Below are 56,010 nucleotides of genomic sequence, written 5' to 3' on the forward strand. Positions count from 1 at the left end.
CGGATGCTTTCCTGGCCACCTTTGAGGTAGTCAGGCGACGGCGCGTAGGCCGCCAGGCGCTGCGTCGGCGATAGCGACATCTGCAGCGCAAAGATCATCAATGACAGAGCGAACAGGACGATGGGCAGCATCATCAGTCGTCTGAGTGCGTAGTTCAGCACGGGTTCACACGTTCCGATTTCAGGGGAAATGAAGCAGTGGGCACGTCGGGCAAGCGTTGCCGCCCGACGTGCCGCTGGCCAATCAGTCGTTGGCTTTGGTCACCGGGTAAAAGTCCCAGGCGCCGTAGAGGACCATGTTGTCGACATAACCATCGATGTTGCTGCGGGTGACGATGTAGCCGAAGTCCTCCCACAGGAACTGGGTGGTGGCGTATTCATGCGACATCTCCTGCAACTTGGCATAGATCGGCTCGCGCACGGCGGGATCGTTCGAGGCCCAGGCTTCATCCAGCAAGGGCTTGAACTTCTCCGCCATCAGGTCGCGGTAGCCCTGGCCGGCCATGCCGCCGACGAGCCCGGTCGGCGAGAGATAGTAGGTTGCCGCACCGAGTGGGCCGCCCGGATCAGAATAGTCGGGACCCCAGCCCATGACGGTCAGCGGTGCCGCCGGCTTTTCGCGGTTGTTGAGCTTATCCGAGACAGAGGCCCATGGCAGCGCCTGGATCTGCATCTTGAACTTCGGATTGATCCGCGACAGGCCCTGCTGCAATGCGGACAAGGAGGCGGTCAGTTGCGGGTAGCCCTCCGTCACATAGGCCGTGAAGGTAAAGCCGGTGTCCCATAGTTTGCCGCCAAACGCCTTTCTGAAGTGCTCTTCGGCCTTGGCCGGATCGTAGCTGTAAACAGGCGAATCCGGGCGATAGCCCATGATGCCGCGCACCGTCGGGCCGCGTGACTGGACGGTCTTGCCGAGCAGCACCTGGTTCAGCAGCGCGTCATAGTTCTGCGCATAGTTGAAGCCCTTGCGGACATCGATGTCGCCGAAGAAATCAGGCGGAATACCCTGGCCGTCCAGCTTGCCGCTTCCGATGGCCGGATTGTCGTTGTCGTCGAGCGGCCAGGCGAAGAAGATGCCGCGCGAGAACACCTTCTGCAGGCCATCGATGACCTTGATGCCGTCGGTCTTGCTCAGTTCATCGAGGAACTCTACCGGCGTGGTGGCGAAATCGGCATCGCCGGACAGCAGCTGCAGGCGCCGCGTCGTCCATTCCGGAACGGTGCGCATGACGACCCGTTCGAGCTTGGCCGGGCCCATGAAGTAGTTGTCGAAGCGCTTCAGCGTGATGCGGCGGTCGGTGCGATCCCATTCCTCAAGCATGAACGGGCCGGTGCCGTTTTCCTCGGCAAACAGCGGGTTGTCGCCGAGTTCGGGGCGATAATGTTTCTTCCAATCGTCGGCGGTACCGTCCCAGCCGCCGACGGAGACGACCCATTCCTTGTCGAGGATCGAGGTGCCAAACGGCAGCGCGATCACGCCTAGCGTCGCCGGAAACGACTTCGGCAACTTCAAAATGACGTTGTCGCCTTCGACGACGATTTGCGAGGCGAGCTGGTCGTAAACCTTGCGCAGCGTCTCGGGGCTCGCATCGTTGATGGATTTGACCTTGCCTTCGGCCTCGACCCATTTGGAGATGTCGGTGTATTTGCCCGCGCTGATCACCTCGGCAGTCGCGCTGGACATCGACGATCGTCCCTGAAGGATGGAGCGCAGCAGCGAATAGCGCACGTCCTCGGGCGTGATCTGGCCGTAACCTGGTTCGATCGTCGCCTTCTGCGCATCAGTCAGCTTGTCGTAATATTCCCAGGCGATTTTGCCATCGGCGCCCTTGATGCCGACCTTGTGCGCGTGAACGCCCTTGCGGATTGGGAAGGTGTAACTGACCGAGCCATCGTCGCCCTGCTTGATGAGGCCGTTTTCGAGCGACGGTACTTCGGTCGACAACGACGGCACGAACTCGGAGATCTTCGAGCCGTTGTAGTTCAAAAGCCGGCTGTAGACGTTGAGCGCGCCATAGGAGCTCGGCGTGTTGTCGATATAGGCGGGATCAAACGACAGGATGTCGTCGGTCCACAGGAACACGAAGGTTCCGGGATTCTTGGTCTCGGCCATGGCGGGGGCAACCGTCATGGCGAACCCCAAACTCATGGCTAGGGCTAAGGCTCGTTTCATCATCGTTCCCTTGTGGTGGAGGCGGAAGTTTCTCTTCTCGTTAGGGAAAGGCTAGAAGAGCGCTTGCCGGTCTGTCCAATGTGTAGATAGGATGGACTATGCAAAAGACGCATGAGGGCAGGCATGGAACTGCAATGGCTTGAGGATTTTCTGGAAATTGCCGCGACGCGCAATTTCTCGACGGCGGCGACTGCGCGGAATATTTCGCAGCCGGCGTTCAGCCGGCGCATCAAATCACTGGAGAACTGGATCGGCGCCGATCTGATCGACCGCAGCACCTATCCGGTACAGCTGACCCGGGCCGGCAACATGTTTTTGCCCGGTTGCCAGAGGCTGGTGCGGGAAGCCTACCGCCTGCGCACGGACTGCAGAAACGTCGCTGGCGAAAGCTCGGCGATGCTGACCTTCACCTCGCTGCATACGCTGGCGATGTACTTCTTCCCCAAATGGATCAGCTCGCCGCTGATCTCGCGCATGCCGTTGCGCACCAGCATGCATGCAGCCGATTTCCTCGAAAGCGTCGACCATTTGTGCTCCGGGCAGTGTGACTTCTGCATCACCTATGTCCACCCCGACGGGCCGCCGGTTCTGGAGGGCGGACCGTTCGAAACCCTGCTGATCGGCAAGGATAGGCTCATTCTGGTGTCTGGAACCGATGAGAACGGCAGGGCGCTGTTCGACCTCGACGTGCCGGAGAGCACTGAAATCCCCTACCTCGCCTATTCCTGGAGCGACGGCTACATCGGCAAGCTGGCGACGCTGATCCAGTCGCGCTGGCGTCGGCCGCTCAACCTCAGCACGGTCTACCAGTCAGCACTTGCCGACGGCTTGAAGCACATGGCGGTTGCGGGCCGCGGCGTTGCCTGGTTGCCGCAAATCTGCGTCGCCGAGGCGATGAAACAAGGTCAGCTCGTCCAGATCGGTGGCCAGCAGATGTCGTCGGAAATGGAGATCCGGATCTTCAGGCGCGCAGGCGCTGGCAGCCACGACAGCGACGCACTGTGGCAGCATCTCAGGGAATGCGCCGAACTGCCCCAGTACAAGAGCGCTTTCGAAGCTGCCCTGGACGCAGCCTGACGATCCAGCGCGCCGCGAATTGCGCTTTGGACACGATATGCGAAGACAGGTGGGGCAATGCGCGGCACGCATAGTTTTGGCCACGCCCATCGCCACCCGTTGATTTCGCTGGCTTTTGCCCCAGTTCGACAACACATCGTCTGCACCGAACTGCGCCGACGGCGCCTTCGCGGCCATCGGCAGCCCCTGCCCGCCCTATTGACAGAATGCAGCCCCCTTGCGTTCGATGCCGCGGACACGACGTCCATCGTTGAAACTGGGTCCATGTGCCGATGATCCCTGCCAAGTCCGCGACACCCGAACTGCCCGAGGATGTCATCCTTTCGGTGGAGGATCTCGAAGTCTCCTTTGCCGTCCGCTCCAGGGCGCAACTGCGTGCCGTCCGCGGCATCTCCTTCACCATCTCGCGCGGCGAGACGGTGGCGCTTGTCGGTGAATCCGGATCGGGCAAATCGGTTACCGCGATGACGATCATGCGGCTCACCGAATATGACGGTGCCGCCATATCAGGCGGCCGGGTGCTGATGCGTTTCAAGGACGGCAAGGTCGCCGACCTCGCCAAGCTGTCAGAAAAGCGCGTCGAAGAGCTCCGGGGGTCGGAGATCTCGATCGTCTTCCAGGACCCGATGTCCAGTCTCAACCCGGTCTTCACCGTTGGCGACCAGATTGCCGAGGCGGTGATCCATCACCAGGACAAGACGCCGGCGCAGGCGCGCCAGATCGCACTCAACACGCTCAAGCTGGTCCGCGTTCCAGACGCCGAGCGCCGGCTCGACCAGTACCCGCACCAACTCTCCGGCGGCATGCGCCAGCGTGTGATGATCGCCATTGCGCTGGCTTGCCGGCCGTCGCTGATGATCCTCGACGAGCCGACTACAGCGCTCGACGTGACGATCCAGGCGCAGATCCTCGATCTGGTCCGCGCGCTGCAAAGCGAGATCGGCATGTCGGTGCTGTTCATAACCCATGACATGGGCGTCGTCGCCGAAGTCGCCGACCGCGTCTGCGTCATGCTGAAGGGCGAGATCGTCGAGACCGGCTCCGTCCACGACGTCTTCGCCAATCCCAAGCATACCTATACCCGCGCCCTGATTTCAGCCGTGCCCCGGCTGGGCAGCATGGCCGACAAGGATGCGCCGGAAAAATTCCCGTTGCTGGTGTTCGAGCCCGAGCGCCAGCTCGCCGAGGTGAGCAAATGAACGCATCCACCCAACTTAAGGAAACGCGCCAGCCGCTCGTCGCCGTCCGCAACCTGGTGACGCGTTTCGACCTCAAAGCCGGCCTGTTCGGCCACGTCTCCGGTCGCGTTCATGCCGTCGAGAACGTCTCCTTCGATATCTTCCCGGGTGAAACACTGGCGCTTGTCGGCGAGTCGGGTTGTGGCAAATCCACCGTCGCCCGCTCGCTCATGCAGCTCGACAAGCCACGCTCCGGCTCGATCCGTTTCGACGGCACCGAACTGATCGGCGCCCCGCGCCAGGTCGTGGCGCGGTTTCGCCGCCAGGCGCAGATGGTGTTCCAGGATCCGTTCTCCTCGCTCAACCCGCGCATGACCATCGAGCAGTCGCTGATGGACCCGATGCGGGTCCACAAGCTTGGCTCGACCGAAACCATGCGCGCCCGTGCCGCCGAACTGATGGCCAAGGTCGAGCTTTCGCCCGAACACCTCGAACGCTACCCGCATGCGTTTTCCGGCGGCCAGCGCCAGCGCATCTGTATCGCGCGCGCCCTGGCGCTCAATCCCCGGCTCATCGTCGCCGACGAGGCCGTCGCTTCGCTCGACGTGACGATCCAGGCGCAGGTCATCAACCTTCTGATGGACCTGCAGCGCGACATGCAGATCGCACTGCTGTTCATCAGCCACGACATGGCTGTGGTCGAGCGCATCGCGCATCGCGTCGCGGTGATGTATCTCGGCGAAATCGTCGAGATCGGCGATCGCCGCTCGGTCTTCAACAACCCGCAGCACCCTTACACACGCAAGCTGTTGTCGACGGTTCCCATCGCCGATCCGACGCGCCGCCCGGAAGGGCGCCAGCCGATGTCCGACGAAATCCCCAGTGCCATGCGTGCGCCTGATTTCGTACCTGTCGAGCTGCCGATGCATCAAATCTCATCGACCCATTTCGTCCGGCAGGTTGCCGCAGGCTGATGGCGACCCCATCAAGAGTTCTTCGTTTTCAATCAGAGCATTTCCAAATGACCACTTCAAACGTGTCGCTGGCGGTCGCAACCGCGGCTGGCAGCACAACCCTCGACATTGCCGGAAGTCCGGCGCGGCTGAAGATCGAAGGCCTCCGGCGCCCCGCCGCAGCACTGCGGCCAACGCCCTATGTCGAGGTCGACGAGACGCGTCTCGCCCGTAACATGCAGGCCATGCAGCGCCGCGCCGATGCCGCCGGTCTGGCGATGTTCCCGCACGTCAAGACGCACAAGAGCGTCGAACTGGCCAGACGACAGCTGGCGCTTGGCGCGCGCGGCATCACCGCGTCCAAACCAAGCGAAGCACTGGTCTTTGTCGAAGCCGGCATACCGTCGATCATTGTCGCCTACCCCATCGTCTGTGCCTCATCGCTCGATCGCCTGCTGCCTGCGGTCAAAGCGCATGGCACCGAGCTCCGGACAATCGCCGCGAGTGAAACCGGCGTCGACGCGCTGTCTGCAGCCGCCATGCGCCACGATGTCGAAATCGGCGTGTTCCTCAAGGTCGACGTCGGCCTCGGCCGCGTCGGCCTCAAGCCACATGACCCGGCAGCAATCGCCGTTTGCCAGAAGATCACGACGGCACACGGCCTGCGCTTCGCTGGCCTGCTGTCACATGCCGGTCACTCCTACGCTGCCGCCGACGCCGAAGGCCTTGCCACTGTTGCCCGCAACGAGGCATCGGCGATGGCCGGCCTCGCCGCCGAACTCAAAAGCCTTGGTATCATGGTCCCCTGCATTTCCGTCGGCGCGACGCCGACCTGCGTCGGCGCACCGCTTCAGGCGGTCGACTGCATCCGTCCCGGCAATTACGTCTTCCTCGACGGCACCGCTCTTCGCCTCGGCATCTGCGGCGCTGACGATCTGGCGCTCTCAGTCGTTGCCCGTGTCGTTGCCTCCAACGACACGCATTTCATCATCGATGCCGGCTCGAAGACCATGAGTTCCGACCGTGGCGCCCATGGCATGGGCGGCAACGGCTTCGGCATCGTCATCGACGCGGACGGCGGCAGCGACGCAGGCGTGTGGACGCTCGAACGGATGTCGGAGGAGCATGGCTTCGTGCCGGTTTCGGGCCGCAGCTTGCCTCTCGGCAGCCGCGTCCGGGTCTTTCCCAACCACTCCTGCGCCACGATCGCCAATTTCGACCGTTTCACCCTGCGCCGCGACGAAGGCGAGGCGCTGACGCATACGGTCGACGCCCGCAGCTGCCAGACCTGAGCGCATCGCGTCGGCAGAAATGGCCATGAGCCACAGGCGCGGAGCTTCGCCTGCGGCTCATGGCGCTCGGTGAATGGCGGCGCCAGGCCACCATCGCAAGCGGACGGTTAGGCCCGCACCGAGTCCAGCTGCTCGTGGTCTTTTTCGACCTGCTGGGCCTTGAGATAGCTCTCTATCAGCAGCTGGTAGGCTGGGAAGATCCTGGTGTAGATCTGGGCCCATTCCTGTGCATCGTCGCGGTGCCACGTCTTCTGCAGCTCGGAAGCGACAGCCGCCGTATCGATCGGCACGACACCGGCCTGGACGACACGGGCCAGGGTGATCTCCTGCGCCATCTTCGAATAGGTGCCCGACGCATCGACGACAGCGAAGACCTTGTAGCCGTCATAGGCCGCGCTGATCGCCGGGAAGGCCATGCAGACGCTGGTGATGGTGCCGGCGATGATCAGCGTGCCGCGACCAGTCGCCTTCACCGCGGCTACGAAGTCGGGGTTGTCCCACGCATTGATCTCACCCTTGCGAGCGACATAGGTGGCGTGCGGCGCATTCTCGTGGATCTCGGGGATCAGCGGACCGTTCGGGCCCTGCGGCACCGAAGCCGTGGTGATGACGGGGATGTTTGCCAGCGTCGCCATCTTGGCGAGCGCTGCGGCGTGGTTGCGCAGCACCGGCATCGGCATGTCGGCAACGGTCTGGAACAGGCCGCTCTGGTGGTCGATGAGAAGCAGCACGGCATCGTTGGGGTCGATGACTGGCCGCTGGCCGTTGAAATTGGCAATGTTTGCGTTCGTGCTCATGACGTTTCCTTTCAGGGGGTGATGGGCGTGCGCCCGGGACTGCCCGCACAACTCGCGGGCAGGAAGCCGGGCCTGGTTCGGCCCGGGAACTTGTCGGCAGTCAGATCGCGCCGAAACGGCCGCTCTGGAAATCGGCGATGGCCTGGTGGATTTCGTCGGCCGTGTTCATGACGAAGGGTCCGTGCATGACGACCGGCTCGTCGATGGGCTCGCCGCTGAGGACAAGCACCAGCGCCTCGGTATCGGCCTCGACCTTTATGCCGCCGGTTCGGTCGAGCAGGGCCAGCTGCGCCTCGCGCACGGCCTCGCCGTTGACGCGGATGCTGCCGCGCAACACGACCAGGCTGGCGGCATGGCCGTCCGGCAGGTCGAGGTCCGTCGTGCCACCTTGCCTAAGGGAGAGGTCCCACACATTGATCGGCGTGAAGGTCCGCGCCGGTCCCTTATGGCCGTCACGTTCGCCGGCAATGACGCGGATCGTTCCCGCATCTTCCGGCAACTTGATCTCGGGAATGTCCTGCGCCAGCAGGGTCTGGTAGCCGGGATCGGCGTTCTTGTCCTTGGCCGGCAAATTGACCCACAGCTGCACCATCTCGAGCGTGCCGCCCTTGCGGGTGAAGTCCTGCGAATGGAACTCCTCATGCAGGATTCCGGCCGCTGCCGTCATCCACTGTACGTCGCCGGGGCCGATGAGCCCGCCGGCGCCGGTTGAATCCCTGTGCTCGACTTCGCCCTGATAGACGATGGTGACGGTCTCGAAGCCGCGATGCGGATGAGCCCCGACCCCCCTTGGCCGTGTCGCCGGCGCGAAGTCGGCGGGGCCGGCCAGATCGAGATGCAGGAACGGGCTGACGTGCTGCCCGAGCGTGCCTTGCGACAGCACGGAGCGGACGGGAAATCCGTCGCCGACCCAATGCGGCCGCGAGCTGCTGTAGATCCCAAGTAGCTTTCTCATGGTGTTTCTCCTTGCCTTGCCCAAAGAGGCGTTGCGTTGGAGAAAAGAATATGTGCAGGACAAACTGAGCAGTAGGCGGCAATATTCGGCCACACTGTCCTACCAGGAGGACAATCAATGGCGTTTCAGGATCTCAACGACCTCTACTTCTTCGTTCAGGTCGTCGACCAGCAGGGTTTTGCCAGTGCCGCGCGCCAGCTCGGCATGCCGCGTTCGCGGCTCAGCCGCCGCATCGGCCTTCTCGAGGAGCGGCTCGGCGTGCGGCTGATCCAGCGTTCGACGCGGCGCTTCGCCGTGACCGAGATCGGCATGGAGTATTACCGCCACTGCGTTGCCATGCTGACCGAGGCCGATGCGGCCCAGGAAGTGATCGAGCGCTCGCGCGCCGCGCCGCAAGGCGTCGTGCGCCTGAGTTGCCCGTCTTCGGTGCTCTATTTCCAGGTCAGCGCCATGATCGCCCGCTTCATGGCCGAATGCCCCAAGGTCGAAGTGCACCTCGAAAGCACCAACCGCCGCGTCGACGTCATCCGCGAGGGTTTCGACATCGCCATCCGGGTGCGCTTCCCGCCGCTGGAGGAAAGCGACCTGGTGATGAAGGTGCTGGCCGAAAGCCCGCAGCGGCTGGTGGCAAGCCCGCAACTCCTGGAAAAGCTTGGACGGCCCGCCGTGCCCGCCGACCTGACCCGGCTGCCCAGTCTTGCCTGGGGACCGACGCACCGCGACCACGAGTGGCGCCTGCAAGGGCCCGAGGGCGCTGCCGTGCAGATCGCCCACCAGCCCCGGCTGGTCACCGAAGACATGGTGACACTGCGCCTGGCGGCGCTGGCCGGAGCCGGCCTGGTCCAGCTGCCGAGGATGGTGGCGGGCGACGATCTTGCCGCTGGAACGCTGATCGACGTGCTGCCTGACTGGACACCGCCGGCCGGCATCATCCACGCCGTCTTCCCATCGAGACGCGGCCTGCTGCCATCCGTCCGCGCTTTGCTCGACTTCCTGGCCAAGGAGTACCAACACGCACGGTAGACGCGCGTGCCGGCCTTTGGACGCAGCCCCTGCTTGAGGCAGCCGGTTCCAATTGTCGGGCCGTCTTGTTAGTCTGGGTCGATGAAGGCAATCATTCTTGCTTCAGCGCGGACTGTCCTGGTCTTCGCATTGGCTGCCACGGCGGGCTGCGCATCCCGCTCAGGTTCCTCCGGGCCGGTCGATCCTCTGAAATACGATGCCATGGCCTGTGCTGATCTCGATGTCGCCATGGGCGACGCGGCGGCCAGCATTTCGCGCGTCGCCATCGACCGCGGCAGGGTCGGCCAATGGAACGTTCCAGCCTGGGCGCCCGTCGGCAACAGAGCCGTCGGCGCCATCCAGGACAGGCAGACAGCGAAGATCGACGGTCTACGCCAGGAGCAGGCTGCCATCGACGCGGCCAGAAAGCGCAGATGTCGCTGAGCCGAGCTCGGCATCATTGTTTGCCGTAAAATCCAACAACGCGCTCGGCTGGTGGAGGGTGTCTGGCCGCCCCTTGTGACGCAGCCTTTGATGTCAGCTGTCAATTGGCGGCTTGCCGTCCAGACAGCCTGCAATCCCCTCATCCTGACGAATTCCGGCGGCATCAAGCATGTCCGTGCTGCGCGATCCAACCGCTCCTGCTCAGGCATCTGTCAGAAAAATAACATACTTGATTCAAATTCAGAAAACTGACAGTCTGATTGGCAAGAGGGGACCCCATGAGCGGAACGGTACGCCAGAGATTGACGGACAGCCTGCAGAGCGGCGCGGGTGCAGGCCGTTCGATCGCCACCTACATGCTGGCCAATCTCAGCGAACTGCCCTTTGAAACGGCTGTCACGATCGCGGGAAAAGTCGGCGTCAGCGAACTTACAGTGGGCCGCTTCTGCCGCTCGATCGGCTACCAGCATTTCAAGGATCTCAAAGCCGATCTGAAGGTCGATGTCGGCGACAGCCCGTGGCTGATCGGCGACCGGCTGCGCGAATTCCAAACAAGCACCCGCGAAGGTGGCGGCGACCTGGCAAAGAGCCTCGAGCTCGAACTCGCCGCCACCGTTCGGGTCTACGAACTGGTCCGGACGCCGCAATGGGCCGACGTGGTCAAACGCCTGGCGACGGTGAAGCATGTCTTCATCGCCGGCTTTCAGAGCGAGCGCGGCATCGCGGCGACCATGGCCCACCTGCTCCAGTATGTCCGCGACGGCGTGCATCTTGTCGATCATTCGTCGGGTAACTTCTCTGAGGTGTTGCTCGCCGACCCGAAAACCACGGCGCTCGTGATGTTCGATGCGCGGCGCTACTCACGAACGGCGGCTCTTCTCGCCCGCAGGTCGTGCGATATCGGCATGCCGGTGACGCTTGTCACCGACCTGTTCTGCGACTGGGCGCATGACTGTACGAGCGAGGTCTTTGCGGTTCCTTCCGAAATCAACCTGTTTTGGGACACCAACGGACCGATGCTGACGCTCGTCCACCTGATGCTCAACGGGATCATCGGCGAGCTCGGGCCAGAGGTCGAAGAACGACTGGACCGGCTGTCCGGTCTTTATGGCGATTTCGTCGGCCACGCCGGCCGTCGAACTGAACGCTGACACCTGCAACCACACGACAATCCTTGGGAGGGGTTTGAATGAACCGGCGCGGTTTCCTTGCTTCGGCATCCATCATTTCGTTTGGCATCGCCATCGGCATGCTTCCGCCCGCTGCCGCATGGGCCACCGAGTCGGAAGCGGTGATCGTGCTCAGCCGGCAGGAGTCGGGCGCGGCCAACTACGACCCGATCCGCGCCGTCACGCTCAACATCGCCGCCGGGCTGATCTACGACCGACTGGTCGAGCAGGCAGCCGACCAGTCGTACCATCCGCATCTTGCCGAGTCCTGGGTGGTCAGCCCTGATGGCATGAGCTGGACTTTCAAGCTGCGCCAGGGCGTCACCTTCACCGACGGCGAGCCGTTCAACGCCGCGACCATCGCCTGGTGGATTCCCAAGTTCAAGGGAAGCGAAAACGAGTACATGGTCGACGCCATCGAGCGGGTCGAAATCGTTGACGACCATACCGTGCGCTTCGTCCTGAAGCGGCCGGAGCCCAACCTGATCTTCAACCTGGCGATGACCAACATGGGCATCCCCAGCCCCAAGGCCTACGAAGCCGGCGGCCAGGACTACGGCGTGATCGAAGCCGTCGGAACCGGCCCCTACAAGCTCGAAAGCTTCGTCGTCGGCCAGGAAACCATTCTCGTCAGCAACGAGGACTATGCCTGGGGCAGCGCACTGACGGAAAACCAGGGCGCGCCGCACCTCAAGCGATTGACCTTGCGCGAGATCTCCGATGCCTCGACCGCATTCCTTGAACTCAAGACCGGCGGCGTCGACATGCTGCTCGACGTGCCGACCGACTTCCTGCCGCAGCTCAAGAGCGAAGCCGATATCGATCTCAGGGAGCTCCCCGGCTATGGCGTGACTTTCGTTGCCATCAACACCCAGGCCGGCCCGTTCACCGACATCCGCGTTCGCCAGGCGACCGCGCTCGCCATCGACCAGAGCGCGATCCTGAAAAGCGTCTATGGCGACGTCGGCAAGGAGGCGCATCAGCTGCTGGTCAGTGCGCTGGGCGAGGCAAAGGTCGACCCCGCAAGCGAGATCAGGCACGATCCGGCCAAGGCCGCCAGCCTGCTTGACGAAGCCGGCTGGCTGCGCGGCGGCGATGGGCTGCGCAGCAAGGATGGCAAGCCGCTCAAGGTCAAGCTCTGGGCCAGGGCCGACACCGAATACAAACGCACGGCCGAGATCATCCAGGCGCAGCTCAAGGCCGTCGGCCTGGTGGCCGAGATCACCGTGTTCGACGCCGGCACCTATCGCGACCAGTTCAGGAAACCCGAACGCGAGCTGGTGCTCCAGCCCTATTCATGGACCAACGCCGACATTCTCGACTGGTTCTTCAGCGCCAAGCGCCTGGATTCATGGAACCTGTCGATGTGGAACGACCCCAAATCCGAGGAACTGCGCGAACTCGCCATGTACGGATCGAAGTCCTGGGACGAGCGCGTCGCAAACTTCAGGAACTTCCACAGCCACCTGCTGGCGAACTTCGTCGCCGCCCCGGTCCACGAGCCCGCCCAGACCATGGTCTTCAACAAGACGCGGCTTGCAGCACCCCAGGCATTCCAGGCGCCCTACTCGATCGTCGACATCGCGGTCGCCGAGTAGCCGCTGGCAAACGAACCGAGCAGAACAAACAAGGCGGCATCGGAACGATCATGCGGCGCTGCGGCGCCGCGTGCATGCCGCTGCGCACCAACATTGGAAGAACTGAAATGAACGTCATGGAACATCCCGCCGATCTCGCAGCCACGCTGGAGCGTTATCTGGAGTCCGAAATGGACCGGAACAGCATTCCCGGCCTCGGCGTTGCCATCGTCCGAGATGGGCAGGTCCTGCATCTCGGCGGCTACGGCCTTGCCGATATCGAGCACAACATCCCGGCCACATCAGACACCATCTTCCATTCAGGATCGACCGGGAAGATGTTCACCGCTGCCGCCGTGCTGTTGCTGGTGCAGCAGGGCCGCCTCAACCTCGACGATCCGGTCAGGCGTTATCTGACCGAAGGGCCAGACGCCTGGGCGACGATCACGATCCGCCATCTTTTGACAATGACCAGCGGCCTCGGCAATTTCGGCGATGCCTTTGCACCGGCGCCGATCGAAAACAACGTCGTGCCGCTCAATCTCTGGCAGGATCACAGCGACGACCAGCTGCTGGTGCTGGCCAGCCTGTCGCCGCTGACCTTCGCCCCGGGCGAAAGCTACCTCTACTCCAATATCAGCTACATACTGGCGTCGCTGATCGTCGCCCGTGTCAGCGGCAAACCCTATTACACGCTGCTGCGCGAGCAGCTGTTTGCTCCGGCCGGCATGACGAGTGCCCGCGACGCCAGCTGGTTCGACATCGTGCCCAACCGTTCGCAGGGCTACAGCCGTCACGATGGCGAGCTTCGCAACCGACACTGGACGGCGCCAACGCTGCTGCGCACCGGCGATGGCGGGCTGTTTTTCTCGCCGCGCGACATCGCGCACTGGTTCATCGAGCTGGACCGGCCGCAGGTGTTCCGCCCCAATATCGTCGCGCAGATGTTCGAGCCAGCGCTGATGCGCGACGGCCGCCCGGCGATCAATGGTTATGCGCTCGGCTGGCAGAACTCCGAAGTGCGCGGCCACCGCAAGATCCGGCACGGCGGCACCTGGGACGGTTTCCGCGCCGAACTGGCACGCTTTCCGGCACAGAAGCTGTCGGTGGCGGTGCTGGCCAATATCGACGACGCGCAGGTCGCCCGTATCGCGCACCGGATCGCCGGCATCGTCGACGCCTCGGTGGCGCCATACGAACCGATCGCCGACAGCGCACCGGAGCGCACCAGGACGGATGACGCCCTGATAAGGACAATCGCCGCACGCAACGCGCCGCACGACGCCTTCACCGACGAGGCCTGGCAGCTATGGAGCAATCGCTGGCTCGAACAGGTCATCGTCGAGAGCGAATCCGACCTCGGCCCGGCACCGCTCGAACTGATCGACGACGGCGGCAACGGCCGACGCCGCTACCGCTTGCCGACCGGGCGCTATCACATGCACTGGACCGTCGACCGGCAGGCGGACGGCCGCGTCAGCGCAATGCGCTTCCACATGGAATAGCGGTCGTCATCCCGCCATCGTCCCGGCGTCGCCTCGCGTCCAGTAGGCCGAGGCGATCGTCTGGTCGCGGCCCAGCGCCAGGTCGCTGCGCCAGTGGTCGCGCACGCATCTTGCCGTGTCGGCTTCGGCGGCGAACCAGCCGAAGCTCGTTCCTAACTTGGGCCAGGCAACCGACATGACCGCGTCGGCGAGGACATTGCTCTCGCCGCCCGGCACGCCGTTGCGGTAGAGCCAATGCAGTTCGATGCCGGTGCCGTGCTCGATCACCTGGCGTTCGCCTTCGTCCTCGACCTCGATAAAGGCAACGCCCATCGTCGTCACGGGCAGGCTTTCGAGCATGCGCCCGATCGCCGGCAGCCCGGTTTCGTCGGCACCCATGACATACCAGTCGGCAGGCCGGATCGGCCGCCCGAGCGGCCCCATGATGCCGACCTTGTCGCCCGGCCTGGCATTCGAAGCCCAGTTCGAGCCGACATTCTCGCCCTCGTGAATGAGGAAATCGACGTCGAAATGCCCACCGGCCACGTCGAGCCTGCGAATGGTGTAGACGCGCGCCGGCGGCCGCCGCGTTTCGTCCGGCCACGACACCAGGCCGTTGTCGCCACGCACCGGCCAGACCGGATCCGGCACGGCGGCGGTCGGGAACAGCATGCGGATGTGCAGGCCGCCAAACGACGCGAAGCGTTCGAGATTGGGCGCCTTGAGCCGCACGCGCTTCATGTGCGGCGTCAGGTACATCGCATCGACGACCGTTGCCTCGCGGAACTGCTCCAGCTCGCCCCGGCCGGCAAGGTCACCCTGCCACACGATGCGCGGCTGGCTCTCCTTTGCGTAGAACTCCACCGCCGTCGCCATCAGGTCCTTGAGCCGGGCCAGGCCATCCGGATGCGGCGACCTCGCCCGCATGATCAGCGCGCCCTCGGGCATCACAAACGAGGCTTCGCCGAAAACGAAACGGAAATTGACCGCTTCACCCTCGTCGCTCGAGCGCGCGTCGAAGCTCTCCATCCGGTCTCGGATCTTGTGCAGTTGGTCGGGCGAAAGCTGCAGCTGCAGTTCGGCGCGAGATTGAAGGTCGGTCATGTCAGGTCAGTTCCGATTGCACGAAGGAATTAGCCGCCGATACGGCCGGTCAGGCTGATCTTGAAGGTCTGGCCCTTGCCCTGCCTGGTCGCAGCCGACGTCGACCACGAACTCTGCGGGTCGGTGTAGGCCTCGTTGAACAGGTTCTCGATGCCGGCATCGAGCCTAAGGGTGTCATTGACCTGGTAGTTGGCGAACAGATTGGTGATGTTGAAGCCGGGGTCGACGATGCCGGGAATGGTCGGACTGGTACGGCTGGTACGGGTGATCTCACCGACGCTGAGATATTGCACGCCCATGGTCAGCTTGTCGTCCAACGCCCGCACGCCGAACGTCGCCGAGAAGCGCTCGAGCGGCGTGTTGTTCAGCGTCTGTCCGGCATAGACCCCGGTCTTCATCTTGGCGTCGGTCAGCGAGGCCGTCCCGTTCACGAAGCCCCAACCGAAATCGTAGATCGCCTCGGCCTCGACGCCGCGCAACCTTGCCGCGCCGATGTTGATTGCCTTGCGCGGCATCACCGTCAGGTTGACGTCGATGTAGTCGTCGACATCGGTGTGGAAGAAATTCAGCTTGCCGCGCAGCGTATCGCCGCCAACCATCAGGTCATCATACTTGACATTGACGCCGGCCTCCCAGCTGCGCGCCGTTTCCGGCTGCAGCAGCAGGTTGGGAACATAGTTATCGCCCGAACCGTGTGCGCCGCCGCCGCGGAACACCTCCTGAAGCCCTGGCGCGCGATAGCCTTCCGAGTAGGTGCCGTAGAGCTGCAGCCCCTCGACCGGCGTCACGCCCACGGTGATGCGCGGCGACCAGCGACTGCCGCTCAGCGAAGCTTCCTGCACCGGCTTCGTTTTTGTCTCACCGTCGAGCTGGTAGCCGTCGTAGCGAATGGCGGTGATGACCTGCAGCCAGTCGCTGTAATCGCCCTGCCACTGCAGGAAGCCGCCGTAACCACGCTGCTTTCCGGAGCCGAAATGGGCAGCTTCGGAATCGCCGGTCAGATAGTAGTAGTCGGCGCCGTAGGTCAGCGTGTGCTGTAGCCCCCAGGCGTCGAAACGCGACGAGCTCTTGGCGTTCACGCCCGTCGTCGCAACGTCGTAATAGCGGAAGTTGCCGATCTGCGCCTTCGGCCAGACCTGCGTCTGCTCGGCCCGGGTGCGGTTGTGGTAGAAATTGACGCTGAGATCGACATAGGGATTGTCGTCCGGCAGGTAGGTGTAGCCGGCGGTATAGGTCTGGTTGGTGGTGTCGGCATCGTAACGACTTAGCGTCGGCGATGGCGAACCTGACGAGCCGGTGACGAAATCCTCGTAGTTCTGCAGGATGGCGCCGAGCTTCAGTTCATGGCCATCGGCCGGCCGTAACGTCGTCTTCAGATAGCCGCTCAGCACGTCCTCGCCGGTCCACGGCACGACAGCGCCATTGCCATCCTTGTAGGCGTCGCGACTGCGGTAGATCAGGTTGCCGATCACGTCGGCGTCGTCGCTGAAGCGATAGGCACCGGTCGTGCTGGTGGTGAAGCCGCGACCGTTGGATTCGTGGCCCAGCTTTTCACTCAGCGCCCAGCGCTCATCGGAATTCAGGAAGTCGCCGGCGTCCTTGGTCTGGAACGAGACCACGCCACCAATGCCGCCTGAGCCATAGGCATTCGACACCGGGCCACGGATGACAGTCGCTTCCTTGAGCAATTCGGGCTCGACATAGAACGAGCCCGAGCCATGGCCGACACGCCAGTAGTGCTGGCGCGCGCCGTCGAGCGTCACCACGACGCGGCCATACTGTTCCAGGCCGCGAATGTTGATCGACGTCGCCGGATCGTCACCGTTCATCGAGGCGGCCACGCCCGGCGTCGTGCGGAAGATGTCGGCGACCGTCGAGGCCTGCGTCCGCGACAGCTGTTCGCCGTCAATGGTGCTGACGGGCGCCAGCGCGTCGATCACCGCCTCGCTCAGCATGGTGGCCGAAATGACGATCCTGTCGAGCAAGGTGACAGCGGCAGGCTTCTTCGGCGAAGCCGCGGCCGGCTGGGCCGTCTTTGGTTGCTGCGCCAACGCCTGCCCGCTGCCGATCACCGCAAGTGCCGTACCGGCAACAAGGAAATTTCTGAACGTCATCACTTCAAGCCCCCAATCGTCACTGCGACCAATTGCTGGCTGAATGTGCTGATGGCACCGAGCTGGCTCGACCTTGGGGTATCCACCCCGTGCGTCATGGGCTTGAGTAATTAAACTTGATTATGATAGTCAAGTTAAATTATCGCCGCAGCCCTCGGACAGGACCGACGACATGGAACGTGCAGAGCCCTTCAGCTCCCTGGCAAGCCCACAGGCTTTGCTGCGTTCGCGCGCGCTCGCACGCGGCGCCCTGCTTTGCCTGCTGCTCGGAGCGCTGACCACGCTGGCGTCCGCCGGGACCGTCGTCGACGCCACCGGGCGGCAGGTCGCCATCGCCGGCAGCCAGCGCATCGTGACGCTGGGGTCCGACGTGACCGAGATCGTCTACGCGCTCGGCGAAGGCGACCGCATCGTCGCGCTCGACCGCGGCAGCAAATTCCCGGCGGCGACCAACGCCAAGCCAAATGTCGGCTACCGCCGCAAGCTGTCGGCCGAAGGCATCGCAGAAATGTCGCCGGACCTGATCATCGCCGCCAAGGACATCGGGCCGCCCGATGCCGTCGACGTGCTCAAATCGCTGGCCGTGCCGATCGTGCTGGTACCGGAGGACAATTCGCCCGAAGGCATCGTCCGCAAGATCGCGCTGGTCGCCGACGTGCTCGGCAAGGCCGACGAAGGCAAGGTGCTGGCGGCGAAGGTGACTGGGGAATTCAAGGCCGCCGCAAGCCTGGCCGCGAAAGTCGCGCCGGCGAATCGCAAGAAGGTGGTTTTCTTCCACGGCCTGATCAAGCTGACCGCCGCTGGTGCTGGCACATCAGCCGATGCGATCATCGGTTATGCCGGCGGCATCAATCCGATGGGCGGGGTCAACGGCTACAAGGCAGCGTCCGAGGAAAAGCTCATCGAGATGGCGCCTGACGTCATCCTGATGATGAGCGACGGCAATGGCGGACCGACGCCGGAGCAGGTCTTTGCCATCCCGGCCCTGAGCACCACGCCCGCCGCCGCCAACCGTGCGCTGGTCGTGCTCGACGGCGCCTACATGATCGGCTTCGGCCCGCGTACAGCGGACGCCGTGCGCGACCTGGCGGAAGCACTTTATCCTGGCTAAATCGGCAGCCAACTGAACGGCTGCCGTCGATACGGTCAGGATCTGGATATCTCTAGGGGAACTAACTCGGACAGAGGGACAGCAAAGCGGCCGTTTCCGCCATTTTTTTAACGCGCTGACCTGGAGAAATTTGGTGGAGCCAAGCGGGATCGAACCGCTGACCTCCTGCATGCCATGCAGGCGCTCTCCCAGCTGAGCTATGGCCCCACGTCCGGTTATCAGCCGGCGCCGTTTCCGGCGTAGGTCGGCGCGAATTTGTTGTCCGCGCCGCATTTGTTGGCGGCTTCTAGCGCCGCATTCGACCCTTGGCAAGCCTTGATCGAAACCTTTTTTCGGTTTCCCAAAAAGCTTTCTCAGATCTCGTCGTCGTCGTCGCCGACGCCGATCATGTCGGAGACGTCGTCGTCTTCCTCTTCCTCGTCGGCAAGGAAGGTGTCGTCGTCATCGTCGCCCAGGTCGACATCGTCGTCGTCCAGATCCGGCAGGTCGTCGGCGCCCTTGGCCTCTTCGTCGGCATCCTCGAGGGACACGACTTCTGCGCCTTCCTCTTCGGCGTCGAGCTCCTTGGTTTCGACTTCCTCTTCTTCCTCGAGGATGGCGGCAATCTTGCCATCGTCGAAGTAGGAGCGCGGATAGGTCTTGCCCGTGTAGGGCGAAACGATCGGGTCTTTATTCAGGTCATAGAACTTTCGGCCCGTCTCCGGGTCGACGCGTTTTGTTCCAAGTTCGGATTTCGCCACGTCAGGCCTCGTCTTTCTCGATTTTGGTCCCCTTAGCCGCAGTTTGTGGCGCTGTCAAAGCCAAATCCCCCGGCAGGGGCAATGGGGGATGACCGTTACGACAATCGATGCTACGACACCGCCGCAATCATTGGGAAAGCCCGGTTTCGCGGGCGTCCCGCACGAGGAACCACCATGTCGCATCAAGCTGTGCCACAGCCGGCCGTCGCCCGGAAGTCGAAATCCCTGTCTGGAACCGCTCGCGTGCCCGGTGACAAGTCGATTTCGCACCGCTCCTTCATGTTTGGCGGCCTCGCCTCGGGCGAAACCCGCATCACCGGCCTGCTCGAAGGCGAAGACGTCATGCGCACCGGCGACGCAATGAAAGCTATGGGCGCGCATATCGAAAAGCGCAACGGCGAATGGATCATCAAGGGCACCGGCAACGGCGCGCTTTTGCAGGCAGAGGCGCCGCTCGACTTCGGCAATGCAGGCACCGGCTCGCGCCTGACCATGGGCCTTGTCGGCACCTATGACATGGAAACCACCTTCATCGGCGACGCTTCGCTGTCGGGCCGGCCGATGGGCCGCGTGCTCGATCCGCTGCGCCAGATGGGCGTGCAGGTCATCGACGCAGCACCTGGCGACCGCATGCCGCTCAAGCTGCGCGGCCCGCGCCAGGCAGCCCCGATCACCTACCGCGTGCCGATGGCCTCCGCCCAGGTTAAGTCGGCGGTGCTGCTCGCCGGCCTCAACACACCCGGCATCACCACCGTCATCGAACCGGTGATGACCCGCGACCACACCGAAAAGATGCTCAAGGGTTTTGGCGCCAACATCGAGGTCCAGACCGACGAGCAGGGCGTGCGCCACATCTTCATCGAGGGCCAGGGCAAGCTGACCGGCCAGGTCATCGCCGTTCCCGGCGATCCGTCCTCAGCCGGCTTCCCGCTGGTCGCAGCACTGATCGTGCCGGGCTCCGACATCACCATCGAAAACGTGCTGATGAACCCGACCCGCACCGGCCTGATCACCACGCTGATCGAAATGGGCGGCAAGATCGACATTCTCAACCCGCGCAACGCCGGCGGCGAGGATGTCGCCGACCTCAGGGTGCGCGGCTCCGAGCTCAAGGGCGTCAAGGTGCCGGCCGAGCGCGCGCCGTCGATGATCGACGAGTATCCAGTACTTGCGGTCGCCGCCTGCTTCGCCGAAGGTGAAACGCTGATGCAAGGCTTGGAAGAATTGCGCGTCAAGGAATCGGACCGCCTCGCCGCCGTCGCGCGCGGGCTCGAGACCAATGGCGCCAACTGCACCGAAGGCGAGACCACGCTTTCGGTCCGCGGCGTGCCCGGCGGCAAGGGCCTCGGCGGTGGCACCGTCAAAACCCATCTCGACCACCGCATCGCCATGAGCTTCCTGGTCATGGGGCTGGCGTCCGAAAAACCCGTCACTGTCGACGACCAGGCGATGATCGCCACCAGCTTCCCGGAATTCATGGGCCTAATGGCCGATCTCGGGGCGGAGATCGATGCCGGAGCCTGAGAGTGGCCCAAACTGGAAACGACTTGCCGACGGCTCGATACAGTTTCGAGAAAGTCGCTGGTCGCAGACCTACGCGGTCAGCGAGGAACAGCTTGCGCGCCTGAGATCCCTCAGGAAGTCTGAGTGGGTGGTCGCCATAGTAACGATCCTGCCGGCCGCAGCCACAATCGTTGCCTGGCTGAGCGACGCCCTGACGCCAATCGCACCGGCCGTTGCGATGGCGGCATATTTCGGCATCAATCTCGCGCTTGGCTCATATTGCAGCCGACAAAGGCGGCAAGTTCTTGCGCAGGCACGCCCAAGTTCGCGAGAGTTTTTTGTTCCCCTCCATGGCGACGGTATATTCCGATTTGCTCGACAAGCTTGACCATCGGCATAGGCGCGGCATGCTGCTCTATCTGGCATTGCTTGTGCTGGCCTGCGTAACATCTCTCGCGATGAGCTTGGGGGGCTTTACACTTGGAAAATTGGGCCCGATGCATCCCCTGCCCACCATTTTGGGCTTTGTGATCTTCGGGCCACTTCTTTATCTTCATGCAAGAGATTGGCTTCGGCGACGCCGAAGCGAAGCATCAAACGGGCTGAAGGACGGCAGACAATGACCAACAAAGTAGCGATGATCGTCGGTGGCGGCAGCGGCATGGGTGCGGCGGCTGCGAAGAAGCTGGCAGCCGACGGCTATGCCGTCGCCATCCTGTCCTCATCCGGCAAGGGCGAGGCGTTGGCCAAGGAGCTCGGCGGGCTCGGCTTCACCGGCTCCAACCAGTCGAACGAGGACCTCAAGCGCTTCGTCGACCTGACCATGGAAAAATGGGGCCGCATCGACGCGCTGGTCAACGGTGCCGGCCACGGCCCTCGCGCGCCGCTGCTGGAGATTACTGACGAACAGTGGCACACCGGCATCGACGTCTATTTCATGAATGTCGTGCGCGCGACGCGCCTCGTTGCACCTGTTATGGTCGCCCAGAAGGGCGGCGCCATCGTCAACATCTCGACCGCCTGGGTCGGCGAGCCGGCGGCGATGTTCCCGACGTCGGCGGTCGCCCGCGCGGGCCTCGCCGCCTATGTCAAACTCTTCGCCGACCAGTACGCCCCGCACAATGTCCGCATGAACAACGTGCTGCCGGGCTGGGTCGACAGCCTGCCGCAGACCGACGAACGCCGCGCCGGCGTGCCGATGCAGCGCTACGGCACCTCGCAGGAGATTGCCGCGACCATCGCCTTCCTCGCCTCTGACGGCGCCGCCTACATCACCGGCCAGAGCCTGAAGGTCGACGGCGGCCTGATGCGCGGCGTCTGAAGGGCCCGCGCAAAACCATGCCGACCTCCATCACCATCGCCATTGACGGTCCGGCCGGCGCCGGCAAGGGCACGCTGGCCCGCCGGCTCGCCGACTACTACCACCTGGCGCTGCTCGACACCGGGCTGACCTATCGCGCGGTCGCCCACATGCTGATCGAAAAAGGCTGGCCGCTCGACGACGTAACGCACGCCATCGAGGCGGCCAGGCTCGTCGATCTCGGCCATCTCGACCGCAAGGTGCTATCGGCGCATGCCGTCGGTGAGGCCGCCTCCAAGGTGGCGGTCATCCCCGAGGTGAGAAGAATCCTGGTCGAAAAACAGCGTCAGTTCGCGCGCGCACCGCAAGGTGCGGTGCTCGACGGCCGTGACATCGGCACGGTCGTCTGCCCGGATGCCGACGTGAAACTCTATGTCACGGCCAGCGCGGAGGTTCGCGCCCAGCGCCGGCTGGCCGAGATCGAGGCCAATGGCGGCAGCGCCGATTTCACCGGTATTCTCGCCGATATCGTGCGCCGCGACGAGCGCGACACCGGCCGCGCCGACTCGCCATTGCGGCCCGCCGACGACGCGCACTTGCTCGATACGTCAGAAATGGATATAGAAGCCGCGTTTTCCGCAGCCAGGGATATCGTCGATCGAGTCCTCGGCAGTTGAAGGCACGGCTGAAGCCTCAGGGTTTCGCCACTTAACCGACCTGTCCGCATTCTTCTTGCGCCGATTTGCCGCTTTGGGCGGCCAAGGGCTTTTTGCCCGGGATGTTGGCAGGCCAACGCAACGCTAACCCACGGCGCCGCTCCCGCAAGCCGGGACGCACCAGGAGATCCAATGTCACAAGCTAATCCATCCCGCGACGATTTCGCGAGCCTGCTCGAAGAGTCCTTCTCGGACGGTCATTCGGGCGAAGGCCAGGTCGTCAAGGGTATCGTTACGGCCATCGAAAAAGACATGGCCATCATCGACGTCGGCCTGAAGGTCGAAGGTCGCGTGCCGCTGAAGGAATTCGGCGCCAAGGCCAAGGACGGCCAGCTGAAGGTCGGCGACACCGTCGAGGTCTATGTCGAGCGCATCGAAAACGCGCTTGGCGAAGCCATGCTGTCGCGCGACAAGGCTCGCCGCGAAGAGAGCTGGGTCAAGCTCGAAGAGAAGTTCACCAAGGGTGAGCGCGTCGAAGGCGTCATCTTCAACCAGGTCAAGGGCGGCTTCACCGTCGATCTCGACGGCGCTGTTGCCTTCCTGCCGCGTTCGCAGGTCGACATCCGTCCGATCCGCGACGTCACCCCGCTCATGCACAACCCGCAGCCCTTCGAGATCCTCAAGATGGATCGCCGTCGCGGCAACATCGTTGTGTCGCGCCGCACCGTGCTTGAAGAGAGCCGTGCCGAGCAGCGTTCGGAAATCGTGCAGAACCTCGAAGAGGGCCAGGTTGTCGAAGGCGTGGTCAAGAACATCACCGACTACGGTGCGTTCGTTGACCTCGGCGGCATCGACGGCCTGCTGCACGTCACCGACATGGCATGGCGCCGCGTCAACCATCCGACCGAAATCCTCAACATCGGTCAGACGGTCAAGGTGCAGATCATCCGCATCAACCAGGAAACCCACCGCATCTCGCTCGGCATGAAGCAGCTCGAGTCGGATCCGTGGTCGGATATCGGCACCAAGTTTCCGATCGGCAAGAAGATCACCGGCACCGTCACGAACATCACCGACTACGGTGCGTTCGTCGAGCTCGAGCCGGGCATCGAAGGCCTCATCCACGTTTCGGAAATGTCGTGGACCAAGAAGAACGTGCACCCCGGCAAGATCCTGTCGACCACCCAGCAGGTCGACGTGGTCGTGCTCGAAGTGGATCCGGCCAAGCGCCGCATCTCTCTCGGCCTCAAGCAGACGCTCGAGAATCCGTGGGAGGCTTTCGCCCGTAACCACCCGGTCGGCACCGAAGTCGAAGGCGAAGTCAAGAACAAGACCGAATTCGGCCTGTTCATCGGTCTCGACGGCGACGTCGACGGCATGGTGCACCTGTCCGACCTCGACTGGAACCGTCCGGGCGAGCAGGTCATCGAAGAGTATAACCGTGGCGACATGGTCAAGGCTCAGGTTCTCGACGTCGATATCGACAAGGAACGCATCTCGCTCGGCATCAAGCAGCTCGGCAAGGATGCGGTCGGCGAAGCTTCGACCTCGGGCGAACTGCGCAAGAACGCCGTCGTCACCTGCGAAGTCACCGGCATCAAGGATGGTGGCCTCGAAGTCCGTCTCGTCGAGAGCGGCATCGAGACCTTCATCAAGCGTTCGGATCTGTCGCGTGACCGTGACGAGCAGCGCCCAGAGCGCTTCGTCGTCGGCCAGAAGGTAGACGCCCGCATCATCGCCTTCGACAAGAAGACCCGCAAGCTGCAGGTCTCGATCAAGGCGCTGGAAATCGCTGAAGAGAAGGAAGCAGTGGCTCAGTACGGCTCGACCGACTCCGGCGCTTCGCTCGGCGACATCCTGGGCGCAGCCCTGAAGAACCGCAACAACTGAGCCAACAGCTCATTGTCGTGAATCGAAAGACCCCGCCGGATCGCTCCGGCGGGGTTTTTCTTTGGCGACTTGCAGCTGCAGGCCCGAAGTGATGCCGGAATGCTTCACGGCACATCCGAATGCTTCCGGCCCGGGCAGGATCGGCTTGTCCAAGGTTGCCGTGGCAGGGAATTGCTGCTCATTAATCCAGGACCTGCTGCCCGCGTTCAGAGCCTGCCCATGCCCAGTTTGCGTTTTCTGACCGTTTTTTTCGTGATGCTGGTGCTGTCCGGCTGTGGCGGCCGCGCCGTGCTCGGCCTCAATGACGGCAAGCAGGGCGAATCCGCTTCTGTCGTGCAGATCTACGTCTCGACGATGCGCGCCCGGTCGAACGACCTGTCGCTGCCCTATTCGGCGGAACGCGCCAAGCAGATCAACTTCGCCAAGTTCGAGATCGGCATCCCCAAGACGCATGTCGCCGGCGAGGTCGAAAGCACAAGCCGCACGCCGAGCCCTGAACGTAACTTCATCGCCCGCACCTTCCAGCCCTATGACGACAAGGCGCAGTTCGTCGCAGCCCTCGACGGCGACCTGATGCGGCGTCCTGAGGCCGAGCGCGAGATCTTCATCTTCGTGCACGGCTACAACAACAATTTCGCCGACAGCATCTTCCGCAACGCCCAGATCGTCCACGACTACAAGGTCAAGGCGGTCGCCCTGCATTATGCCTGGCCGTCGGCCGGGTCGCTGCCGCTTTACGTCTATGACCGCGACAGCGCCGCCTACAGCCGCGACGGCCTTGCCGACACCATCGAGATCGCCGCGCGCACCCGGGCCAAGCGCATCGTGCTCGTCGGCCACTCGATGGGCAGCTATGTGGTGATGGAGGCGCTGCGCAGCCTGTCGCTGAGCGGCCGCGACAAATACATCAGTCGCATCAGCGGCCTCGTGCTGGCGGCACCCGACATCGACATCGACGTTTTCCAGAGCCAGCTGCGCGACATCGACAAGCTGCCGAACCCGTTCATGATCCTGGTGTCGAAGCGCGACAAGGCGCTGAACCTGTCGGGCGGGCTGACCGGCGGCCATCCACGCGTCGGCTCCGGTGCCGATGTCGCCGCGCTTCAGGCCGAAAACATCACCGTACTCGACACATCCAATCTCGACGGCGGCAGCCATGGCGTCTTCGCCAGCTCGCCGACGCTGATGGCCCTGACCACCCAGGGCGGATTGATGAACGACGTCACCGAAAGGGGCGAAGGCGCACCGGCCGAGACGATCCTCGCCGACGGCGGCCAGGTCATCAAGGGTGCGGCCTCGCTGGTCATCTACCTGCCGGCCAAGCTGCTCGGGGTGCCGAATGGTGGCCTGCTGACGCAGTAAGCCACCTGGTCATTCGCCGGTATTCTCGCCGACAGCGGCTTTTCGGCCTTACGCGCGTCCGTAGATCGCGGCGACCGTGCCGCTGGTCACCAGATTGGCCGGCGAGGCAAGCTGCGCGATCGATGCCGCCGCCGCTTCAAGGCTGACCCACTTGGCGAAATCCGCCTTGGGCATGTCGTTGCGGTTGGCCTTGGTGTCGAGTGTCGACGGGGCCACCGCATTGACCAGGATGTCGGCGTTCTTTAGCTCCTCGGCCAGGGCCACGGTCAACGCCGCAACGGCGGCCTTGCTCACGGCATAGGCGGCCATGCCGCCACCCTTGCGCGGCTCGATGCCGGCTCGAGCCGAAACATTGACGATGCGGCCGCCGGCCTTGCCGGCAAGCATCGCGCGCGCCGCCGCGCGGCAGCAAAGAAAGGCGGTCTTGGCGTTGATGTCCATCATCTGGCCAAACTGGTCGGGATCGACAGTCCCGATCGACCCCATGTCGAAGCCGCCAGCACAATGGATCGAGGCCCACAGGCCGGGAATGGTATCGTAGAAGGCGTCGACCGCCTTGGCGTCGGTCAGGTCGACGCCGATGGTGACATGCACCCGGTCGTGCCCCGAGAATTCGAAACCTTCCGGCACCGTCTTCCGGCCGATCGGCAAATGGCAAATGGCGCCTTCGCCAAGCAGATGCCTGGCGACGGCCGCGCCGAGCGCACCGTTTGCGCCTGATACAACGACGTGCCGGCCTTCGAAACTCTTGGTCATGCTCAACTCCCCGGAGCGGGCGCCCGGCTGAAGCCGGACTGCCACTCCATCTCTTTGTTGCGGTCGCATTTGTGCAACGCCAGGTGAGTCCACCTGGCTGCAAAATGCTCTGGCCGCGACGCGCGGCCTATTTGACGGTGAGTTCTATCAGACAGGGTTTTCCCGTCGAGCGCGCTTTCTTCAATGCGTCGCCGAGCGCGCCGATGTCAGGCAGACGCTCGGCGGCAAGTCCATAGGCCTGTGCGACCAGCATGAAGTCCGGCGGCGCCGGCGACACGCCGACAGGCTCGACGCCGGCGTCGAGCATCGATGTCTCGATCTCGCGATAGCCGCGGTTGTTCCAGACGACGAAGATGACCGGCGCTGCCGCATCGAGCGCCGCACCGAGTTCGGGCAGGGTGAACTGGAAGCCGCCATCGCCGCTGAGGCAGACGACAGTCGCATCCGGCATGGCCAATGCCGCGCCGATCGCCGCCGGCGGGCCGAAGCCGAGCGCGCCGTAACCGGTCGCCGCATTGAACCAGCCGCCAGGCCTGTCGTGGTCGTAGTAGAGATTGGCGGCGTAGACCGGCTGTGTGGAATCGCCGACGATGATCGCGCCGGGCAAGGCATCACGAATCGCCTCGACCACCCTCACCTGAGCCTGCATTGCCGAGCCGATTTCTTCCCACGCAGATTCCCGCGTCGCCCTGGCCCGCGCCGCGCCTCTTGATGCCGAGGCTGCATGGCCCAAGGCAGCCTTCAAGCGTGCAAGCGCCGCGCCGGCATCAGAGCGGATCGAAACCGTTGTCGGACGTCTCTCCAGCTGTGTCGCGTCGATGTCGATGCGGATGAGCTTGTTCGGCATCACGAGACCACCATCGCCATACATGTCGTAGTCGGTGGGCCCGAACTCGGTGCCGGCGGCGATAACCAGATCGGCGTCGGCCATCAGCGCCCTGACCGCCTTGAGGCTCGGGCTCGCCGGCACGTTGAGCGGGTGGCGATACATCAGACCGCGACCGTTGGCGGTGGTCACCACTGGCGCATTGAGCGCTTCGGCCAGGGCCTGCAGCTCCGCTTCGGCCCGTTTCGCGCCGCCGCCAGCCAGGATCAACGGGCGGCGTGCCGTGGCAATCAGCGTCATCGCCTCGGCTATCGCTCTTTCGTCCGGCACTTCCGCAATCGCACGTTTGGGCAGCGGCATGATGGCATCAGCGGGCAGCGGCATGACGTCGAGCGGGATCTCGATATGCACCGGCCCGGGTCGGGCCGTGGCGAAAATCTCGAAAGCCTCTGAGATCGCTCCCGGCAGCTCCGCAGTCTCGGTCACCCGCCGCGATGACAGCGCCACCTTGTGCATCATGCCCAGCTGGTCGGGCAGCTCGTGCAGATAGCCAAGCCCCTTGCCGAGCGTGGCACGGGCATTGACGCCCGATATGACAAGCATCGGCACGGAATCGGCGCGCGCCTGCGCCATCGCGGTAATGGTGTTGGTCAACCCCGGTCCGGTGATGACAAAGGCAACGCCCGGACGACCCGAGGCGCGGGCGTAGCCGTCGGCCATGAAGCCGGCACCCTGTTCGTGGCGCGGGGTGACGTGGCGGATGTTCGAGCGCGCCAGCCCGCGATAAAGCTCGATCGTGTGCACGCCGGGAATGCCGAACACCGTGTCGACGCCATAGGCTTCCAGCAAGTCGATGAGCGCTTCACCGATCGTCGTCATGGCGTTTCTCCTTGGCGCAGTTTCAGGCCCAGCATCGCCTCGACCGAGCCGATGCCGATCTCGGCCAGTTCGCCTGCCGCGAACATGTCGCCGGCGAGGCAGCCTTCGACCCACAGCCCGTCGATGATCGCGTTGATGGCGATGGCATGCCGGCGCAATTCGCCTGCGCTGGCCAGTTGGCCGGCGTCGGCCAGCACCTCGGCGACCAGCGTCTCGACCTCGTCGCGGAAACCGAGATAGCCGGCCCTGTGCGCCACGCCCAGGGCCGGGTCGGAGCCTGCCCGACCGATGAAGCTCGCCCAGATGGAGAAGGTCCTGACGTCGATGACCGGCGGCAACAGACTGGCGGCGACGAAGGCGGCCAGTTTCAGCCTCGGTCCTTCCTCGACGGTCGCGAGCGCGATCTTGGCAAGCTCCGTCATGCGCCCCATGATCGTCACGTAGGCCGCCTGCAGCAGCTCTTCCTTACCTGGGAAATAGTGCCGGATCAGGCCTGCGGTGACACCGGCGCGCAGCGCGATCGCCCTGACGGTTGCACCCTGCAGCCCGTTTTCGGCGACGCAATCCAGCGTCGCTTCGATCAGGTCCTGCCGCCGGCGCTCCTCGCCCTCGCGGCGGAATTTTCTCCGCGCAGCGACTGCCATGCCCACCTTCGCATCTTGAGAAAAAATCGCCGAAGCCGGCCGCTGGCAATATTTATACACTTGCATAACAACGTCGCAAGTGCCGTAATGGGCACATAAGAAGCGGGACTTGGTGCCGTTGACGCCGCAAGGCAGATGGGTCCATCCTCACCGCCCAGGGGAACATCGCGACGCGACCATGAGCAGCCGATTGCCAGCTGACGGGAAAACGTTCAAACGCCGAGGCCGTCGCTGATGGCTGCGGTCGATGCAGCCCATCACCCTGCCCCGACCGACGGCGTAGCCGCCGAAGCCATCCATGTCGAGAACCTGCACAAGAAGTTCGGCCAGCTGCATGTGCTGAAGGGCGTGTCGCTGTCGGCGCGCGACGGCGAGGTGGTGGCAATCATCGGCGGCTCGGGCTCGGGCAAGTCGACGCTTCTGCGCTGCATCAACTGCCTGGAGAACCCGACCAGCGGCATCATCCGGGTCAATGGCGAGCAGATCCGTCTCAAGCCCAACGGCTTTGGCGACAGCATTCCCGCCGACCGCCGCCAGATCGAGCGTATCCGCTCGCGGCTCGGCATGGTGTTCCAGAGCTTCAACCTGTGGAGCCACATGACGCTTCTGGAAAACGTCATCGAGGTGCCGGTGCACGTGCTGGGCATCAAGCGCACTGAAGCCATCGTCGAGGCCGAGAAATTGCTGGCCCGCGTCGGCCTAGCCGAGAAACGCGACGTCTACCCGGCCTATCTCTCCGGCGGCCAGCAGCAGCGCGCGGCGATCGCGCGCGCGCTCGCCGTCCAGCCACGCGTCATGCTGTTCGACGAGCCGACCTCGGCGCTCGATCCCGAGCTCGTCGGCGAGGTGCTCAAGGTCATCGGCGACCTCGCCCGCGAGGGCCGCACCATGGTGCTGGTCACCCACGAGATGAAGTTCGCGCGCGAGGTGGCGACGCATGTGATCTATCTCTGGAACGGTGTGGTCGAGGAGGAAGGGCCGCCCGAACAGATTTTCGGCGCGCCGAAATCGGAACGCCTCAAGCAATTCATCCGCAGCATCGGCTAGCCAAGTCCGGGAAACAGCATCAGCGGACGAAATCACGGGAACAACAAGACAACGAAAACGGGAGAGACAGCATGAAAGCACTGCTTGCAACCGCGGCCCTGGCCCTGGTCCTTGGTTTGAGCGTCGGAAGCGCCGGCGCCCAGGCGATCAAGGTCGGCATGGCGCCGGAGCCCTATCCGCCCTTCGCCTCGCCCGATGCCTCCGGAAAATGGAGCGGTTGGGAAATGGACATGATCGAGGCACTCTGCGCCGAGGCGAAGCTTCAGTGCGAGGTCACCATGACCGCCTGGGACGGCCTCATCCCGGCGCTCAACTCCAAGAAGATCGACGCCATCATCAATTCGATGTCGATCACCGACGAACGCAAGAAGTCGATCGATTTCTCCGACAAATACTACAACACGCCGGCCGGCATCATCGGCTCCAAGGATGCCAAGTTCGAAGCCACGCCGGAAGGGCTGAAGGGCAAGATCATCGGCGTCCAGGTGTCGACAGTGCACGAGGCCTACGCCAAGAAACACTTCGCCGACGTGGCCTCCGAGATCAAGATCTACCAGACCCAGGACGAGGCCCAGGCGGACCTCGCCGCCGGCCGCGTCGACGCGGTGCAGGCGGACTCGCTTTCGCTGGCGACATTCCTCGCCACCGATGCCGGCAAGGCTTGCTGCGACATGAAGGGCGACGTCGCCGAGGACGTCGAGATCCTCGGACCGGGCGTCGGCGTCGGCCTGCGCCAGGGCGACACCGAGCTGAAGGACAAGTTCAACGCCGCCATCAAGTCGCTGCGCGACAGCGGCAAATATGCCGAGATCGCCAAGAAATATTTCGACTTCGACATCTACGGCAAGTGAGGGGCGCAGGTCCAGCCTCGCACCCGAACTGGATCGGGCGCGACGCCGACGTGAGGTGCAGCGCCGGGGACCTCCCTCCCCCTTGTGGGGAGGGATAGAGGGTGGGGGTCTCTTGGCGATGTCCCACCAAAGTTCCCGTTCCGGCAACTTTCGCGTCTGGCGTTACCCCCACCCCTAACCCCTCCCCACAAGGGGGAGAGGAACTCCGTTCACCTCAGCATTCCAAAGGACACCAGCCATCGAGCACCTGCTGAACCCGCTGCTGCAGACAAGCGCTGTCGAATTGCTTGCGATCTCGCCGCCCGGCTGGGGCGCCAACCTGTTGCGCGGGCTCGCCAATTCGATCCAGATCGCACTGGGCGCCTTCAGCCTCGGTCTCCTCATCGGCATATCAGGCGCCTGGGGCAAGCTCTACGGCAGCCCGATCGTGCGCGACCTGATGGAGGTCTACACCACCGTCGTGCGCGCCGTGCCCGAACTGGTGCTGATCCTGCTGCTCTATTATGCCGGCACCGACCTCATCAACCGGGCGCTCGACAGCTTCGGCTACGCCCCCGTTGACATATCGGGGCTTGCCGCCGGCATCGGCGTGCTCGGCATCGTTCAGGGCGCCTACGCCACCGAAGTCATTCGCGGCGCCATCCTGGCCATACCGCAGGGCCAGATCGAGGCGGCGCGTGCCTATGGCATGCCGCCTGGCAAGATGCTTCGCCGCATCACGCTGCCGGCGATGCTGCCCTTCGCCATTCCCGGCCTTGCCAATCTCTGGCTCATCGCCACCAAGGACACCGCGTTGCTGGCCGTCGTCGGCTTCAACGAGCTGACCCAGGAGACGCGCCAGGCCGGTGCCACCACCAAGGCCTACTTCACCTTCTTCGTCGCCGCCGGCGTGCTCTACCTGCTGCTGACGCTGTTCTCCAACGTCATCATCGGCCGCATCGAGCGTTGGGCGCGGCGCGGCATGCCGCCCGTCGCGGAGACCGGCCGATGAGCGCCGCTACGCCCGCCACGACGGTGTCCGCCATCCGCTCCGAGTGGCTGCAGCCGCATCGCATCGTCTTGATCGCCATCGCCGCGGCACTCGTGCTTTCGGCTGCCCTGTTCATGCGCTGGGAGTGGCTGCCCAGATATTACGATCTGGCACTGCTCGGCATCTGGCGCACCATCTGGATCCTCGTCGTCACCGTGACACTCGGCTTCATGCTCGCCGTACCGCTCGGGCTTGCCCAGGCCGCCGGCCCGTTCTGGCTGGCCTGGCCGGCGAAAGCCTTCTGTACCATCATCCGCGGCACGCCGCTCTTGCTGCAACTCTGGCTGCTCTATTACGGCCTCGGCTCGCTGTTCCCGCAATATCCGTGGATCAGGCAATCCGAACTGTGGCCGATCCTCAGGCAGGCCTGGCCTTATGCCGTCGTGGCGCTGACCTTGTCTTATGCCGCCTATGAGGGCGAGGTGATGCGCGGCGCCTTTGCCGGCGTGCCAAGGGGTCAGCTGGAAGCCGCGCGTGCCTTCGGCATGAGCCCGTGGAAGCGTTTCCGCCGCATCTGGCTGCCGCAGGCGATCCATCGCGCCTTGCCGACGCTGGCAGGCGAGACCGTGCTGCAGCTCAAGGCAACGCCGCTTGTCGCCACCATCACCGTCATCGACATCTACTCCGTGGCGTCGCGCGTCCGCCAGGACACCTTCATTGTCTACGAGCCGCTGTTGCTGCTCGCCCTCATCTACCTGATCATCACCGGCATCCTCGTCTTCGGCTTCCGCAAGCTGGAGGCGAAGATTCCGTCCAGACTGGGATGAAGCCCATGCCGCAGACAAAGTCCGAGACCGTCACGCTCAGCCTCGACGAGGCACGCGCACTGTGCATATCAGCCGCCGTCGGCGCCGGCGCTTCCGAAGAAACGGCAACCTCCATCGCCGTTGCCGCGGTCGCCGCCGAAGCCGATGGCCAGGCCAGCGTCGGGCTGTCGCACTATGTCGACTATCTCGAAGCACTCGAGGCCGGGCGCATCGACGGCAAGGCCGAGCCCATCGTCACCCGCCCGGCGCTGGCGATTTACCTGTCCGACGGACAGGGCGGTGCTGCCCACACCGGCTTCGACCGCAACTTCCAAGACATCGCCAAGGCAGCGCGGCTGTTCGGCGTCACTGTCTTTTCGCAGAAGAATGCCTACACCTGCGGGTCGCTCGGCTATTTCACCGGCCGTCTGGCCGAGGCTGGCCTTGTCGCGCTCGCCGCCACCAACGGCCCCGCGCTCGTCGCCGGCTCCGGTTCGACCAAACCGGTCTATTGCACCAATCCAATCTCGCTTGCCGCGCCCGCCGCAGACGGTCCGCCACTGGTCATTGACCAGTCGTCGAGCGCCACCGCCTTCGTCAATGTCCGCAAGGCGGCCGAAGCCGGCGAGGCCATCCCCGAGGGCTGGGCGCTTGACGCCAAGGGCAAGCCGACCACGGACGCCAAGAAGGCGATGAAGGGCGTGCTGCTCGCCTTCGGCGGCGCGCGCGGTGCCAATGTCGCGCTGATGGTCGAGGTGCTTGCCGCCGGTGTCTCCGGCGCCAACTGGTCGGTCGACGCGCCGTCGATATCGGACGGTCACCGGACACCGGGCACCGGGCTGTTCATCGTCGCCCTCGATCCCAAGCTGTTCGATCCCGGCTTCGAAACCCGCATGCGCGAACAGCTCGACCGGTTGTCGGATCAGTATCACGTCCACATCCCCGGCCCTGCCAAGGCCGCCGCCCGCGCTCGTTCGGAGATGGAGGGCATCGTTGTCCCTGCGGCCCTTCACGCCCGCATCTCCGGGTTTGCCGCGCGGCAGGCAGACTGACCAGGGAGCGTTTTCGGCCCCGGTTCAGAACATCGGGACCAGCAAGCCTGGACCGCGGCGCGGTTTCAACGTCACGGCATGGATCCCCGGGATATGCGCTCTCGCTACGCTCGCGCTCCGACCCGCGGATGACGAGTAGATAGAAGTTACCGGCCAATCGCCAATGTCTCCGATTGGCGGGACCGTCCCCTGACTGGCGAGAACGTCCCCTCCGGCCGTCATCCTCGTGCCCGTAGCGGCGCCAGCCGCGGAGGGGGATCCATGCCGCGACATTCATAAGATCAATGACGCTCCAGAACCACCGTACGAACCCCTACGAAAATAATTCGAACCCCCTTTGAACCTTTCACGCTGACGCTGCGACCAAGTCATGTCCAGGGCGAGGTGAGCTCGTCCGATCAACACCGGGGGGAACCCAAACCGAAAGATCGTTCCGACGCGGAAACTGCTGGTTTTCGCGACCCCGAAACGCAACTCGAAAAGGGAAATGACCATGAAGACCAAGATCACCATCCTGACCGCCATTCTGCTGCTTGCCGGCGCCATCGGCAGCGCCAATGCCGCCAACTTCTCGGCCGGCCCGAGCGGCGGCGACCGTCCGTCGGGTCCGAGCGACATCGCCGACGCGCCCGGTGGCAGCGGCCCCTCGGGCCCCGGCGATTTCTCAGATGCGCCTGACAACGACAAGCCGTCCGGTCCGAGCGGCAAGGTTTCGTCGGGCAATGGCGGCGCGACGGAAGACAAGTACTGCAAGAACGGCTCGAGCAAGTTCCCGGATTGCAACACCAAGTTCATCCAGGACTGCAAGGCCGCAGGTGGCAACATGTCGGGCCAGCAGGGTTGGGGTGGCAAGACCTGTCGGGAACCCTCCTGACGCCTTGGGCATGATCCCGAAAGGCTGAACCGGCGGAATCATTGCCCCAGCACGACGGCGACGGCCTGGCTGGGGCGTCGGTCGCCCGCATCGCTGCCATCCGGAAAACCCCGCCTTGCGCGGGGTTTTCTGCGTTCGCAGGTGAAAGATCCACATATGAAAAAGCCCCGCGCACTGGCGGGGCTTTGCGCGGGCGATCAGCCCGCGGCGCGTTGCCAAAGACGGTTCAGTGGCGCGAAAGCCAGCCGTCGATATCCTTTTCGGCCTCTTCCTGCGCCTTGCCGTAACGGGCCTGGAGCCGGCCTGCGAGTTCAGTGCGCTTGCCCTTGATGACATCGAGATCGTCGTCGGTCAGCTTGCCCCACTGGGCCTGCACCTTGCCCTTGAACTGCTCCCAATTGCCTTCGATCTGGTTCCAATTCATTGCTTTTCTCCTTTCGGGAATGGGCACGACAGGAACGCCGCACTGGGGGATGAACGCCTGCACGCCGGTCAGGTTCCGACATTTTTAAAAGTTGACTTTGTTAATCATCTTTATATCAATCCTTGTTGACTTGACCGTGACCCAGGCTTCGCGGCGTTGGTGCATTGCAATATTTTCAATCGTGCATAGCCCCGCAAAACGGAGACATGTCCTTGACCCTGACGACCGAAACTTCCGGCCGCCGACTTTTCATTCCCGCGCTTCGCGGCCTTTATTCGAACCTGCATGAATCAGCCGAAACCATCCTGCGCATTGTCGCCGGCGGCGCCCTTGTCATTCACGGCCTCGGCAAGATCTCCGACCCGTTCGGTGCTGCCGAAATGGTCGAAGGCCTCGGCTTCTACCCCGGCGCCTTCTGGTCGCTGCTTTTGTCCTGCACCGAGTTCTTCGGCGGCATCCTGATCACCATCGGCCTGTTCACGCGGCCGGCAGCCTTCGCCGCCATGTTCGTGCTGCTGGTCACCGTCTGGTTCCACTGGATCACCATGGGCCAAGGCTATCAGGGCGCCGAGAAGTCGATCATCTGGGCAGCGATCTTCCTGTTCTTCGCCCTGCGCGGCGGCAACCGCCACTCGGTCGACGCGCGCCTCGGCCGCGAGTTCTAGTTTGTGACCGCATGATCGTTTCCGGAAACAGGATTCCGCTTTTCGCGATCATGTTCTGAACCCTGCCTCCCAAGGCAAGCCGCATGCCCGCGCCAGATCGGCGCGGGCCGCTCCGTGCAGTCGCTCGATGATTGCCTTTTTCGCGAAACGGGCTAAGAAACGCTACATCTTCTGCCCCTTTTGGCGACCGGAGCCAGCGATGACTGAAATTCTGCAGACCCCGCAACTCGTGACCGTTTTCGGCGGGTCCGGCTTCCTTGGCCGCCATGTCGTGCGGGCGCTGGCCAAGCGCGGGTATCTGGTGCGCGTCGCCTGCCGCCGGCCCGACCTCGCCTTCCACCTGCAGCCGCTCGGCAATGTCGGCCAGATCCAGCCGGTACAGGCCAATCTGCGCGTGCGCTGGTCGGTCGACCGCGCCGTCCAGGGCGCATCGCATGTCATCAACCTCGTCGGCATTCTGCATGAAAGCGGCCGCCAGCGTTTCTCGACGGTGCAGGAATTTGGTGCCCGCGCCGTCGCCGAGGCCGCCCGTTCGGTCGGCGCGTCGCTGACCCATGTCTCGGCCCTCGGCGCCGATATCAATTCGCAGTCGCTCTACGCCCAGACCAAGGCGCGCGGCGAAAAGGCCGTGCTCGACACACTGCCAAACGCGGTGATCTATCGCCCGTCGATCGTCTTCGGTCCCGAGGACGGCTTCTTCAACCGCTTCGCCAACATGGCGCGTTTCTCGCCGGTGCTGCCGCTGATCGGCGGCGGCGAAACCCTGTTTCAGCCGATCTATGTCGGCGACGTCGCCGAGGCCATCGCGCGCGCCGTCGACGGCAAGGTCAAAGGCGGCTCGGTCTATGAGATCGGCGGCCCGCAGGTGCTGAGCTTCAAGCAGTGCATGGAACAGATGCTCGAGGTCATCGACCGCAAGCGCACGCTGGTGCCGGTGCCATGGTCGATCGCCAACCTGCAGGCCTCGATCCTTGGGCTGCTGCCCAACCCGCTGCTGACCAAGGATCAGGTCATGCTGCTACGCTCCGACAATGTCGTGTCCAAGGCAGCCCTGGACGAAGGCCGCACCATCGCAGCCGTCGGCATCGCGCCCAAGTCGACCGCATCGATCCTGCCGAGTTACCTCTGGCGCTACCGCGCCGCCGGCCAGTTTACACGCCGGACCGAAGCCTGACCGGCGAGGGTGCATGGACGCCCTCGTCTCGCTTCTGCCCCAAGGGCTCGATCCGCTCATCGGGGTTGTCCTCATCGTCGCCAGCGCCTTCACTTCGGCGCTGACCGCAGCCTTCGGCGTCGGCGGCGGCATTGCCATGCTGACCCTGATGGGGCTGTTCGTGCCGGTGTCGGCACTGATCCCCGTCCATGGCGCGGTCCAGCTCGGCTCCAACACCGGCCGCGCTTGGCACCAGCGCGCCAATGTGCGCATGGATGTCGCCGCACCCTTCATCGCCGGCAGCGTTGTCGGTGCCATCATCGGCGCCTTTGTCGTCATCCAGCTGCCCGATGCGCTGCTCAAGCTTGTGCTCGGCGCCTTCGTCATCGCCATCACCTGGGCCAAGATCCCCGGCATCGACAAACTGACCCGCACCGGACTTGCGATCGGCAGCGTCATCGTCGCGCTGGTCGGCATGCTTGTCGGCGCCACCGGGCCGCTGGTGTCGGTACTGTTCGCGCAGTTCTTCGCCAATGACCGCAAGGCGCTGGTCGCCACCCACGCCGCCGGTATGGTTGCCCAGCACGGGCTGAAGATCATCGTCTTCGGCCTCGCCGGCTTCGCCTTCTGGGACTGGCTGCCGCTGATCGGTGCGATGATCGTGTCGGGCTATCTCGGCACCGTCTACGGCACCAAGCTGCTCGAGCGCATGCCGGAAGAGAGCTTCCGCAAATGGTTCAAGATCGCCATCACCGTGCTGGCGCTGGACCTGCTGCGCAGGGGGCTGATGGGACTGGCATAAAAGGCGCGCATTCCCTTCTCCCAAAAGGGGAGAAGGGAACAACTCAGCCCCAGACCATCAACGCAATCAACCCGACGCCACCGACCAACAGGCGCCACCAGCCAAACAGCGCGTAGCCGTTGCGCGAGACGTAGTCGAGCAGGTGCCGCACGACAAACAGCGCGGTAACGAAGGCGGCGATGAAGCCGATGCCGATGACAGGCAGGTCGGCTGCCGAAAGGATGTCGCGGTTCTTGTAGAGGTCGTAGGCGAACGCCCCGACCATGGTTGGCATGGCGAGGAAAAACGAGAATTCGGCCGCGGCGCGCTTTTCCACGCCCATCAAAAGCGAGCCAACAATGGTCGCACCCGAGCGCGAGGTGCCGGGGATCATCGCCAGGCACTGGAACAGGCCGATCCGGAGATAGACCGACAGCGGGAAGCTGGTGACGTCGCCATAGCGCGGCTTGAGGTCGAGCTTGTCGAGGAACAAAAGCACCAGGCCGCCGAGGATCAGCATGATGCAGATCAGCCGCGGCGATTCGAACAGCACCGTCTTGATGAAGTCATGCGCCAAAGCGCCGATGATCGCCGCCGGCAGGAAGGCGATCAGGATGCCTGCGACGAAACGCTGCGTCTTGGGGTCGGAGGGCAAGGTGACCAGCATCTGCCACAGCTTGGTGGCGTAGACCGACAGGATCGCCAGGATCGCGCCGAGCTGGATCAGGATCTCGAAGGTCTTGCCGGTCGAGTTGAAACCAAGGAAATGCCCGGCGAGCAGGATATGGCCGGTCGATGAGACCGGGATGAATTCGGTCAGGCCCTCGAGCAGGCCGAGCAGCAGCGCATCGATGATTGTCTGGCTATCCATTTCCGTCCCCGCGATGTGGTTCATGCGCGATTGCTTGTCATGGGGCGGAACTCACCCTATAGGTCGGGTCGCCCGAGAGCCCGGCAAGCCGGGCCCAGAAGCTCTAGCGGCGCGGCAAGCGATTCGCCAGAGCGCCATCGATCACGAAATTTCGCAGGACCATGCTGACGCTTTTCCACCACCCGATGTTCGCCACATGCCGTTTCGTCCGTCTGGCGTTCGGCGAATATGGCGAGGAGCTGGCACTGATCGAGGAGAAGCCGTGGACGCGGCGCAAGGAGTTCCTGTCGCTCAATCCGGCCGGAACGCTGCCCGTCCTGCTCGCCGAAGGCGACGTGCCGATCGTCGGCGCGATGATCATCTCCGAATATATCGACGAGACCCGCGGCGTGCTGAAGCGCGAGCGCCGGCTGTTCGCAGAAGACCCGATGGAGCGCGCCGAGATCCGCCGCCTCACCGACTGGTACCTGACCAAGACCGAAAGCGAAGTGACCCGGCATCTGGTGCGCGAGCGCGTGCTCAAGCCACTGATGCCGGAAGCGGCCGGCGGCGGCTCGCCCGATTCGGCGGCGATCCGTGCAGCGCGGGCCAACATCCGCCAGCACATGAAATACACCAACTGGCTCGCCGGCACCCGCCATTGGCTCGCCGGCACCCGTATCACCTATGCTGACCTCGCCGCCGCCGCATCGCTTTCGGTGCTCGACTATCTCGGCGAAATCGACTGGCGCGAATATTCCTCGGCGCGCGAATGGTACACCCGGGTCAAGTCGCGTCCATCCTTCCGGCCCCTGCTCGCCGACCGCGTGCGCGGGCTCACCCCGGCATCGCATTATGCGGACCTCGATTTCTGAGAGCGCCTTGCGCCAGCTGATCGAGCGCGAAGCCAAACGCGCCGGCTTCGCCGCCGTCGCGGTCACACGCCCCAACGCCATCCCGCTCGCCCCCGCCCGTCTCGCCCAGTTCGTCGGCGAAGGCCTGCATGGCTCCATGTCCTGGATGGCCGAGACGTTGGAACGACGCAGCCAACCCTCAGCATTGTGGCCCGACGTGCGCTCGATCGTCGTGCTCGCCATGAACTATGGTCCCGACAGCGATCCGCGCGCGCTCCAGGCTCTGCCAGACCGCGCGGCGATCTCGGTCTATGCCCGCAACCGCGATTATCACGACGTCATGAAGGGCCGCCTGAAGGAGATTGCGGGCAAGATCGTCGCCCGCGCCGGCGGCGACGTGAAGGTGTTCGTCGATACCGCACCTGTCATGGAAAAGCCGCTGGCCGAGGCCGCCGGGCTCGGCTGGCAAGGCAAGCACACCAATCTGGTCAGCCGCGAGTTCGGCTCCTGGCTGTTCCTCGGCACCATTTTCACCACCGCCGAGCTTGAGCCCGACGCGGCCGAGGTCGACCATTGCGGCTCCTGCCGCGCCTGCCTCGACGCCTGCCCGACGGATGCCTTCCCGGCACCTTACAGGCTCGACGCGCGGCGCTGCATTTCCTATCTGACGATCGAGAACAAGGGGCCGATCCCGCTCGAATTCCGCCAAAAGATCGGCAACCGCATCTATGGCTGCGACGACTGCCTCGCCGCTTGCCCGTGGAACAAGTTCGCCCAGGTCGCATCGGAGGCCAAGCTCGCCGCCCGCGACGATTTGCGCGAGCCGGGCCTAGCCGCATTGCTGGCGCTCGACGACGCGACCTTCCGCACCTTTTTCTCCGGCTCGCCGGTCAAGCGCATCGGCCGCGACCGCTTTATCCGCAACGTGCTGATCGCATCGGGCAACTCCGCCGACACCACTTTGGTCGAGCCGTGCCAGGCCCTGCTCACCGATCCCTCGCCTTTGGTGCGGGGTGCCGCCATCTGGGCGTTGTCGCGGCTTGTTCCGCGCGAGACATTTTCGGCTCTTGCGCAACAAGCGCTGAAGGACGAAACCGAACAGGACGTGATCGCCGAATGGCAGCTCACGCAAGTCGAACCGGCGCGGACCCAGGCATGACCGAGCAGAACTTCTTCATCTTCGGCGCCGGCTATTCCGGCAAGGCCTTCGCCTGCATGCGCGAGCAAGGCGTTCGCATCGCCGGCACCACGCGCTCGCCGGAAAAGTTCGCTAGCCTCAAAGCCGTCGGCATCGAGCCCTTTGTCTTCGACGGACATCTCACCCCCGAAATCAGGGCGCAGCTGGCCGCGACCACCCATCTGGTCGTCTCCGCCGCGCCCGGCGACGATGGCGACCCGGTGCTGAACGCCGCGCATGAGACGATCGCGCACGCCATGCCTTTGTTGCGCTGGATCGGCTATCTCTCGACCGTCGGCGTCTATGGCGACCATGGCGGCGCCTGGATCGACGAGACAGCCACATGCCGGCCGAAACCGGGCCGCTCCTCGATGCGGCTCGACGCCGAGCAGGCATGGCATGAGCTTGGCGAACAGATCGGACGGCCGGTGGCGATCCTGCGCCTTTCAGGCATCTACGGCCCCGGCCGCAATGCCTTCGTCAATCTCGAAAACGGCAGCGCCAAGCGGCTGGTCAAGCAGGGCCAGGTGTTCAACCGCATCCATGTCCAAGACATCGCCGGCGCGCTGTGGTTCCTCGCCGAAGGCGACTATGGCGGGGTCTTCAACGTCACCGACGATGAGCCGGCGCCGCCGCAGGACGTGGTCGCTTACGCCGCCAGCCTCATGGGCGTCGAGGCACCGCCGGAAATTCCGTTCGAGACTGCCCAACTTTCGCCCATGGCGCGGTCCTTCTATGGCGAGAACAAGCGCGTCGCCAACACCGCGATCAAGGCGATCGGCTACGCGTTCCGCTTGCCCAACTATCGCGCGGCGCTGGACGGCATGTGGGCCGACGGCAGCTGGCGCGGCGAAGGACAAAGCGACATGCGCAGCCCGATCAGGCAAGGCTGAGCGGAGGCAGGGCATGATCCCTAACCGAAGGTTCGCGAAGCGAAAAATGGCAGCCGGTTTTCGGACTAGACCATGCTCCGACCAACAGAGAGCCCCATTCCGATTCAATCGGAATGGAACAGGCTCTGGACGAAATGACTGGGGTGAGGGCGCCGGAATTTACCCTTCGGTAACTGTGGCGGCCCAAGCTTGCTGAGAGGATCGGGTTCCATGACAGCATTTTTCAGCGGACTTCTGGGCAAGGCAGCGCGGCTCCTGATGGCCGCGGCGACACTGGGCCTCGTCGGCCTCGACATTCAGGCGGCCGGCGCTTCGGAGCTTGCCAAGGACTTGTTCGGCTCCAAGAAGCTGCCTGCCGCGACGGCTCCTGCTTCCTACGGTTTTTATTCCAAGGGCTGTTTCTCCGGCGGTGTCGCGATCGCCACCGACGGCCCGACATGGCAGGCGATGCGGCTGTCGCGCAACCGGCGCTGGGGTCATCCGAAAATGATCGCGCTGATCGAAAAGCTGTCGCGCGACGCCACCGCCGACGGCTGGCCTGGCCTGCTTGTCGGCGATATCTCGCAGCCGCGCGGCGGCCCGATGCTGACCGGCCACGCCTCGCACCAGATTGGCCTCGACGCCGACATCTGGCTGACGCCGATGCCTGACCACAAGCTTTCGCCGACCGAACGCGAGAACATGAGTGCGGTGTCGATGGTCAACGAAAAGACCCATCGCGTCATCGAAAAGCGCTGGACGCCGGAGCACGCACGGCTGCTCGAGCGCGCCGCAAGCTACCCCGAGGTCGAGCGCATCCTGGTCAATCCGGGCATCAAGAAAAAGCTCTGCGACACCGTCACCGGCGACCGCTCCTGGCTGCGCAAGGTCCGGCCGTTCTGGGGCCACGATTATCATTTCCATGTCCGCATCGGCTGCCAGGCCGGTTCGGTCGGCTGCAAGGAGCAGGATCCGACGCCACGCGGCGACGGCTGCGACAAGTCTTTGGCCTGGTGGTTCACCGAAGAGCCGTGGCGCCCGGCAACCGGACCGGCCAAGCCCAAGGCGCGTGACATCATGACGATGGCCAGCCTGCCCAAGGCATGCCAGGCGGTGCTCGATGCGCCCTCGCCGGCCTCCGAAGCAGCTGTCACCTACCGCGGCAAGGGCGCGCCGGCGGCGGTGGTTGCCGCCCCGGTTCCCGAGCCGGAAGTGGCGGACACGCCTGTCATCACTGACGCCGATGCCCCGGCCGCAGCGAACGCCTTCGCGCCCCGACCCTCGGTCGACATCCCGCTGCCGCGACCGCGCCCGACAAACAAATAAGTCGCCTCCTGGCGCGGACCGCCATGCTGACGACCCGGCGCTTCCAAAGCGAAGGAAATCGGTCTATGGATTTCAACCGATTTAGTTTGCCTGGATGAGCCGAGAGTGACACCAGCCTTGCGTCTCGCACTGATCGCCCATGACGAGAAGAAGGACGACATGGCCGCGTTCGCGGCCCACCATGTCGACTTCCTCATGACCTGCCATATCGTTGCCACCGGCACCACCGGCCAGCGTATTCTGGCCGCTTGCCCGGGCCTCAATCTGACGCCGCTGAAAAGCGGTCCGCTCGGCGGCGACCAGCAGATCGGCGCGCTGATCAGCGAGGGCAAGATCGACCTTTTGATTTTCTTCGTTGATCCGCTGACGCCGATGCCGCATGACGTCGATGTGAAGGCATTGATGCGGCTCGCCATCGTCTACGACATTCCCATGGCGTTGAATCGGGCGACAGCCGAGATCATGCTGGAAAACCAAGAGAACGGCTGAACGCCGACGTGGGGACGAATTCGGGCATGTCACATCCAAGCGACCAGGCGCAGGCTCTCCCCTTTCCAATCCTGATCGGCGACATCGGCGGCACCAATGCCCGCTTCGCCATCGTCGAAAGTGCCGACAAGGACGCCGGTGAGCCGCGCATCGTCCAGACCGCCAGCTACGCCACCATCGACGACGCCATCCTGGCGGTACTTGCCGGTTCCCCGGTGCGTCCGCGCTCGGCGGTGCTGGCTGTCGCCGGCCCAGTCGAGGGTGAGGAGATCGCGCTCACCAACTGCCCCTGGGTGGTTCGGCCGAAGCAGATGTTTTCGACGCTCGGCCTGGTCGACATCCTCGTGCTCAACGATTTCGAGGCTCAGGCGCTGGCTGTCGTGGCGCTCGGCGACGAGCACATGGAAAAGATCGGTGGCGGCGAAGCTGAGCAAGGCGCTGGCCGCGTCGTGCTCGGCCCTGGCACCGGCCTCGGCGTCGCCGGGCTGATCCATGCGCTTGGGCGCTGGATCCCGGTGCCTGGCGAAGGCGGCCACATGGACCTCGGGCCGCGCAGCGAGCGCGATTTCGAAGTGTTTCCGCATTTGGAGAAGCTCGAAGGCCGCATCTCGGGCGAGCAGATCCTGTGCGGGCGCGGGCTGGTCAACACCTACCGCGCCGTGGCCAAGGCCGATGGCAAGACACCCACCCTCACCCAGCCGGCTGAAGTCACCGCCGCAGCGCTTGCGGGCAGCGACGTGATTGCCGAAGAAGCGCTTTCGATCTTCGTCGCCTGCCTCGGCCGCACCGCCGGCGATCTGGCGCTGGTGTTCAAGAGCAAGGGCGGCGTCTTTCTGACCGGCGGCATCGCCCAGAAGATCGTACCGGCGCTCAAGAAGGGCGAATTCCGCGAAGCCTTCGAAGACAAGGCACCGCATCGCGAGCTGATGGCCTCGATGCCGGTCTATGTCATCACCCACCCGCTGGCTGCCCTTGCCGGGCTTGCGGCCTATGCCCGCAATCCGTCGCTGTTCGGCATCGAGACCGGCGATCGGCGCTGGCGCATCTGACCGCGGCAGCCGTGCGGCAAATGGCGGTTTCCCCTCGCAGCTTCATGCTTTATGAGAGGCGCAGTTTTCGCAGAGCGACAGGACTGCCTGTTTGACCATCGACCAGAACCAAACGCCGAAAGCCGCGCCAAGCGAGATTGTCGGCGTCCTCAAGCGGGTCGCCGCCGAGAATGGCCGCGACTATGTCTGGCATTATGCGCTCGCCGCTGCTTTCCTGCTTGCCATCGCCGGCACCACGGCCTTCACCGCCTGGATCATGCGCGATGTCGTCAACAAGATCTTCTACGAGCAGCGTTCCGACCTTATCGTCCTGATCTGCCTGTCGATCGTTGCAGCCTTCGTGGTGCGCGGCATCGCCACCTACGGTTCGGCCGTCGTGCTCGCCAAGGTCGGCAACAACCTCATCGCCCGCTACCAGCGCCGCATGTTCGACCACCTGATGAAGCTCGGCATGGACTTCTTCTCGGCCAAGCGCTCGTCCCAGTTGGTCGCGCAGCTCAGCCAGAACGTCAGCGGCGTGCGTGACCTGCTCAACATCCTTGTCACTTCGATCGCCCGCGACGCGATCTCGCTCATCGGGTTGGTGGCGGTGATGATCTACCAGGATCCGATGCTGTCGCTGATCGCCTTCCTGATCGGGCCACCCCTGGTGTTCGTCGTCAGCCACCTGATGCGCCGGCTTCGCCGCCTCAACCGCGAGGCCGTGCTGGTCAGTTCGCGGCTGTTCGGATCGATGCAGGAAGCGGTGCAAGGCATGGCCATCGTCAAGGCGTTCACCATGGAGGACCAGCTTGCTGGCCGCATGGGCGCCCTTGTCAGCGACGTCGAGGTACGCTCGAACAAGATCGCCCGGGTGTCCGAGCGCCTGTCGCCGATCTCCGACATGCTCGCCGGCTTCATCATCGCGGCAGTCATCGGCTACGCAGGCTACCGTGCGACAATGGCCGCGCAGCCGCCTGGTGCTGTCATTTCCTTCATCACCGCTCTCATCCTCGCCTACGACCCGGCGCGCCGGCTTGCGCGAACCCAGGTCGGCCTCGAGGCTGCGCTGGTCAACGCCCGCATGCTCTACGAGGTTCTCGACACCGAACCGCGCCAGGAAGACACCACCGACGCCGCAGAAATCCGGGTCGGCAAAGGCGACATCCGTTTCAACGACGTGTCCTTTGCCTACGGCCCCGACGTGCCGGTGCTGCGTGGCCTCAGCTTCACCGCCGCTGGCGGCAAGACCACTGCCATCGTCGGCGCTTCGGGGGCCGGCAAGTCGACACTGATCGCGCTGCTGCAGCGCTTCTACGACGTCGACGGCGGACGCATCGAGATCGACGGCCAGAACATTGCCGAAGTGACCAAGCGCTCGCTGCGCCAGAACATCGCTTATGTCTCGCAGCATCCCTATCTGTTCGAGGGCACGATCGCCGACAATATCCGCTACGGCCGCGTCGATGCCACTGACCAAGACATCCGCGAGGCAGCGCAACAGGCCTTCGCCGACGAGTTCATTCGTGAGCAACCGCAAGGCTACGACACGCCTGTCGGCGAGAGTGGCTCGACCCTTTCCGGCGGTCAGCGCCAGCGCGTCTCCATCGCCCGTGCGCTGGTGCGCAACGCGCCGATCCTGCTGCTCGACGAGGCGACCTCGGCGCTCGACAACGAGTCCGAGGCGCGCGTGCAGGCAGCCCTTGCCGGTGCCAGCAGGGGCCGTACAACCATCGTCATCGCGCACCGCCTGTCGACTGTCGTCAATGCCGACCATATCGTCGTGCTCGACGACGGCCGGCTTATCGAGGAAGGCACACATGCCGGGTTGCTGGCCGATGCGAACAGCGTCTATGCCCGCTTCCACAATCTGCACGATGAAGCGGCACTTGGACTGGTGGACGATACCGACGAGACTGCAATAGTAGGGTAGCGGCACGCGTGCTGCCTCAGGGAGCTTGAAAATGAGCGAGATGGGTCTTGTGGTGGTCGGTGCCGCCGGGCGGATGGGTCAGGTGCTGTTGCGCACCGTCCACACCATGGAGGGCGTGCGCGTCGTCGGCGCCATCGAACGGACTGGTTCGCCGCATCTCGGCAAGGACGCCGGCGAACTCGCCGGTGTCGGCATCATCAATGTCGAGATCTCGGACGACCCGCTGTCAGCCTTCGCCAAGGCCGACGGCGTGCTCGATTTCACCGTGCCGGCCGCGACCGTCGAATTCGCCGGCTATGCCGCCCAGGCGCGCATCGCCCATGTCATCGGCACGACCGGCTGCTCAGCCGAGGACGACGCCAGGATCGCCGCTGCCGCGCGCCACGCCACCATCGTCAAGTCGGGCAATATGAGCCTCGGCGTCAACCTGCTGTCGGTGCTGGTCGAAAAGGCAGCGCAAGCGCTCGGCCCCGACGATTTCGACATCGAGATCGTGGAAATGCACCATCGCCACAAGGTCGACGCGCCTTCGGGCACGGCCCTTCTGCTCGGCGAAGCCGCTGCCGAGGGCCGCAAGATCGGACTGGCCGAGAACAGCGTGCGCGTGCGCGACGGCCACACTGGCGTGCGCGAGGCAGGCACCATCGGCTTTGCCGCGCTGCGCGGCGGCTCCGTCGTCGGCGAGCACTCGGTCATTCTCGCCGGCACCGGCGAACGCATCGTCATGTCGCACCTGGCCGAGGACCGCACCATCTTCGCCCGCGGCGCCGTCAAGGCAGCCTTGTGGGCGCATGGCCGCAAGCCCGGCCTCTATTCGATGCGCGACGTGCTCGGCCTCTGATCAACCGAATCCAGCCTCATCATCTCAATCTCAAGGGAGCGAAAATGTCCGGTACTCTCGTGCTCGTCCGTCACGGCCAGAGCGAATGGAACCTCAAGAACCTGTTCACGGGCTGGCGCGACGTCGACCTGACCGAGCAGGGCACCGCCGAAGCCAAGGCCGCCGGCCAGAAGCTCAAGGCGCGCGGCCTGAAGTTCGACATCGCCTTCACCTCGGCGCTGATGCGCGCCCAGAAGACCTGCCAGCACATCCTCGACGCCACCGGCCAGAGCGATCTCAAGACAATCCGCAACCAGGCACTCAACGAACGTGACTATGGCGACCTCAATGGCCTCAACAAGGACGACGCCCGCGCCAAGTGGGGCGAGGAGCAGGTCCATGTCTGGCGCCGTTCCTACGACACCCCGCCGCCCGGCGGCGAGAGCCTGAAGGACACCGGCGCGCGCGTCTGGCCCTACTACATGCACGACATGCAGCCGCACGTGCTGTCGGGCGGCACCGTGCTGGTGGCAGCGCACGGCAATTCGCTGCGCGCGCTGATCATGGCGCTCGAAGGCATTTCGGGTCCAGACATCGTCAAGCTGGAACTCGGGACCGGCGTGCCGATCGTCTACAAGCTCAACGCCGATTCGACCGTCGCTTCCAAGGAAGTACTGGCCTGAGCCACTGCAGCGCCACGCGTCCAATGGGACGCGCAAAGGACGCTGTGGCACTTTGAATGCTGTGCATGATCCCCAGCGAAAAATCGATTCCGATTTTCGGGCCATGCATTTGGGAGCCGTGCAGCGCGGCTCCCCTTCGCCGGCTTCGAAAGCCTGTCGGCCCCTACGTCAGGCTCTGTGCCTGATTGCGACATTTCCGGCCTGTCACAGCATTCGTCGGCAAAAGCTGAAAAAGCGCGTTGACACAGTCGCTTCGCCCGCTTACATCAGCCCGCACCAGCCCAGATGGCGGAATTGGTAGACGCGCACGGTTCAGGTCCGTGTGCCGCGAGGCGTGGAGGTTCGAGTCCTCTTCTGGGCACCAGTTTCCTGTTTCAGACAGCTCCTTGCTGTCGAGAAGCACTCAAAGAAGCCCGGTTCGCCGGGCTTCTTTGTTGCCCGGATTTTGGCATCGTCCGGCGCCGCGCTGGCGCCATCGGCCCAGTGTCACGGCCTGAATCGGCATCCCGTCCAAGGCATTGGCGCGCCACGAGCGTCAGCCGCCCATCCTCACCATCACCGCAGCCGGCACCCTCGATGATCGCTCAAACGGTCAGCTTCCCGCTGACCCATGGTCGATGTTAATATCAGGTTGTACTAATATTATTGCACAACCTTGTTGAGGAGCATGCCGATGCTGCGCTTTGCCCTTTTCGCCGCTACACTGGCCCTTGCCGCCGGTACTGCAGCCAGGGCCGAAGACAAACCGCAGGTAGCCCCGACCGTGATCGAGGGCGTAACCGTCGCGGAGTTCGAGGCCATCATGATCAAGGCCGGATACCAGGCCAAGGTCGGGGTCGACAGCGACAACCTGCCGGTCATCGATTCCAAGGCCTCCGGCATGAATTTCTGGGTCTATCTCTACAATTGCGAGGGCAGCGAACCGCAGAAATGCCGGCGCGTGCAGTTCCAGAGCAGCTTCAAGACTGACAAGAAGATGCAGGACAAGGCGCTGGAGTGGAACAACAAGAAGGTTGCCGGCCGCGCCGCCAACGACAAGGAGAATACCTATTTCGACTATCTGGTCGATTGCGGCGGCGGCGTCTCGGCCAGCAACCTGTCGCAGAACCTAGAGCGCTTCGACACACTGATGGCCGAGTTCACCACCTACATAGGCTGGCGCTGAACAGCGTGGCCCTCTTGCCTCGCCAGCTCGCCTCATCAGCGAAGCGCTGGGCGCCAAGAAGGCGCGAGGATTCGAGGATCCGAATGGCAGGCCAGCTATTCCTGCTGGCTCGCGGCCATTTTCGCTTCCAAAGGTTGTACGACGTCCACAAAAATTCAAATTACGTGCATAACCATGCCTTAAACAAGTTGCGGCAAATATGCCACACAGGCATAGAACTTCAGAAGTTTTTCGGAGTTCGCGGTTGGCACTATTGCTATTGCCTCTTCGCTCATTACTCCGTCTGAAATTAGTTGAACCATTAAATTTAAGTTGTAGGCCGGGGTGGCATCGTGAAATCTCAACATTATCTTGGCGCCGCCAGCGCTATGGCTCTCCTTTGCATGTCGCCTGCTGCGATCGCAGGCGAACAGGCTGCTGACCAGCAGGCCATCGGCTATCGTATCGGCCTCGCCTTTGCCGGCATCCACAACACGCTTGGTGGCTTGGGAATAGATCCGACCGACAGTGTAAAGTTCGCTGACACACGTATCAGCGCGTCTTTCGACGGCGCGATCGGCTACAATTTCGCTCCGAACTGGGGCATTCAGGGCGACTTGCAAGGAACCGCGATCGGACGCGCCGACAAACCTGACACCGACTGGACCCGCACCTACGGTCATGGCGCCATCCACCTTTACTATCGCAACGACAGCTTCTTCCTCGGCGGCTTTGGTGGCTTTGGCCTCCAGGACGACGTCGCCAAAAGCAACAAGCCGAGGGCCTATCGCTTCGTCGGCGCCGAAGCCAAGCTGTTGACCGGCTGGGGTTCGGTGTTCGGACAGGCCGGCTACGTCGATTCGGAAACGAGATGGGGAGAGGGCCTGAACGATGCACCTTTCGCTCGACTTGGCTTCGCCTATTTCGTCGCCGACAACTGGTCCATCAAGGCGGATGGCGCTTACGCTGGTGGAACGAAATATAATGAGGGCGCACCCAGCCGAACGCTAGATTTCAATCTCGAGAGTGAATATCGCGCCGACGCTTGGCCGGTATCGCTGTTTGGCCGCTACGAATTCACACAGATTTCCTGGCACGTAACAGACAGCGACGCGTATTCCTACGGCGACAACTTCCACACCTTCATGGTCGGCCTGAAATTCCGCTCCGGCACGACGCTGCGCGAGGCCGACCGTGCCCCCGGCTCGCTCGACCTGCCGTCCTTTGGCAAATGGGCCGCCTTCAGCGCCAACGAGATCGACTAATCGACGTCCTCTCGTTGCCAGATGTTAAAAGGGCGCCACACGGCGCCCTTTCGTTGGTAAAAGCCAGAAAAGCCCTCTCCCGCCAACTGCGGGGCTCATAGGTCGGGCCTCTTTTTTCATGCTTCAAGGCTGCGGTTGCGGTCCTGCCAGAGCTCCAGGGCGGCCAGCACGGCCACTGCGATGCCGAGGCCGATGTGCCAGCTGCGCAGCGTGCCGCCATATCCGAAAACGAAAGGCTGCACGACCATCCAGACACCGCCGAACAGCGACAGGATTTCCTCCCAGCGCCGCAGGAAGATCTGCTCCAGTCCGGAAAGCACGACGATCGCGGCACCTACGAGCGCGGTAACCGCCATCATTGTCGGCATGCCGGTGACGCCGAACCACATCGGCGACACGATGATCGCGGCGCCGAGGATCATCGTCACGATGTCCTCCCAGCGCCGGTGCTGAGTGAGCCCCAGGGGCTCCATTACGTTAGGCATTGCCATGACGAAAAATCCTCATTGGTTACGTTCGAGTTAAGCTCGAGCGCCCCTGAGGACTATGTGCGTGCTAGTCGAACTCCTCAGCCGGGCGTTCTCGCACTGGGAATATTATCTCAGAAATCCGTAAGAAATTCAATGAGCCGCCAGCGTCGCAGGCCACCGCACCCTATCCGGGCATTGTCGACCTTGGCTGGCTCGGCAATACTGGTCGCGGGGAACTCAGGCTGGAGGGGAAATGCCGCGCGTCATCGCAATTGGACTCGACGGGATGGACTACGACCTTGTCGAGCGAATGATCGACGAAGGACGCCTGCCCAACCTCGACCGGTTGCGCCGTAACGGTATCGGCCTGCAGCTCGATCATGGGCGCGACAAACTTTCGGGCCTAGCCTGGGAGCACGTCGCAACCGGGCTAGCGCCGTCCGACGGTGGCCGCTGGTCAGCAGTACGCTACGATCCGGCCACATATGACGTCCTCCAGGAGGAGGTCACAGCCCCTTCCTACCTGCCGGCCATCGGCCGAAGGGTGGTGGCTTTCGACCTGCCCTATTGCAGGCTGGAAGACGGTGGAAATGTCCTTGGCCTCGCCGCCTGGGGCGCCCATGATCCCGGCGTCGAGGCCCATTCCGATCCGCCGGGTCTCGCCGCCGAAATCGCCGGCAGGTTCGGCCCCTACCCCGCTGCGGAATGGATCTACGGCTTCTGCTGGCCTTCTGTCGCCAAGACGGAAGCCGCCGCCGCCGCCCTGATCGCTGCAGTCGAAAGGCGCCGCGAGATCGCCGTGTGGCTGCTGCGCGAGCGGCTTCCCAGTTGGGATCTGGCGATTGTCGTTCCCTCCGAGGCACACTCCGGCAGCGAGCCGTTCTGGCACGGCATCGATACCGAGCATCCGCTCCATCATCACGCCTCCGCAGCGCCGGCAAGACAAGGGATGATCGGTATCTACGAAGCGCTCGACCAATTGGTCGGCGAGCTCGCCGACGCCTTCCCCGACGCGACGGTGCTGGCCTTTTCCATGCATGGCATGGGCATGAACGAGGGCGATGTACCCGCGATGGCTCTGCTGCCGGAGCTGCTCTACCGGCGCAGCTTCGGCAAAGCCTACATGCGTGACTTCAGGCCTGCGGCACGCCTTGACGACGGCACGCCGCTGCTCGGAGAGGATGACGGCTGGGAGCCGACGCTGCGCAAGCTCGTTCCATGGCCCGACAGGCCCGGCCGCATCGCCCGTGCGCTGGTCAAGACGGGCATCGGAAGGCGGCGCGACGCCGAAACGCTTCGCCGTCAGCGAGAGCCTCGCGGCATCGGTTGGATGCCCACGACGCGCTATCGCGCCTTCTGGCCGAAGATGGACGCATTTGCCATTCCAGCCTTTTACGACGGACAGATTCGCGTGAACCTGCGCGGTCGAGAAGCATCGGGAACCGTGAGCCCCGAACGCTACGATGCGCTCCTCCAAGAACTCGAATTGCTGCTGTCGCAGTGCCGCGATCCGCTGAGCGGCGAACCGGCAGTGCGCGAAACCTTCCGGGCTGGCAAGTCCCCATTCGAAGTCGGGCCGCATGAGGCCGATCTCTACGTGCTTTTCCGGATGGGCCTTCTCGGCATGAAGCATGAGCAGTTGGGCACAGTCGGCCCGCTGCCCTGGCGCCGCACAGGCGGCCATACCGGCGATTGGGGGTTTGTCTTCGGTGCCGGCCCGGGCCTTGAAGCCGGCCGCTCCGGCATCACCAGTTCCTTTGACGTGGTGCCGACGATCCTGGATCTCCTGGGCGTATCCTCGGAGCTGGCCCCTAGCGGAAAGACGCTGCTTAAAGATCCGGTCTGACGCCGGCTTTTCCAGCCAGTTGCGCCGCCTTGACGAACAGCTCCAGCCATTCCAGGGGCTGCGCCCTTGTTCGCGCCCGCCGATAGCGGCGAAATGCTCTGCCGGCCTTAAGCCGGCCCCACAGTGACGCCGGGCGCCCCGACGTGCGCTGCTTCGCATCGGCGTGGAAGTAGCCCCACAGCCAGGCTTCGGTCTGCCGCTCTGGCCCGATCAGATGGTCGACGATCGCCTCGGGAACCCAGCGCCCGTGATGGCCCGAGGCAAGTGCCGCACGCATGACCGCGATCTCCTCGCCGCCGGCGAACGGGTTGCCTGGCCGCCGGCCGAGCTCGGGGTCGAAGCGATAGCGGCGCTGGGCATCGGCCACCATGGCGTAGTTGGCACCGAACGGAAGATCGGCATCGACGTCGGCAAAGACGTCGGCGGCGGCCCGCCGCCGTGCCGCATATGCGCCTTCCACCACGTCCAGGCCGGCCATCAGCCAGGCGGGTGGCTCGCCTTCGAGGCATGGAACGATCACGCCGCCGAAGATGCTGCATCGTGGCGACGCAGCCATGGCGACCTCGTAAGCACGTAGGAAGGCGGGCCGCACCAGGGCGTCGTCGTCGAGCCAGACGATCAGCCGCCCGCGCGCCTCGGCAATCGCCCGGTTGCGGGCGTGGGAAAGCCCGCCCTGCGGCTCCTCGACGACAACCATCGGCAGCCGGTCGGCAAAACGCCGCGCCACCGCCAAGGTGTCGTCGCTGCAGTCATTGGCGACAACCAGAATTTCAAAGGTGGAGTTCGGCCTTTCGGCCACGACGAGCGCCGCAAGGCATCGTGCGAGCAAAGGCGCCCGGTTGCGGGTGCAGATCGCAATCGTCAAACCGAGTTCGGTCAATTGCCCCTCATACCCAACAACCGACCGGACCGGCCTATAGGCACATCCTAGCGGCTCGGCATCCGCCTACAATAGTTCGTCGCGTTGGCTCGTTTCGGCGAAACGGCAGCTTCACCTGCCCGAGCGCCTCAGCCACAGAAACCAAGCACAACCGGCCAAGGCCATCACGATCCCGATCCAGAGCCACTCCGTTCGCCCGGTCATGAAGCTGCCGCCGAGCAGGCCGGCCCCTTGCAGGATCCAGACAGCGCCGACGGCGACTGCCAGCGCCGCCACAATGGTTGCCAATAACTTCATGTCAAAGATGCCTCCGTGCTGATTATCTTCACAACGCCTCGCGGCTTGTTGATATTACTCTTACGCTTCAAGTACTCTCAAGCAACCTTTCGCCAGCAGCGATTCCTCCAACTCGCCAATGATCTCGTCACCCGCTCCCGAATTATGAAGATATTCCTTCCATTCGGGTCGTGACGGCCTGACAAACTGTTACCTTGAGACTCCAAACGTGTGCGCTCGCCTCGGAACTGCCCGATGCTTGCCGCATTCGCTGCCACATTTGGGTTGAAACCGCTCCGTGCGTGCATCAACGGAGCATTAACCAGAAGATGAAGAACAGCGCCAAGCCCGCGATCGTAGCGGCCACCCTCGCCGCCAGCATGATGATTGCCTTCACCGGAACCGCCTCGGCCCAATGCGGCGGCGCATCCTGGTACGCGCTGACCTCGAAGACCGCTTCGGGCGAACGCATGAATCCATCGGCCATGACCGCGGCGCATCGCTCGCTTCCCTTCGGCACCAAGCTCAGGGTGACCAACCAGAAAAACGGCAAGAGCGTTATCGTGCGCATCAACGATCGCGGCCCATTCATCAAGGGACGCGTGCTCGACCTGTCCAAGGGTGCCGCCCAGCAGATCGGCTTCATCAAGTCCGGACATACGTCCGTGTGCATGGAACGCCAGAGCTAAGCCGACACTCGGCCTACCTCGACAGCCGGCGCGCCGCCGTCTCGGCCATCGCCTCGACGAGGCTGAGGTGCCATTCGGCCCGGCAATAGGCGCGGAAATCGAAGCAAGGCAGGCCCGGGCAAACCTCGAACTCGATGAGGTGGACGGTATCATCGGCCTCGACACGGAAGTCGAGCGAGAAGACGTCGCGCAAGCCAAGCCCGGCCATCAGCTTCGCCGCCACCTGCCTGATCTTTTCCGCGGCACGCGGCTGCGCCGATCCCACCTGCACCAGTTCCGGCTCGGCATAAAGGCCCGCCTCCCTGGCCGCGATGCCGGTGTCGCCATACAGCGCCATGCTGTCCGCCATGGTTTGGAAGTCGCCGCCCGAGTCGACGAAGACGATGCCGAGCGCTTCGGGTCCCGCATAGGGGTGGAGCGCCAGGAAACTCGCCCTGACATTGCGGCCAGCAACGTAGGGCTGGACGATGACGTCATCGCGATAGGCATCGAACACCCTGCGCCCTAGTCCGAGCGCTTCTCGCGCAACGCCACAACGCGAATCCGCCCAGATGCCGATCTTGGCGCCGAGCCGGTTCGGCTTGACGAAATAGCCCGACAAAGACGCCGGCGGCTCGACCAGCCACTCGCCGCCACGCGCCAGGCCGGCGGCCGGCACGGGCAGGCCAAGGGCGGTGAGAACAGCACCCGCCCGGAACTTATCCTGACACAGCGCAAACAGCGAATCGTCGGCGCCGATGGTTTTCAAGCCGTTGAGGCGGGCAAGGGCAGGCGACGCACCACCGCGAAAATAGGCGATGCCGTCGGTCAGCGTCCAGACAAGGCTATGGCGAGGGTCAGCAGACGCGAGCACTGCGGCGGCATCGTCCAGCTCGACGGCGCGAAAGCCGAGACCGCGCCGCTCGCAGGCATCACCAATCGCGTTGAACTCAGGTGCAAGGTCGGTCGACTGCGCCAGATAGGACGAAATCTCGGTCGCTGCCTGGCGCGAGAAGCCGTCGACCAAAAGCCGGTCAGCGCAGGCCCGCTCGGGCTCGTGGACGAGGATCAGCGTCGGTCTTTGTCCAGCCATCGGGCACTCTTCCTGCTGTCATGCGAGGCGAAGACTTCGCCCCGCACCGACAATGGCATCCCTGATGCGGCTAACTTGCTGGAAAACCGACCTCGACCCATCGTTACGGCGACAGGCAGCAGCGCAGCAAGGGGGATCAGATCAGGATGTTCGGCTCGTGCCGTCCGTTGACCTTGATGTCGAGCAGGAAGGTCTTGCCGGCATGCGGGTCAGCCCGCCGCGCCCTGGCGTTCATGCCTTCGGTGGCCGACGTCACGACCAGCCGGTCGGCTGCCGATCCGACAAAGGCCGGGCAGGTCGCCTGCATGGCCGGCACCGCCACGCTGCGGATCACCTTGCCATCAGGCGCATAGGCATCTACCCGGCCGCCGCCCCAGCTGGCATTCCACAACACGCCATCGCGATCGACCACCGAGCCGTCGATGTCGCCCTTGTCGCCGCGGCGATCTGCGAACAGCTTCGGCTCGCCGAGCGGCAGCCCTGTGTCGGGGTCGCAGTCCAGGCGATAGAGCAGGTTGAGCGCCGTATCGCTGTAATGGGCGGTTTTTCCGTCGGCGCTGAAGCAGATCGAGTTGGGGATGCTGATCGCCGGAAACAGCAGCCGGAGCTCGCCGCGGAAATACCAGTAGATGGCACCGGCGCCCGCCTCGGCCTTCTTGCCCATGGTGCCAAACCACAGCGCGCCACTGGGATGTACACGCGCATCGTTCGAGCGGGTGGCGCTGTTG

At 64.0% G+C, this 56,010-nt stretch carries 53 protein-coding genes, 2 tRNA genes and 1 pseudogene (2 of these 56 running past the window's edge); 38 read left to right on the forward strand and 18 right to left on the reverse strand.

Annotated features, from left to right (window positions below):
- Together ACHMW7_RS03515 and ACHMW7_RS03520 are read right to left on the reverse strand one after the other, a co-directional pair.
- Positions 1–161, reverse strand: partial view of an ABC transporter permease gene (locus ACHMW7_RS03515; protein ID WP_395448991.1) — the 5' portion only. Its footprint begins 877 nt before the window's first position; the window shows 161 of its 1,038 coding nt (coding positions 1–161); it begins with the start codon at positions 159–161; its stop codon lies off the left edge, out of view.
- 82 nt (positions 162–243) lie between these two features.
- Positions 244–2,130, reverse strand: a complete 1,887-nt coding sequence (locus ACHMW7_RS03520; RefSeq protein ID WP_395448992.1) for an ABC transporter substrate-binding protein — start codon at positions 2,128–2,130, stop codon at positions 244–246.
- Between the two features lie 165 nt (positions 2,131–2,295).
- Between ACHMW7_RS03520 and ACHMW7_RS03525 the strand changes: the two genes are divergently transcribed.
- The 3 genes and pseudogenes from ACHMW7_RS03525 (at position 2,296) to ACHMW7_RS03535 (ending at position 6,672) form a co-directional block, all read left to right on the forward strand.
- Positions 2,296–3,249 (forward strand): LysR family transcriptional regulator, encoded by a 954-nt coding sequence (locus tag ACHMW7_RS03525; protein WP_395448993.1) that lies wholly within the window; start codon positions 2,296–2,298, stop codon positions 3,247–3,249.
- A 272-nt stretch (positions 3,250–3,521) separates the two neighbouring features.
- A pseudogene (locus tag ACHMW7_RS03530) lies at positions 3,522–5,401 on the forward strand (ABC transporter ATP-binding protein).
- A 47-nt stretch (positions 5,402–5,448) separates the two neighbouring features.
- Positions 5,449–6,672 (forward strand): alanine racemase, encoded by a 1,224-nt coding sequence (locus ACHMW7_RS03535; protein WP_395448994.1) that lies wholly within the window; start codon positions 5,449–5,451, stop codon positions 6,670–6,672.
- A 107-nt stretch (positions 6,673–6,779) separates the two neighbouring features.
- On the opposite strand, the gene ACHMW7_RS03540 is transcribed toward ACHMW7_RS03535, so the two are convergent.
- Together ACHMW7_RS03540 and ACHMW7_RS03545 are read right to left on the reverse strand one after the other, a co-directional pair.
- Positions 6,780–7,469 carry a hydrolase gene (locus ACHMW7_RS03540; protein ID WP_395448995.1) on the reverse strand — a complete coding sequence of 230 codons (690 nt, stop codon included), beginning with the start codon at positions 7,467–7,469 and terminating at the stop codon, positions 6,780–6,782.
- 100 nt (positions 7,470–7,569) lie between these two features.
- Positions 7,570–8,424, reverse strand: coding sequence for a pirin family protein (locus ACHMW7_RS03545; protein WP_395448996.1), 855 nt, complete (start codon positions 8,422–8,424; stop codon positions 7,570–7,572).
- A 117-nt stretch (positions 8,425–8,541) separates the two neighbouring features.
- Here ACHMW7_RS03545 and ACHMW7_RS03550 point away from each other — a divergent pair, with 117 nt between their 5' ends.
- The 5 genes from ACHMW7_RS03550 (at position 8,542) to ACHMW7_RS03570 (ending at position 14,121) form a co-directional block, all read left to right on the forward strand.
- The gene (locus ACHMW7_RS03550; protein WP_395448997.1) at positions 8,542–9,447 is read left to right on the forward strand and encodes a LysR family transcriptional regulator; all 906 of its coding nucleotides are present in this window, start codon (positions 8,542–8,544) and stop codon (positions 9,445–9,447) included.
- Positions 9,448–9,648: 201 nt separating this feature from the next.
- The gene (locus ACHMW7_RS03555; protein ID WP_395448998.1) at positions 9,649–9,870 is read left to right on the forward strand and encodes a hypothetical protein; all 222 of its coding nucleotides are present in this window, start codon (positions 9,649–9,651) and stop codon (positions 9,868–9,870) included.
- A gap of 278 nt (positions 9,871–10,148) precedes the next feature.
- Positions 10,149–11,021, forward strand: coding sequence for a MurR/RpiR family transcriptional regulator (locus ACHMW7_RS03560; protein WP_395448999.1), 873 nt, complete (start codon positions 10,149–10,151; stop codon positions 11,019–11,021).
- Between the two features lie 38 nt (positions 11,022–11,059).
- Entirely contained in the window at positions 11,060–12,637 is a 1,578-nt protein-coding gene (locus ACHMW7_RS03565; RefSeq protein ID WP_395449000.1) for an ABC transporter substrate-binding protein, read from the forward strand.
- 107 nt (positions 12,638–12,744) lie between these two features.
- The gene (locus tag ACHMW7_RS03570; protein ID WP_395449001.1) at positions 12,745–14,121 is read left to right on the forward strand and encodes a serine hydrolase domain-containing protein; all 1,377 of its coding nucleotides are present in this window, start codon (positions 12,745–12,747) and stop codon (positions 14,119–14,121) included.
- Positions 14,122–14,127: 6 nt separating this feature from the next.
- Here the strand turns inward: ACHMW7_RS03570 and ACHMW7_RS03575 are convergent, their stop codons facing one another.
- Both ACHMW7_RS03575 and ACHMW7_RS03580 read right to left on the reverse strand, forming a co-directional pair.
- The gene (locus ACHMW7_RS03575) at positions 14,128–15,204 is read right to left on the reverse strand and encodes an SIP domain-containing protein (protein WP_395449002.1); all 1,077 of its coding nucleotides are present in this window, start codon (positions 15,202–15,204) and stop codon (positions 14,128–14,130) included.
- A gap of 29 nt (positions 15,205–15,233) precedes the next feature.
- Positions 15,234–17,318 (reverse strand): TonB-dependent hemoglobin/transferrin/lactoferrin family receptor, encoded by a 2,085-nt coding sequence (locus ACHMW7_RS03580; protein ID WP_395449003.1) that lies wholly within the window; start codon positions 17,316–17,318, stop codon positions 15,234–15,236.
- A 172-nt stretch (positions 17,319–17,490) separates the two neighbouring features.
- Between ACHMW7_RS03580 and ACHMW7_RS03585 the strand changes: the two genes are divergently transcribed.
- Positions 17,491–18,429, forward strand: coding sequence for a hemin ABC transporter substrate-binding protein (locus ACHMW7_RS03585; RefSeq protein ID WP_395449004.1), 939 nt, complete (start codon positions 17,491–17,493; stop codon positions 18,427–18,429).
- A 131-nt stretch (positions 18,430–18,560) separates the two neighbouring features.
- On the opposite strand, the gene ACHMW7_RS03590 is transcribed toward ACHMW7_RS03585, so the two are convergent.
- A tRNA-Ala gene (locus ACHMW7_RS03590) sits at positions 18,561–18,636 on the reverse strand.
- A gap of 146 nt (positions 18,637–18,782) precedes the next feature.
- Entirely contained in the window at positions 18,783–19,169 is a 387-nt protein-coding gene (locus tag ACHMW7_RS03595) for a TIGR02300 family protein (protein WP_395449005.1), read from the reverse strand.
- Between the two features lie 174 nt (positions 19,170–19,343).
- Here ACHMW7_RS03595 and aroA point away from each other — a divergent pair, with 174 nt between their 5' ends.
- From aroA to ACHMW7_RS03625, 6 genes are all read left to right on the forward strand, one after another.
- Entirely contained in the window at positions 19,344–20,693 is a 1,350-nt protein-coding gene (gene aroA / locus ACHMW7_RS03600) for a 3-phosphoshikimate 1-carboxyvinyltransferase (protein WP_395449006.1), read from the forward strand.
- Positions 20,694–20,941: 248 nt separating this feature from the next.
- Positions 20,942–21,295, forward strand: a complete 354-nt coding sequence (locus ACHMW7_RS03605) for a hypothetical protein (RefSeq protein WP_395449007.1) — start codon at positions 20,942–20,944, stop codon at positions 21,293–21,295.
- Positions 21,292–21,993, forward strand: a complete 702-nt coding sequence (locus tag ACHMW7_RS03610) for an SDR family oxidoreductase (protein ID WP_395449008.1) — start codon at positions 21,292–21,294, stop codon at positions 21,991–21,993. The genes ACHMW7_RS03605 and ACHMW7_RS03610 overlap by 4 nt, the downstream gene beginning before the upstream one ends.
- Positions 21,994–22,010: 17 nt before the next feature.
- The gene (cmk, locus tag ACHMW7_RS03615; protein WP_395449009.1) at positions 22,011–22,649 is read left to right on the forward strand and encodes a (d)CMP kinase; all 639 of its coding nucleotides are present in this window, start codon (positions 22,011–22,013) and stop codon (positions 22,647–22,649) included.
- A gap of 171 nt (positions 22,650–22,820) precedes the next feature.
- Complete coding sequence (gene rpsA, locus ACHMW7_RS03620) at positions 22,821–24,518, forward strand: 30S ribosomal protein S1 (protein WP_280224910.1); 1,698 nt, start codon at positions 22,821–22,823, stop codon at positions 24,516–24,518.
- Between the two features lie 219 nt (positions 24,519–24,737).
- The gene (locus ACHMW7_RS03625; RefSeq protein WP_395449010.1) at positions 24,738–25,880 is read left to right on the forward strand and encodes an alpha/beta hydrolase; all 1,143 of its coding nucleotides are present in this window, start codon (positions 24,738–24,740) and stop codon (positions 25,878–25,880) included.
- 48 nt (positions 25,881–25,928) lie between these two features.
- Here the strand turns inward: ACHMW7_RS03625 and ACHMW7_RS03630 are convergent, their stop codons facing one another.
- The 3 genes from ACHMW7_RS03630 to ACHMW7_RS03640 form a co-directional block, all read right to left on the reverse strand.
- Positions 25,929–26,636 carry an SDR family NAD(P)-dependent oxidoreductase gene (locus ACHMW7_RS03630; RefSeq protein ID WP_395449011.1) on the reverse strand — a complete coding sequence of 236 codons (708 nt, stop codon included), beginning with the start codon at positions 26,634–26,636 and terminating at the stop codon, positions 25,929–25,931.
- A 127-nt stretch (positions 26,637–26,763) separates the two neighbouring features.
- Positions 26,764–28,341, reverse strand: a complete 1,578-nt coding sequence (locus ACHMW7_RS03635; RefSeq protein WP_395449012.1) for a 5-guanidino-2-oxopentanoate decarboxylase — start codon at positions 28,339–28,341, stop codon at positions 26,764–26,766.
- Complete coding sequence (locus ACHMW7_RS03640) at positions 28,338–28,985, reverse strand: TetR family transcriptional regulator C-terminal domain-containing protein (RefSeq protein WP_395449013.1); 648 nt, start codon at positions 28,983–28,985, stop codon at positions 28,338–28,340. The genes ACHMW7_RS03635 and ACHMW7_RS03640 overlap by 4 nt, the downstream gene beginning before the upstream one ends.
- A 234-nt stretch (positions 28,986–29,219) precedes the next feature.
- Here ACHMW7_RS03640 and ACHMW7_RS03645 point away from each other — a divergent pair, with 234 nt between their 5' ends.
- From ACHMW7_RS03645 to ACHMW7_RS03670, 6 genes are all read left to right on the forward strand, one after another.
- Complete coding sequence (locus tag ACHMW7_RS03645) at positions 29,220–30,032, forward strand: ABC transporter ATP-binding protein (protein ID WP_395449014.1); 813 nt, start codon at positions 29,220–29,222, stop codon at positions 30,030–30,032.
- A 71-nt stretch (positions 30,033–30,103) separates the two neighbouring features.
- A complete protein-coding gene (locus ACHMW7_RS03650) occupies positions 30,104–30,883 on the forward strand; it encodes a transporter substrate-binding domain-containing protein (protein WP_395449015.1) in 780 nt (259 codons plus the stop codon).
- Between the two features lie 283 nt (positions 30,884–31,166).
- On the forward strand, positions 31,167–31,874 hold the full coding sequence (locus ACHMW7_RS03655) for an ABC transporter permease (protein ID WP_395449016.1): 708 nt from the start codon (positions 31,167–31,169) through the stop codon (positions 31,872–31,874).
- Positions 31,871–32,680, forward strand: coding sequence for an ABC transporter permease (locus tag ACHMW7_RS03660; RefSeq protein WP_395449017.1), 810 nt, complete (start codon positions 31,871–31,873; stop codon positions 32,678–32,680). Before ACHMW7_RS03655 ends, ACHMW7_RS03660 begins: the two co-directional genes overlap by 4 nt.
- Positions 32,681–32,685: 5 nt before the next feature.
- Positions 32,686–33,711, forward strand: a complete 1,026-nt coding sequence (locus tag ACHMW7_RS03665) for an Ldh family oxidoreductase (protein ID WP_395449018.1) — start codon at positions 32,686–32,688, stop codon at positions 33,709–33,711.
- Positions 33,712–34,204: 493 nt separating this feature from the next.
- Positions 34,205–34,585 carry a hypothetical protein gene (locus tag ACHMW7_RS03670; RefSeq protein ID WP_395449019.1) on the forward strand — a complete coding sequence of 127 codons (381 nt, stop codon included), beginning with the start codon at positions 34,205–34,207 and terminating at the stop codon, positions 34,583–34,585.
- 226 nt (positions 34,586–34,811) lie between these two features.
- Here the strand turns inward: ACHMW7_RS03670 and ACHMW7_RS03675 are convergent, their stop codons facing one another.
- Positions 34,812–35,009 (reverse strand): CsbD family protein, encoded by a 198-nt coding sequence (locus tag ACHMW7_RS03675; protein WP_184768501.1) that lies wholly within the window; start codon positions 35,007–35,009, stop codon positions 34,812–34,814.
- 206 nt (positions 35,010–35,215) lie between these two features.
- Between ACHMW7_RS03675 and ACHMW7_RS03680 the strand changes: the two genes are divergently transcribed.
- From ACHMW7_RS03680 to ACHMW7_RS03690, 3 genes are all read left to right on the forward strand, one after another.
- The gene (locus ACHMW7_RS03680; protein ID WP_395449020.1) at positions 35,216–35,674 is read left to right on the forward strand and encodes a DoxX family protein; all 459 of its coding nucleotides are present in this window, start codon (positions 35,216–35,218) and stop codon (positions 35,672–35,674) included.
- 199 nt (positions 35,675–35,873) lie between these two features.
- Entirely contained in the window at positions 35,874–36,848 is a 975-nt protein-coding gene (locus ACHMW7_RS03685; protein WP_395449021.1) for a complex I NDUFA9 subunit family protein, read from the forward strand.
- A gap of 13 nt (positions 36,849–36,861) precedes the next feature.
- Complete coding sequence (locus ACHMW7_RS03690) at positions 36,862–37,629, forward strand: sulfite exporter TauE/SafE family protein (protein WP_395449022.1); 768 nt, start codon at positions 36,862–36,864, stop codon at positions 37,627–37,629.
- 43 nt (positions 37,630–37,672) lie between these two features.
- On the opposite strand, the gene ACHMW7_RS03695 is transcribed toward ACHMW7_RS03690, so the two are convergent.
- Positions 37,673–38,479 (reverse strand): undecaprenyl-diphosphate phosphatase, encoded by an 807-nt coding sequence (locus ACHMW7_RS03695; protein WP_395449023.1) that lies wholly within the window; start codon positions 38,477–38,479, stop codon positions 37,673–37,675.
- Between the two features lie 161 nt (positions 38,480–38,640).
- Here ACHMW7_RS03695 and ACHMW7_RS03700 point away from each other — a divergent pair, with 161 nt between their 5' ends.
- The 12 genes from ACHMW7_RS03700 (at position 38,641) to ACHMW7_RS03755 (ending at position 50,049) form a co-directional block, all read left to right on the forward strand.
- A complete protein-coding gene (locus tag ACHMW7_RS03700) occupies positions 38,641–39,333 on the forward strand; it encodes a glutathione S-transferase family protein (protein WP_395449024.1) in 693 nt (230 codons plus the stop codon).
- Entirely contained in the window at positions 39,314–40,471 is a 1,158-nt protein-coding gene (gene queG, locus ACHMW7_RS03705; protein ID WP_395449025.1) for a tRNA epoxyqueuosine(34) reductase QueG, read from the forward strand. The genes ACHMW7_RS03700 and queG overlap by 20 nt, the downstream gene beginning before the upstream one ends.
- Positions 40,468–41,382, forward strand: a complete 915-nt coding sequence (locus tag ACHMW7_RS03710; protein WP_395449026.1) for an SDR family oxidoreductase — start codon at positions 40,468–40,470, stop codon at positions 41,380–41,382. Before queG ends, ACHMW7_RS03710 begins: the two co-directional genes overlap by 4 nt.
- 210 nt (positions 41,383–41,592) lie before the next feature.
- On the forward strand, positions 41,593–42,687 hold the full coding sequence (gene mepA / locus ACHMW7_RS03715) for a penicillin-insensitive murein endopeptidase (RefSeq protein WP_395449027.1): 1,095 nt from the start codon (positions 41,593–41,595) through the stop codon (positions 42,685–42,687).
- A 159-nt stretch (positions 42,688–42,846) separates the two neighbouring features.
- The gene (locus tag ACHMW7_RS03720) at positions 42,847–43,176 is read left to right on the forward strand and encodes a methylglyoxal synthase (protein ID WP_395451254.1); all 330 of its coding nucleotides are present in this window, start codon (positions 42,847–42,849) and stop codon (positions 43,174–43,176) included.
- 26 nt (positions 43,177–43,202) lie between these two features.
- Positions 43,203–44,225 carry a glucokinase gene (locus tag ACHMW7_RS03725; protein ID WP_395449028.1) on the forward strand — a complete coding sequence of 341 codons (1,023 nt, stop codon included), beginning with the start codon at positions 43,203–43,205 and terminating at the stop codon, positions 44,223–44,225.
- A 91-nt stretch (positions 44,226–44,316) separates the two neighbouring features.
- Positions 44,317–46,137, forward strand: a complete 1,821-nt coding sequence (locus tag ACHMW7_RS03730) for an ABC transporter ATP-binding protein (RefSeq protein WP_395449029.1) — start codon at positions 44,317–44,319, stop codon at positions 46,135–46,137.
- A 31-nt stretch (positions 46,138–46,168) separates the two neighbouring features.
- The gene (gene dapB / locus ACHMW7_RS03735; protein ID WP_395449030.1) at positions 46,169–46,978 is read left to right on the forward strand and encodes a 4-hydroxy-tetrahydrodipicolinate reductase; all 810 of its coding nucleotides are present in this window, start codon (positions 46,169–46,171) and stop codon (positions 46,976–46,978) included.
- Positions 46,979–47,022: 44 nt separating this feature from the next.
- Complete coding sequence (locus tag ACHMW7_RS03740) at positions 47,023–47,640, forward strand: 2,3-bisphosphoglycerate-dependent phosphoglycerate mutase (RefSeq protein ID WP_395449031.1); 618 nt, start codon at positions 47,023–47,025, stop codon at positions 47,638–47,640.
- Positions 47,641–47,919: 279 nt separating this feature from the next.
- Positions 47,920–48,004, forward strand: a tRNA-Leu gene (locus tag ACHMW7_RS03745).
- Between the two features lie 309 nt (positions 48,005–48,313).
- Entirely contained in the window at positions 48,314–48,805 is a 492-nt protein-coding gene (locus tag ACHMW7_RS03750) for a YbjN domain-containing protein (protein ID WP_395449032.1), read from the forward strand.
- 383 nt (positions 48,806–49,188) lie between these two features.
- Positions 49,189–50,049, forward strand: a complete 861-nt coding sequence (locus ACHMW7_RS03755; RefSeq protein ID WP_395449033.1) for a hypothetical protein — start codon at positions 49,189–49,191, stop codon at positions 50,047–50,049.
- Positions 50,050–50,165: 116 nt separating this feature from the next.
- Here ACHMW7_RS03755 and ACHMW7_RS03760 read toward each other — a convergent pair whose 3' ends face one another.
- Positions 50,166–50,471 carry a hypothetical protein gene (locus ACHMW7_RS03760; RefSeq protein WP_395451255.1) on the reverse strand — a complete coding sequence of 102 codons (306 nt, stop codon included), beginning with the start codon at positions 50,469–50,471 and terminating at the stop codon, positions 50,166–50,168.
- 301 nt (positions 50,472–50,772) lie between these two features.
- Between ACHMW7_RS03760 and ACHMW7_RS03765 the strand changes: the two genes are divergently transcribed.
- Positions 50,773–52,365: an alkaline phosphatase family protein gene (locus tag ACHMW7_RS03765; protein WP_395449034.1), complete on the forward strand. Its 1,593-nt coding sequence runs from the start codon at positions 50,773–50,775 to the stop codon at positions 52,363–52,365.
- Here the strand turns inward: ACHMW7_RS03765 and ACHMW7_RS03770 are convergent.
- A complete protein-coding gene (locus ACHMW7_RS03770; RefSeq protein ID WP_395449035.1) occupies positions 52,349–53,245 on the reverse strand; it encodes a glycosyltransferase family A protein in 897 nt (298 codons plus the stop codon). The two genes, ACHMW7_RS03765 and ACHMW7_RS03770, sit on opposite strands and share 17 nt — an antisense overlap.
- A gap of 111 nt (positions 53,246–53,356) precedes the next feature.
- Positions 53,357–53,542 carry a hypothetical protein gene (locus ACHMW7_RS03775; protein WP_395449036.1) on the reverse strand — a complete coding sequence of 62 codons (186 nt, stop codon included), beginning with the start codon at positions 53,540–53,542 and terminating at the stop codon, positions 53,357–53,359.
- 308 nt (positions 53,543–53,850) lie between these two features.
- Between ACHMW7_RS03775 and ACHMW7_RS03780 the strand changes: the two genes are divergently transcribed.
- Positions 53,851–54,210: a septal ring lytic transglycosylase RlpA family protein gene (locus ACHMW7_RS03780; protein ID WP_395449037.1), complete on the forward strand. Its 360-nt coding sequence runs from the start codon at positions 53,851–53,853 to the stop codon at positions 54,208–54,210.
- Positions 54,211–54,223: 13 nt separating this feature from the next.
- On the opposite strand, the gene ACHMW7_RS03785 is transcribed toward ACHMW7_RS03780, so the two are convergent.
- A complete protein-coding gene (locus ACHMW7_RS03785; RefSeq protein ID WP_395449038.1) occupies positions 54,224–55,282 on the reverse strand; it encodes a D-alanine:D-lactate ligase-like protein in 1,059 nt (352 codons plus the stop codon).
- A 136-nt stretch (positions 55,283–55,418) separates the two neighbouring features.
- Positions 55,419–56,010, reverse strand: the 3' portion of a protein-coding gene (locus tag ACHMW7_RS03790) for an SMP-30/gluconolactonase/LRE family protein (protein ID WP_395449039.1). It continues 278 nt past the right edge of the window; 592 of the gene's 870 nt are visible here — the last part of the coding sequence; its start codon lies off the right edge, out of view; its stop codon occupies positions 55,419–55,421.

The sequence above is a fragment of the Aminobacter sp. UC22_36 genome (assembly GCF_044056035.1).
Taxonomy (GTDB): Bacteria; Pseudomonadota; Alphaproteobacteria; order Rhizobiales; family Rhizobiaceae; genus Aminobacter.

Coding starts and splice junctions, on each gene's coding strand:
- ACHMW7_RS03765 (WP_395449034.1), top strand. CDS start 50,773: ATGCCGCGCGTCATCGCAATTGGACTCGACGGGATGGACTACGACCTT.
- ACHMW7_RS03680 (WP_395449020.1), top strand. CDS start 35,216: ATGTCCTTGACCCTGACGACCGAAACTTCCGGCCGCCGACTTTTCATT.
- ACHMW7_RS03685 (WP_395449021.1), top strand. CDS start 35,874: ATGACTGAAATTCTGCAGACCCCGCAACTCGTGACCGTTTTCGGCGGG.
- ACHMW7_RS03710 (WP_395449026.1), top strand. CDS start 40,468: ATGACCGAGCAGAACTTCTTCATCTTCGGCGCCGGCTATTCCGGCAAG.
- ACHMW7_RS03690 (WP_395449022.1), top strand. CDS start 36,862: ATGGACGCCCTCGTCTCGCTTCTGCCCCAAGGGCTCGATCCGCTCATC.
- ACHMW7_RS03695 (WP_395449023.1), bottom strand. CDS start 38,479: ATGGATAGCCAGACAATCATCGATGCGCTGCTGCTCGGCCTGCTCGAG.
- ACHMW7_RS03520 (WP_395448992.1), bottom strand. CDS start 2,130: ATGACGGTTGCCCCCGCCATGGCCGAGACCAAGAATCCCGGAACCTTC.
- ACHMW7_RS03650 (WP_395449015.1), top strand. CDS start 30,104: ATGAAAGCACTGCTTGCAACCGCGGCCCTGGCCCTGGTCCTTGGTTTG.
- ACHMW7_RS03675 (WP_184768501.1), bottom strand. CDS start 35,009: ATGAATTGGAACCAGATCGAAGGCAATTGGGAGCAGTTCAAGGGCAAG.
- ACHMW7_RS03570 (WP_395449001.1), top strand. CDS start 12,745: ATGAACGTCATGGAACATCCCGCCGATCTCGCAGCCACGCTGGAGCGT.
- ACHMW7_RS03630 (WP_395449011.1), bottom strand. CDS start 26,636: ATGACCAAGAGTTTCGAAGGCCGGCACGTCGTTGTATCAGGCGCAAAC.
- ACHMW7_RS03610 (WP_395449008.1), top strand. CDS start 21,292: ATGACCAACAAAGTAGCGATGATCGTCGGTGGCGGCAGCGGCATGGGT.
- ACHMW7_RS03780 (WP_395449037.1), top strand. CDS start 53,851: ATGAAGAACAGCGCCAAGCCCGCGATCGTAGCGGCCACCCTCGCCGCC.
- ACHMW7_RS03645 (WP_395449014.1), top strand. CDS start 29,220: ATGGCTGCGGTCGATGCAGCCCATCACCCTGCCCCGACCGACGGCGTA.
- ACHMW7_RS03535 (WP_395448994.1), top strand. CDS start 5,449: ATGACCACTTCAAACGTGTCGCTGGCGGTCGCAACCGCGGCTGGCAGC.
- ACHMW7_RS03580 (WP_395449003.1), bottom strand. CDS start 17,318: ATGACGTTCAGAAATTTCCTTGTTGCCGGTACGGCACTTGCGGTGATC.
- ACHMW7_RS03785 (WP_395449038.1), bottom strand. CDS start 55,282: ATGGCTGGACAAAGACCGACGCTGATCCTCGTCCACGAGCCCGAGCGG.
- mepA (WP_395449027.1), top strand. CDS start 41,593: ATGACAGCATTTTTCAGCGGACTTCTGGGCAAGGCAGCGCGGCTCCTG.
- ACHMW7_RS03575 (WP_395449002.1), bottom strand. CDS start 15,204: ATGACCGACCTTCAATCTCGCGCCGAACTGCAGCTGCAGCTTTCGCCC.
- ACHMW7_RS03525 (WP_395448993.1), top strand. CDS start 2,296: ATGGAACTGCAATGGCTTGAGGATTTTCTGGAAATTGCCGCGACGCGC.
- ACHMW7_RS03560 (WP_395448999.1), top strand. CDS start 10,149: ATGAGCGGAACGGTACGCCAGAGATTGACGGACAGCCTGCAGAGCGGC.
- ACHMW7_RS03555 (WP_395448998.1), top strand. CDS start 9,649: ATGGCCTGTGCTGATCTCGATGTCGCCATGGGCGACGCGGCGGCCAGC.
- ACHMW7_RS03545 (WP_395448996.1), bottom strand. CDS start 8,424: ATGAGAAAGCTACTTGGGATCTACAGCAGCTCGCGGCCGCATTGGGTC.
- ACHMW7_RS03750 (WP_395449032.1), top strand. CDS start 48,314: ATGCTGCGCTTTGCCCTTTTCGCCGCTACACTGGCCCTTGCCGCCGGT.
- ACHMW7_RS03760 (WP_395451255.1), bottom strand. CDS start 50,471: ATGATCCTCGGCGCCGCGATCATCGTGTCGCCGATGTGGTTCGGCGTC.
- ACHMW7_RS03585 (WP_395449004.1), top strand. CDS start 17,491: ATGGAACGTGCAGAGCCCTTCAGCTCCCTGGCAAGCCCACAGGCTTTG.
- ACHMW7_RS03720 (WP_395451254.1), top strand. CDS start 42,847: ATGGCCGCGTTCGCGGCCCACCATGTCGACTTCCTCATGACCTGCCAT.
- cmk (WP_395449009.1), top strand. CDS start 22,011: ATGCCGACCTCCATCACCATCGCCATTGACGGTCCGGCCGGCGCCGGC.
- dapB (WP_395449030.1), top strand. CDS start 46,169: ATGAGCGAGATGGGTCTTGTGGTGGTCGGTGCCGCCGGGCGGATGGGT.
- ACHMW7_RS03625 (WP_395449010.1), top strand. CDS start 24,738: ATGCCCAGTTTGCGTTTTCTGACCGTTTTTTTCGTGATGCTGGTGCTG.
- ACHMW7_RS03660 (WP_395449017.1), top strand. CDS start 31,871: ATGAGCGCCGCTACGCCCGCCACGACGGTGTCCGCCATCCGCTCCGAG.
- ACHMW7_RS03540 (WP_395448995.1), bottom strand. CDS start 7,469: ATGAGCACGAACGCAAACATTGCCAATTTCAACGGCCAGCGGCCAGTC.
- ACHMW7_RS03740 (WP_395449031.1), top strand. CDS start 47,023: ATGTCCGGTACTCTCGTGCTCGTCCGTCACGGCCAGAGCGAATGGAAC.
- ACHMW7_RS03700 (WP_395449024.1), top strand. CDS start 38,641: ATGCTGACGCTTTTCCACCACCCGATGTTCGCCACATGCCGTTTCGTC.
- queG (WP_395449025.1), top strand. CDS start 39,314: ATGCGGACCTCGATTTCTGAGAGCGCCTTGCGCCAGCTGATCGAGCGC.
- rpsA (WP_280224910.1), top strand. CDS start 22,821: ATGTCACAAGCTAATCCATCCCGCGACGATTTCGCGAGCCTGCTCGAA.
- aroA (WP_395449006.1), top strand. CDS start 19,344: ATGTCGCATCAAGCTGTGCCACAGCCGGCCGTCGCCCGGAAGTCGAAA.
- ACHMW7_RS03665 (WP_395449018.1), top strand. CDS start 32,686: ATGCCGCAGACAAAGTCCGAGACCGTCACGCTCAGCCTCGACGAGGCA.
- ACHMW7_RS03640 (WP_395449013.1), bottom strand. CDS start 28,985: ATGGCAGTCGCTGCGCGGAGAAAATTCCGCCGCGAGGGCGAGGAGCGC.
- ACHMW7_RS03775 (WP_395449036.1), bottom strand. CDS start 53,542: ATGAAGTTATTGGCAACCATTGTGGCGGCGCTGGCAGTCGCCGTCGGC.
- ACHMW7_RS03755 (WP_395449033.1), top strand. CDS start 49,189: ATGTCGCCTGCTGCGATCGCAGGCGAACAGGCTGCTGACCAGCAGGCC.
- ACHMW7_RS03725 (WP_395449028.1), top strand. CDS start 43,203: ATGTCACATCCAAGCGACCAGGCGCAGGCTCTCCCCTTTCCAATCCTG.
- ACHMW7_RS03550 (WP_395448997.1), top strand. CDS start 8,542: ATGGCGTTTCAGGATCTCAACGACCTCTACTTCTTCGTTCAGGTCGTC.
- ACHMW7_RS03670 (WP_395449019.1), top strand. CDS start 34,205: ATGAAGACCAAGATCACCATCCTGACCGCCATTCTGCTGCTTGCCGGC.
- ACHMW7_RS03565 (WP_395449000.1), top strand. CDS start 11,060: ATGAACCGGCGCGGTTTCCTTGCTTCGGCATCCATCATTTCGTTTGGC.
- ACHMW7_RS03635 (WP_395449012.1), bottom strand. CDS start 28,341: ATGACGACGATCGGTGAAGCGCTCATCGACTTGCTGGAAGCCTATGGC.